Genomic DNA, 57,671 nt, shown 5'->3' on the forward strand with positions numbered 1-57,671 from the left:
CTATTCAATGTAGCTCATTGTTTCGTCGTTATAAATTAGCACTCTGGCTCCATGTTAGCGACGAAAAAAAGAAAAGACCGAGGTCTTTTCTTTTTAGGGGAAGTTGAGGAGAGCTTGTTCAGGTAACTCGAGTTTTCCGATGGTTTACATAAGTAAAAGCACTACCGACACGCAGCAAAAATGTCTTGGTTTTCTCGGTATTCTTTGGTTTGTACATCCATTAGGCCGAGTAAAGAGTCGAACAGGTTATCTTGGGAGAAGCTCAGTTCTTTGCCTGCCTTTCTTAAGCAGGTTTGGTTTATCCCTTTCTGCTCGGCGAAACCATCAGACATCCACATGATCATAGGCACATGGGTTTGCTCTTTCGGTGCCAATGAATAAGGCATGCCGTGTAAGTAGACGCCATTTTCTCCCAATGATTCTCCGTGATCGGAAATGTACATCAGCGCGACATTGTACTTATCGGTGAGTTTCTCTAGCTTCTGAATAGCCTGTGATAGAAAGAAATCTGTGTACAAGATGGTGTTGTCGTAGGTGTTGACCACTTGCTCTTTGGTGCAGTTTTCGATATCAGAACGTGGGCAGTCTGGCACAAACTTCTTATGTTCGTCTGGGTATCGCTCAAAGTAAGTTGGGCCGTGAGATCCTGAGATATGATAGAAAATGATGCTATCTTGTTTAAGATCTTGAGTATCTTGTTCGAAGTTCTCTAGCATGGCTGTGTCATAGCACACATCTTTATTACACAGCGGGTCGCTGTCTTTGGCGACGAGAGTCATCTCTTTGATTCGATGTGCGACCGCCTTGTCTCCACCATCGTGCTCTCGCCAGATAGAGTGAATGCCCGCGCGGTTCATAATGTCGACCACGTTATCTTGGTTGTAGGCTTTATCACGATCGTAGTTGCTGCGATTCATGTTAGAAAACATACACGGCACAGAAACCGCAGTGGCGGTTCCGCATGACTGAACATCAGAGAAAAAGATCGGACTATAGGGTTTGGTATGAGCATTGGTTTCTTTCTCATAGCCATAATATTGGTAGTTATATACACGTGCTGTTTCACCAAGAACAAACACCAATAAGGTTGGTTTTTCAGCTTGTTTAGCTTCTGGTTTTAGCTGCGCATCTAAGCCGATTTCTTGGTAAGGAATCGGTTCTTTGATGTAAGTATTGTTGATGTATTTTGCGGTTGAAGCGACGTATTCGGTTGGAATGATCATCTTTTTAAGATGAGAGTTATTACGACCAATCGACACATAATCTTTGTAAAACAACCCGGCAATGATGGCAATGACGATCAACGAAGAGAGTAATCCAATCGCCTTCCAAATAGCAAAATCTTTCCAAGATTCTCTTTCAAGATCCGTAAATAAAAGCAGCAGTGACGGAACTCCTCCCATTAGAACAAACCATAAAATAGAATAGCTGCTTAGGTAGCTAGCAGCCTCTCCGCTGTTGGTTTCGAAGACGTTTTCTATCATTCCATAATCTACAAAAATGCCGTAGTTGAACATGCTGTAGCTGACTAAAGAGGAAGTAAGTAGTAACAAGATAAAAAAAGCTTTGGCGAATATCGGCCAGTTGAATACTTGAAAGATAAAGTTGAATGCGGCGAGAAAGAAAAATGGGATCGAGATGATAAACCCAATGCTTTCGGCTTGTGAGGCACTAAGAATATTGAACAGTTCGCGTGAGATAGGCAAGTTAATGACAAGCAGGTAATACACTGCCAAAACGAAAGGGAGTTTGTTTATCGACATGTTTAAGCGTGGTAGATTCATAGGTATTGTCTTCCTGTGTCACTTATCCCTTTATTTTAGTCTCGCTACCAAGAAAGCTCTAATATCAATGCATAAAGCTCAAATAGAAGGCGCTGAGCGATAAACTGGCTAAAGTGAAATGACGCTAAGGTGTGTAGATACAAAAAATTCACTTTACTGAGTGACCTTCATGACAAGGTGGAACAGCAAAGTGAATTAGTATGTTCAGCTTATTCTATGTGGTTCAATCACATTAGAAGTTGTATGAACCACCGAAGCTAATGCTGTTGAAGGCAAGTGTTTTGTCTTCAGTTTTCAATGAACGGTTGTTTCCAATGTAGTAGTTTTCAACACTAACAGCGTCTGCTTGTGAGATTAGACGCAGTGTTAGATGTTCGATTGGTGTGTATTCAACACCAACACCAAAGTGGAAACCCGTACCGCTATCATCATCATAACCAGCGATCTTGTTTGCGTTCAGGTCAACAGAGCTTAAACCAGCCAATACGAATGGGCGGATTGTGTTGTCGAATGTGTAACCAAGATTTGCTGACAAGGAAACAGACGTTGGAGACAGTTTTGCAGCACCCTTTTTGTAGTCTGCATAATCGTTGTAGCCAAGTTCAACACCTACGATGCGGTTGAATTGGTAGCCGCCGTATAGGTTGTAGCCCATGCCATCTGAATCTAAACTACCTTGACCATCTGTATCAGAATCTTGGTAGACACTAAGTCCGCCACCAATGTACGCACCGCCGTCAGTACCTGCTGCTAAAGCTGGAAGAGAAACTGCGCTGATTAAACCCAGTGCTAATGCTGATTTTGTTATCTTGTTCATCTTTGTTACTCACTCTGTCATGTCTTCAAATGTGATTGTCGGTCACTGTCGATTTTTAATCGTTATTGGTTTTTGGTCTCTCGACCGTTGTTGACAATTATCCCTGAGTCTTTTGCTCATTACTGTATGGCTTTGTAAGCTGAATCGTTACATAGTAGAAAAAATACACATCAGGTTGCTTAGTGAGTCAGGCTGTTTAAAACAAGGAATAAACATGCTAACGAAACAAAACACAGGTTTGGTGGTTGTGGACGTACAAGGCAAGCTCGCACGCCTTGTTGATGAGAGCGATACGCTGATTGCTAATTGCGGAAAGTTAGCTCAAGGAGCGCAGGTTTTGGGTCTGCCAATTATTTGTTTGGAACAGAATCCAGAGAAGCTAGGTGCTATAGTCGACGAACTTAATGACCTGCTGAGCAGTGCTAAACCGATACCTAAATTCACTTTCAACGCGTGTGATGAGCCCAAGTTTGTTGAGGCGGTGCAAGCAATGGATGTGGATACGTGGTTGGTGTGTGGTATTGAGGCTCATATTTGTGTATATCAAACCGCAATGGGGTTGTTAGATCTTGGGTACAAGGTTCAGGTAGTTGGTGACTGTGTTAGTTCGCGAACAGCACTTAACAAGGATCTGGCAATCCGTCGACTAACAGATGCTGGTGTCCAAATTACGGGATTAGAAATGAGCTTATACGAATTGGTGAAAGATTGCCGCGCACCAGAGTTTAAGCCGATCCTAGGCTTAATTCGTTAACTTGGGTTTCGTTAAGGCCCGATTCGTTATTTCCCCCCTTTGAAGAGGTTCATTTGAACAATCTAATCGTATTTACCGGTGGTCCGGGTTCAGGAAAAACCTCGGTTATCGATGCGTTGAAAAGTCACGGCTATCGCTGCGCACCAGAGGTTGGGCGTAAAGTGATTCAACACCAAGTCGAGCGAAAAGGGAGTGCTTTGCCATGGTTAGATAAAGCGGCTTTTCGTGACGAAATGGTACGAGAAGAGCTCGCTAATTATCAAGCGTTTGAATCGAGTGAACAGCGCGTTTTCTTTGATAGAAGCATCGTAGATTCATACGGTTACAGCTTGTTGGAAGCTTTGCCGATTTCTGAATCTCTGTTGAATCAATGCAATGAACTTGAGTACAACACTAAGGTATTTATTTTCCCTCCATGGGATTCGATTTTCATCAATGATGAAGAACGTAAGCAAGATTTCGAGGAAGCGATCGCCACTTATGAAAAGATGGTGACAGCCTATAACCAATTCGGTTATCAGTTGGTGGAAGTGCCCAAGTTATCTGTTGAGGAAAGAGTCGAGTTTATCTTAACTTCAATTAACTCAGGTGAGTGATTTCCAGAAAAACCACAACTAAAAAAGCCCCGCAGTATCGACTCGATTGAGTGAATACTGCGGGGCTTTTTATTCAAATCGACTAGTTGATGACTTAGTCGTCTTAAAGATTAATCACCGAGAGGCTGTCTATCGCCACCGCCTCGGTAGGAATCAAGCGCAACCTTCAAGCGACGCAGTTTGTCGCGCGAACGGTTCTTGTGATTGACCGCCATGCCCATCGAAAGCACATCTACTAGTGCCAACATTGCGTAGCGAGACGCCGACGGCTTGTAGATGAAGTCGGTTTCCATATGCTTGATGGGTAACAAGATATCGGCAATCTTTGCCAGCGGTGTGTCTTGTGGGGTAATCGCTATGATCTTAAGTCCATACTGCTTGGCCAGCTCTGCCGTTTCAGTGATCACTGGCGTAAAGCCGGTCGCGGAGATCATCACCATTACATCATTGGCATCCGCTGTCGCGGCAACCATACGTGACATCAAACCATCATTGTAAGAGACCACTGGGTAACCTAAGCGGAACAGTCGGTGTTGCAGCTCTTGAGAGGCGATTGTCGAGCCACCACCCATGCCGATAGCAATGATCTGTCTGGCGTTATGCAGCCAGCTGACTGCGGTTTCAACGTCTTGCTCTTTGAACAGAGTGCGGTTGATGTCTAGGCTCTGCTTGATCGATTCGTAGATACCTTGATAACCCGTTTGGTCAACAGGCTCGAGGATAAAGCGCTGGCCAACGGTTAGTGTCTGAGCCAACTTAATCTTCATATCACGCACGTTGTTACAGCCGATCGCCTTAGCAAAACGTGTGATGGTGGCTTCACTCACTTGCGCACCTTCGGCTAGCTCTGTGATGCTGGCATTAGCAGCAAAATCAATGTCGTCCATGATCAACTTGGCGACTTTCTTTTCTGCATCACGAAGAACAGGGAAACGCTCTGTTATCTGTGAAATGATATCTACTTCTAAACTCAAGAATCCTGATCCTTTGTTGATGGGGCTAATCGTATCACTTAGTTTTTAAGAACCTAGCTCTTAAAGCTGAGCCTTAGCCCCGTTAGTATATCTTATTGCTTCGCTGATTCTAGCTTATTGAAAAATCGAACTAGAAGCAGGTTTCTACCCATTTGGTCACCTGATGTTCGTCATCGCTGATGGCAATGTAGCGCCATTTGTCGAAGGTTAAACACGGGTGTGAGGTCGAGAACGCAATCATGTCGCCCACTTCAATCTCAGAAGAGCCGTCCGTTTCAACAAAGGTATGTTGATCCATCACGGCAGTAGAGGTTAAGCCTTTCACTGAGATCGCTTCACCATTGCGATAGCCGCGCTCGGCAATCGGTAAACCCGCATCAAAGGCCACATCACGCTTGCCTAGCCCAACTACTAACTTGGTCGGTTCAGGACGAGAGATAACATAAGCCCACACCTCAAGTGCCGATTCTAAATCGCCACCCAATTCACACGCGTAACCTTGGTTTACTTGGGCGCGTTGCAACACCTTGCTTTGAGCGTTTAGGTAGATACCTGTGTCGTGAATCGCATAACAGCCCGGGCGGATGATCGCCAAGTAATCGGTTAGGTTCGCCAAACATTCTGCAACCACGTCATACCAAGCAGAACCAGCGCCCGTGATGATAGGTTGCCCTGCAATTAGGCCATCTGACGCGAGGCTTTCGACCGAGGTGAACGCTTGATTTAAGAAGGTACGAATGTCTTGTTCTGCATTGTCACCGTGAATCACACCTTCATACACCTCAATACCCGCCAGCGAAAGGGCAGGTGTGTCTTGTATGGTTTGAGCCAGTTCTAGAACTTCTTGTGGTGAACGACAACCACAGCGACCGCCCGGTACACCAAATTCGATCAGTACTTTTAGTGTCTGTTTTGTATTAGAGAAATATTGGTTAAGTTGCTGCACGTTTACCGAAGAATCCACACAACAGTAAAAGTCGATATCAAACTCACTGATCAGCTGTTCAACGATCGCCATGTTGGTTCTACCCACCAATTGGTTGGCCATGATGATTCGTTTTGCACCCGCCATAGCGGCAACTTCTGCCTGTGCAGGCGTTGCTACTGTAATACCCCAAGCGCCATTTTCTAGCTGTTGGCGGAAAAAAGCAGGAGTCATGGAGGTTTTGCCATGTGGCGATAATTTAACCTGATGATGATCAGCGAATGATTGCATCCAATTCAGGTTATTGGTCAATGCCGATTGTTTGATAACTGCAACCGGAAGTGAAACATCTTCATCAACCAGTCGATAAATACCGTTCTCAGATTGTGATATTGCTCTCCCTTTTTGGCCTTTTTCAGTCAAGATAAAACTATCGTTTTGATACTTTATAACATCTTTATGTGCAGGGTTATGTTTCATTACTGATTCCTAACATGATTTAAGTTGTTGTTATTTAATGTTTAAATATATCCACAATCCGCATTGTGGTAGAAACTATCACGCAAATTAAAATATTATGTGTGTTTTGTCACTGAAAATAATCGGCTGAATTTCTAATATAGCTCCATCAACACAGTGGATTGAGAGAGTGAAAAATGTTGTTCGATACGATAATTAAAAATGTAGAGGTGTTTGATGGCACCGGCGAACAATCGTTTTGTGCCGATGTAGCAATCCGAGATGGAAAAATAGCCGAAATTGGTCAAATCGATCACGAAGATTGTGGCCAGTTGGTTGAGGGAGCTGGCTTAGCATTGGCTCCTGGATTTATCGATGTACATACACATGACGATACCAACGTAATTCGTTACCCAGACTGCCTGCCTAAGATCAGCCAAGGTGTTACAACCGTGATTGTTGGTAACTGTGGTATCAGCGCATCACCAACCGTTTTGGCTGGTGACCCTCCTGACCCAATGAATCTTTTAGGTGCGCAGGCTGATTTTAAATACCCAACTTTCGCAGCGTATGCACAAGCGGTAGAGCAAGCTAAACCCGCAGTAAACGTCGCAGCGTTAGTCGGCCATACGACATTACGTAACCAAGTGATGGACGACCTACAGCGCACTGCAAGCGAAGACGAAATCGCAGCGATGCAAACCAACCTTGATTTGGCGATGGCGCAAGGCGCATTAGGTTTGAGCTCGGGTTTGGCTTACGCAAGCGCGAAACAAGCGAATGCCAACGAAGTGATGCAGTTAGCGAAAGTGCTTTCTAGTCACGGCGGCATCTATACCACGCATATGCGTACCGAATTTGAAGAGATCTTAAGCGCGATGGAAGAGGCGTTTGAGACAGGACAATACGCGAAAGTGCCTGTTGTTATCTCTCACCTTAAATGTGCAGGTGCGGGCAATTGGGGCAGAACCGTTGAAGTGCTTGATTTGATAGACAAGGTTTCTGAGCACCAAGATGTGTCTTGCGACTGCTACCCATACTCTGCGAGTTCTTCGACACTAGATTTGAAACAAGTGACTGATGATTTCGATATCTTCATCACTTGGTCTGAAGCAAAACCAGAACACGCAGGCAAAACGCTGAAGCAGATTGCTGATGAAATGAATCTACCCCTGATGGACGTGGCAAAAGCGCTTCAACCAGCGGGCGCGGTTTATCACTGCATGGATGAGAACGACGTAAAGCGTGTATTGAAATACAAACTGACCATGGTCGGCTCAGACGGTTTACCCAATGACCCGCATCCACACCCAAGATTGTGGGGCACCTTCCCGAAAGTGCTAGGCCACTACTGCCGAGACGAAAAATTGTTCTCGTTGCCAGAAGCGATTCACAAGATGACCGGAATGTCGGCTCAGCGTTACAACTTAGCGGGCCGAGGCGAAGTTCGCTGTGGTGCCTTTGCTGATTTAGTTTTATTTGATCCAAAGAATATTAAAGACACAGCAACATTTGAAAATCCTATTTCAGTTGCTGAAGGAATAGAAAGTGTATTTGTAAATGGTGAGTTAACTTACCAGCAAGGAAAAGTAAGAAATAATCGTTCAGGCGTTTTTATTTACCGAAACTAGAATTTAAATTATTTATTAAATTCAGGTTATTATAAAAACGGCGAATTAATTTAAATATATTGGAATAGAAACTGTTTTATCTATAAACCCAATAGTATCTATAAATAAGTGGAGTTAAAAAATGACTATTAAACGTTACGGTGTTGAAGGCGGTACAGGTACAGGCGGACAACATTTACCATTTGCACGTGCAACTGAAGCAGGTGGTTTCCTATACGTTTCTGGCCAGACACCGATGACAGATGGTGAAGTGGTTGAGGGTGGCATTGTTGACCAGTCTCGCCTAGCGATCCAAAACTGTGTCGATATCATGACTGAAGCGGGCTACGGCCTAGAAGACGTAATGCACGTAAAGGTTGTGCTAACGGATTCTCGTTACTTCCAATCTTTTAATAAGGTATTCAAAGAGTTTTTCGGTGCTAACCCACCGGCCCGTATCTGCATGGTTTGCGACTTAGTTGTAGACGTGAAGGTTGAAGTAGATGTGACTTGCTACCGCGCCGATCGCGGATAGTAATAACCTAATCACAATTACCTACTTAGAGAGTATTAGGGGTTAGTCATCCCTGTTATTATCCTTTAATACTCTCACCCTACATTTATAAAAATTACTTTAATCAAAAAAGATAAAATCAATAAAGTAATTATATGAAATATAAAATGAATGAATCATAAATAAAGTTCAGGAATGAACTCAATATTTCACTGAGAGGTGTCAAATGAACAGCACACTTTTTCTTACAGGCTTCGGCGTGTACGTATTATTTTTAATTTGGTTAGGCTGGTTTGTCTCGCGTAATCAAAAATCTGGCGAAGATTTCTTATTAGGTGGCCGTGGCCTACCTATGTTCTTAGTACTTGGTACAACAGTAGCGACGATGGTCGGTACGGGTTCAAGTATGGGTGCGGTTGGCTTCGGCTACGCAAATGGCTGGGCAGGTGCTCTGTACGGCATTGGTGGTGCGATAGGCATCCTATTACTTGCACTTTGGTTTGCTCCGGTTCGTAAATTGAACTTCATGACCATGAGTGAAGAGCTGGCTTATTATGTTGGCGCTAACCGCATCGTGAAAAACGTTGTAGGTGTACTGATCTTTGTTGCTTCAATTGGTTGGTTAGGCGCCCACATTCTAGGTGGCGGCATGTACTTAGCGTGGATTGCGGACATCGATCTCAACCTAGCGAAAATCATTATTGCTGCAGCATTCACTATTTATGTGGTGATCGGTGGTTACACGGCGGTGGTGTGGACCGATACCATTCAAGCGATCATCCTTTTTGCTGGCTTCATCTTGATGGCGGTAATGTCAGTCGATTACATCGGCGGCATGGATAACCTTTACGCTGCGATGGACCCTGCTGCTACAAGCTTTTTAGCAATCGATAAACTGGGCCTTCTGCCTGCTGTGTCTCTGGCTGTGGTTATTGGTGTGGGTGTACTGGCGACGCCTTCATTCCGTCAGCGTATCTACTCGGGTAAAGACGTATCAACCGTTCGTCGCTCGTTTGTTGCATCGGGTGTGTTGTACCTTTTCTTCTCAATCATCCCTGCAATCATTGGTATGGCAGCACATGCGATTGACCCATCATTGGATAACGCGAACTACTCGTTCCCTTACGTTGCTGCAACGGTTCTTCCGGTTGGCGTTGGCATGATTGTTCTTATCGCGGGTCTTTCTGCAACCATGTCGAGCGCAAGTTCAGATGCGATAGCTGGTGTTTCTATCCTACTTCGTGATGTTTACGTGATGTTCACTGGTCGCGTACCAAACAAAGAGTCAATGGTGAACTATTCTCGCTTGGCATTGATTGTGGTGATTGGTTTTGCCCTGTTGTTCGCACTAACGTCAAACGACATCATTGGCTACATCACGAAAATGATTTCAACCGTAATGTCGGGCATGTTTGTGTGCGGTATGTTGGGTCGATTCTGGAAACGTTACAACTGGCAGGGTGCGCTTGCTACTCTAGCGGGTGCATCTGTGGCTTCATTTGTTGTAATGCTAAACGCAGACTACACGGCTTTCTGGGGTAACCCTGTGATTCCTTCTTGTCTAGTAGCTCTAACGGCTGGTGTGCTGGTAAGCCTATGTACTCCAGCTAACCAAGTGACACCAGAAATGGCGAAAGCAATTCTTGATGACGAGCGCGCTCTGATGGAGATGGAATTGTCAGACTCAGGTGTGCTTGAAGAAGACGCGTCTTCTCAACGTCCTGCTAATCAAACAAGCTAATCTAAAACGCTCCACAGCTAGTTAGTACAACAAATTCAGTACAACAAGTTGTGGAGTGGCTTAGCTAGCTCAGGCTCTGCTTCTCGGTAGGGCCTTCTTCCCCATTTATCTCTCTATTTTAGGATCTGCTATGCCTGCATCTTCTAACTTCAATATTGCTTTCTTTGGCGAGTGCATGGTCGAAATCAGCGGCTCTCCATTAACCAAAAAATTCGGCGGTGACACGCTCAATACCGCGCTTTACCTTTCTCGCTTAACCCAACATCAAAACCTCTCTGTGCACTACGCGACAGGTCTTGGTTGCGATGAACTGTCTCAAAATATGATTGATAGCTGGCAGTTAGAAGGTATCCAAACCAATTTCGTTGAACGCATCCCAAACAAGCTGCCCGGCTTGTACATGGTCGAAACCGACGAGACAGGCGAGCGACACTTTCACTACTGGCGCAACAATGCGGCAGTAAAATCTTACTTTCAAATCGATAACTTAAACAAGCAAGCCGACAACCTGAATAAGCTTGAAATCGCTCTGACAGAGAAGCAAGTCGATGCGATTTACATCAGCGGTATCAGCATCGCGATCTTGGATGATGCCTCTCGTGAGCGTTTATTCAAAGCGATTGGTGTGTTCTCAAATCAAGGCGGTAAGGTGATTTTCGATAATAACTATCGCCCGCAGCTTTGGAGTACAGAGCAAGCTCAACACTGGTACAGCAAGTTACTGCCACTGGTTGACATCGCATTGATTACCGAAGACGACGACCTGCTTGTGTGGGGCAACTCAGAAAGCGTTCAACAACGTTGCCTTCGTTTGGGTTGCCAAGAGATCGTCATCAAACGTGGCTGCGAGCCATGCAAGGTTGTTCAAGTTGAACAGGGCAACATTATTGAGAATTATGTCTCAGCGACTCGTGTTTCTAACGTGGTCGACACCTGTGCTGCGGGCGATTCATTCGCTGCGGGCTATTTAGCTGCGCGTCTTACTGGTGAGAGCGCCACTGACGCAGCCGAACTTGGCCACCAACTGGCCTCCATCGTTATTCAATACTCTGGCGCAATCATCCCCGTGAGCGCTATGAGCCAACTGATTAAAAAATAAAATAAAAAGCGGAATTATTATGTCTCAAGAAATGATCAACACACTTAAGCAATTCAAAGTTATCCCTGTTATCCAAATCAACAAGGTTGAACACGCGATTCCACTGGCAAAAGTGTTAGTAGAAAACGGCCTGCCAGTTGCTGAAGTGACATTCCGCACTGAAGCGGCAGCAGACGCGATTCGTGCGATGCGCGATGCGTACCCAGAGATGTGTATCGGTGCTGGCACAGTATTAACGCCAGCGCAGATTGACCTAGCGAAAGAGTCGGACAGCGAATTCATCGTGGCTCCGGGCCTGAACCCAAACACCGTAAAACGTTGCCAAGAAATCGGCATGCCAATCGTTCCGGGCGTAAACAACCCAAGCCAAGTAGAGCAAGCGCTAGAGCTTGGTCTTAACTTCTTGAAGTTCTTCCCTGCAGAAGCGTCTGGTGGCATCAACATGGTGAAGTCTCTGCTAGCGCCATACGTTGATGTGTCTTTAATGCCAACGGGCGGTATCGGTAAACACAACGTGAATGACTACCTAGCAGTGGATCGCGTTGTATGTTGCGGTGGTACTTGGATGGTGTCGCCAAAGATGATCGAGAACGAGCAATGGGATGAGATTGCAGTATTGGTTCGTGAAGCGGTCGATCTTGTTAACGAGCAATAAGTTTTTGACCTAGCGATAACAACCTTTCGAATGAGAGATAACGAGCAACAGCAATAGCAGTGGCTGATGGTTCTGTTTTGTGAATCGCCTCCGATAAACAAAACAGAACCATATTTATATAGGAAAACTAATAATGAAAAAAACTATATTATCCCTATTGATTTCAGGTTCAGTAGTGTCCCCAATGGCGTTAGCAATGGCTCCAAATACCGATCTAAATTTAATGCCGTACCCACAAACGGTCGAGCTGCAAGCTGGGCAAGTTAAGGTCGACGGTAACTTCAAGGTTTACATCAAAGGCTTTAATTCTGATCGCGTTGAATACACGGCGAAACGCTTTATTGATCGCCTTGAGCGCCAAACTGGCGTGCCGATTCTAAATTGGCAGGTGGATAGTGCAGACCAAGCGAACCTGATCATTGATATCGACGCGGCGCCAAAGTCTGAAGTACAGAACATCGACTCTATAGAGTCCTACAAAATTACCACTCAGGGTGAACAAATCACGCTGAGCTCTCCAAGCCCATACGGCACGATTCACGGCATCGAAACCCTTTTGCAGCTCGTTGAAACGACAGCGACTGGCTACCACATTCCTGCTGTCACGATTGTCGATGAGCCTCGTTTCCGCTGGCGTGGTGTCTCTTACGATACTTCACGTCACTTCATTGAATTCGATGTGCTGATTCGTCAGTTAGACGCGATGGCATCGGCGAAGATGAACGTATTCCATTGGCACTTCTGGGACGACCAAGGTATTCGTATTCAAACTGAATCATGGCCGCGTTTGTGGTCTGAAACCGCTGATGGTAATTACTACACCAAAGACCAAGTTCGTTACTTAGTGGAATATGCCCGTAACCTCGGTATTCGTGTGATTCCTGAGGTGTCTCTTCCGGGTCACTCTTCTGCGGTTGCTCACGCTTACCCACGTTTGATGTCTGGCGGTGAAGGGCAAAACTACGAGCAAGAAAGAGGCTGGGGCGTGTTTGAACCTCTCATGGATCCACTGAACCCAGAAGTCTATGAGATGCTAGGTGACGTGTTTGACGAAGTGACCGAGCTGTTCCCTGATGAGTACTTTCATATCGGCGGCGATGAGCCAAATTACGCGCAGTGGAAAAACAGCGAAAAGCACCAACAGTTCATTGAAGAGAACAATATCGATGGCGAGCGTGGTCTGCAGTCTTACCTCAATGTAAAAGTTGAGAAGATGCTCGAAGAGCGCGGTAAGAAGATGACCGGTTGGGATGAGATTTGGCATAAAGATCTGCCGACTTCAATCGTGATTCAAAGCTGGCAAGGGCACGACAGTATTGGTCGTGCGGCGAAAGAGGGCTACCCAGGTATTCTTTCTACGGGTTATTACCTAGATCAACCTCAGCCGACTAGCTACCATTATCGCAATGACCCAATGCCAAGTGGCATCACGGTTGACGATAAGCTGCACAGTGGCGAAAAGTTCGTGACGTATCAATGGCAGAAGCCTCGTTCAAAAGGCGGCCCACGTAAGGGAACACTGACCATCATTGAAGCGAAAGACGGCTCTTTCCGCGCATTCAGTGATTACAACGGCAAGTCTCGCGAAGAGATCTTCATCCTTGATTATGTGCCGGGTAAAACCTTTGTTGGTCACTTCGATAACTTCATGTCGTACACCGAGTTCAACCTAAACTTGAATCAAAAGGGTTTTGCCGAAGGCAGTTACCAATTGGTCGGTAATGTGCGTTGGCCAACTACAGGTGAAGTGATTGCGAGCAGTGATGTTGAAGGCAGCGTGATTCCTGAACCAAATGGTGGTTACCCTGCAGAATTAACGGATAAAGAAAAAGAGCTTATCTTGGGCGGCGAGATCACCATGTGGCTAGAGAATAAAGACAGCCTCACGGTTGAAAACTACCTATGGCCACGCAGCTATGCGATTGCAGAGCGCTTCTGGTCTGATGCAGAATTGACGGACGAACGCAGCATGTACAAACGTATGAAAGCGATGGATACTTGGTCTGAAGTGTCGGTTGGGCTGCGTCATCATGCGGATGCTGACATGTTGTTGAAGCGTATTGCAAAAGGCCAAGATATCCACGACCTACGCGTGCTTGCAAAATACACCGAGCCAGCACAGTACTACGCTCGCAACTGGGAAAAGTGGAACTCCACTGAACCTAAGGGCACTTTATACAGCCAATACGAGCGTCTAAACCGCTTCGTTGATGCGTTGCCAGTGGAAAGCTACGCTGTGTATGAGATGCAAGATTTGGTCAACGAAGTCGCGACGGGTAATCAACAAGCGCTTGAGCAACTTGCAGAGCATTATCAACAAGCAAAAGCGGCTGCACTTGCGGCTGAGACCGTTTTTTCAGGTAATGTGTCTTCGGTAGAGACTGTGATTGTCGCAGAGAAAACCGCGGAAGTAGCAGACTTGGCGTTAACCTTGATTGCTAAAGCACAAGCGGGTGAAAAAGTTAGAGCATCAGATGCAAATGCCTACCAAGCGATACTGTCAGATTCAGCGAAAATCTATGATGAATCGATCATCGCGATTGTTCGTCCGACAGAGCTACTGTTGAAGCAGTTAGCTGAGTAAGCCGTTACGGATTAGCGAATAAGTCACACGCCAATAAGTGAATCAAAACCGCCCTCTGTGGGCGGTTTTTTAGTTTTAGTTTTTCAATCGGATGGGAATTCTAAACTCTATGTAAGCGGCTATTTACAATCACTATCACTATCACTATCAATATTCTGTAGCGTTAACGTGAATGTCATGCCTTGATCTGGGTTGTTCTTGGCTATCAAGGTACCTTGCATATCCCGCACATTGTTTGCTGTGATAGCCAGCCCGAGTCCTAAGCCTTCGCCCATCTTTTTGTTGGTATGGAAGGGTTCGAAAATGGTTTCGAGTTGGTCTTCTGACACGCCACAGCCATTATCTTGCACCTTGATGATCACACGTTGTTGATCGGTGTGTGCGCTGATAATGATGGTCGCGGGTGTTTGATTCTGCGTAGCGTCTACAGCGTTTCTGATTAGGTTGCCAAGCACTTGGCGAAGTCGTGCTTCTTCTCCCATCACCATCGAAATATTAGAGGCGACACGCACGCGAATATCGACGTTGTCTAATTCGGCTTGGTGAATTCGCAGGGTTTCTTGCAATGCTTCGGTGAGTGAAACTGGATAGGGTTTCTCAAGTCTTTTAAAGGCGAACGACTTCAATTGACTGGTCATGTTGGCCATTCTATCGATGAGGCTCATGACTAAGTCCATGTTCGCTTTCAACATCTTGGTCTCGCCTCTTTCCATCAGCAATTGATTACTTGAAAGCAGGGTTTTTAGACCAGTAAGCGGTTGATTAAGCTCATGAGTGATCGCACTCGACATACGTCCTAATGCGGCAAGTTTGCTTGATTCCACCAGTTCTTGCTGCGCGTCTTTGAGATCTTGTGTTCGCTCTTCTACTCGCAGTTGAAGCGTCTTATTGGCGTTTTGAACCGCAATTTCTGCTTTCTTACGCTTGCTGATGTCGATCACGGTACATAAGTAATAAGGCGTTGCATGCCAAGGGAACGAGCTAATAGAGAACAAAACAGGGAAGTAACTGCCATCACTGCGCCTTGCCATGGTTTCGACGCTGGTGATCTCAGCCAGTTCCAGGTGTTGTTCTAAGTTCTTAAGAAGCTGCAAGGTAGTCGAATTAGGGTTACCTGCCTCAAATAATTGCCACGCCTTGATATTGCTGATCATTGAATCAGATAGAGAAAAGTAGTTCTTCGCCATCAGGTTGATGTCGTGGATGCGACCGTGTTCATCGATCAGTATTAACCCAACATGGGTTTTATTGATCATTCCAGACAGTCGTTTTTCCGACTCTTCGATGAGCTTTTGGATTCGCAGATTACTGAGTTTTTTCTGACGCCTTTGATAAAGAATAACCAGCAACAGCAGAATGAAAAGACAGCCAACCGCTACGCTCCAGCTGATCCAGTTCGTGGTCTGGTTGAGGCTGGTTAATGGCGTTAGGTAGGTTAAACGCCAATTGAGGTCATCTAACTTGATGGATTGGATAAGGTAGTCTTTATCTTGCAGTCGCCACACGCGAATATGGGTTTGGTCATACAGCTCACGTTTTGTGGCTGTGGGCTGAGAATTGAAGGTGTCATTGAACCAGTCGGCACTCAGCCTGTTGTCACTGGAGAGAAAGAACTGATCGCGAGGGTTCTGGAACAGGATCGCTTCACCATCGGCGAACCATTGATCGGTTAACAATGACAAATCGATTTGCACCGCGACAATACCCACCACATCGGAGGCTCGATAAACCGGCGCGGCAATAAAGTAATCGGGTGTCACGCCTTTGTTTTTTGTCACCACTGAAATTGCACCACCTTGCTGGTGGATCTTAGACACAATCGTGCTGGCGTTCTTTTTACTCAGTTTGCTTCTTTCAACACTCGATACCAGCAACTCACCTTTTCCTGAAAGCAGATACCAACCCTTGGTGTTGGCGGCTTTATCCAGTTGAATCAGCTGCTTCTTAATGCGCTTTTCGAGGCGGGCTTCACCATCAATGAAACGCACACTGGTTTCATCGTTCGTCACTAGGTAGGGCAGATAATAGAAGCGTTTCAGGGTGCGTCTGGCTTCGGCAATGTATCCGAGGAAGCGCTGTTCTGCATAGCGCTGGGCTTGTTCGAGCTTCCATTGGCTTATGCCACTTTTGGTGGTTACCTGAACCAAACCAATTAATAAACAGGCACATAGGAATAACCAATATCGATTGTTATTCATCATTGCTGATCAAATCCCTTTAAAATTAGTGGCTTGCCTCTTTGAGCTAGTGGTTTGACAAGGTTTTCTGTTTGCTTTTTAAGCGAATGGAGAGTGAGACAAGTTGAAGCTAACAAACATTATAAAACTGTTAAAGGAGTGTTATTCAAAGTGGGAGCTAGCTCCTTTTCGTCTGCGGATTTTTTACATACCGTGGGCGACATTATTCAGAGGTAAGTGGCGGAACCAAACCATGCAGCGTATAGCTTTGATTGAAGATGATGCAATTGTGCGTCAAGCAACCAGCCAATGGTTACAATTAGCTGGCTTCGATGTCACCGCATTTGAGGTTGGGCAAGATGCGTTAAACGCGGTAGAGCAGGGTGATTTCCAAACCATCATCACCGACGTTCGTTTACCTGATATAGACGGCGTTGAGTTGCTTGCGCGATGTAAGCAGTTAGTACCTGAGGTGCCTGTCATCTTGATTACGGGGCATGGCGATGTCGATATGGCCGTGAAAGCGTTACAGCAAGGCGCGTATGATTTCATTGAAAAGCCATTCGACCCTGAGCGTCTGTCTCAAACGGTTTCGGAAGCGGTCGACAAACATCAAAGTGGCCAAGACAGAAATAGTCGTCAGAACTATCTGGATAACCTGAAGGGCATTGAACAGGTGCTGATTGGTCGCAGTAAAGTGATGTGTGAATTGCGAGAGCAAATACAAAAAGTCGCTTCGATTGATACCAATGTGATCATTTATGGCGAAACTGGCTGCGGTAAAGAGCTAGTCGCTTCTTGTTTGCATGAGTTTAGCCTGCGTAAAACCCATCCGTTTGTACCGCTGAACTGTGGCGCGATTCCAGAAAATCTCTTTGAAAGCGAGCTGTTTGGACACGAAGCCGGAGCGTTTACTGGTGCGGCCAAACGACGCATTGGTAAGCTGGAATTTGCCGACAAAGGCACAGTGTTCCTTGATGAAATAGAGAGTATGCCGCTGTCGATGCAGGTAAAAGTGCTGCGCACCTTGCAAGATAATGTCGTCGAACGCGTGGGGGGGAATCAGCAACAACATGTTGATCTACGAGTGGTCTCTGCCTCGAAAAGCGATCTACTGAATCACCCCGATTTTCGCCAAGACCTTTTCTATCGTTTGAACGTTGCCCAACTGCATTTACCTCCCCTTAGTGAACGAGAAGACGATGCTTTGATCCTTTTCGAACACTTCACTCAAGAAGCGAACAGTGAAACCCGAGTTGCCAGTGAGGCCGATCGTTATGCCTTGTTGTCGTATGCATGGCCGGGCAATGTGCGTGAACTGCGCAATGTTGCGATTCGTTTTGCGTTGGATGAAAGCCTGACAGTGGGCGATATCTTGGCGTGTCGCCCCAATTCTGTCACAGAGTCCACAACCGCAGGCATCCCGTTGGCGGTTCAAGTGCAGAGCTTTGAACGGAAAGTGATTCATGATGCGCTAGTGCGTTATCAAGGGCGCATCAATGATGTGATGCAAGATTTGGATTTACCCCGTCGAACATTGAACCAAAAGATGGTGCGTTATGCGTTGAACCGAAGCGATTATGTCGATTCGTAAGTGATGATGAGATTAGAGAGGCTGCCTGAATCAATGAGCAAAAAATGGCTCATCAGATATTTATCATTTTATAAACATTGATCACGCAAATGTAACACAGTGTGACTTGGCTACCTTTAATCCGATGTTATTCGCTGCTTGGGATGAGCAAAAAATAGCTCATTGATTCGTAGTCAAATAAGCAAAAAATGGCTTACTTTAGGTGAGTTTTTAAATGAAAATCAATAAAAACAGATGGTTAAAAATTGGCATTGTGCTTGCTATCTAGCAATTGTTGTTAACAAAAATATAACGTGAATAACTCTACATGGAGAGTAATAATGAAATACAACAAGCTAGTTAAAACTTTAGCAATCGCAATGGCCTCTATCGGCCTTATCAGTAATGCCTCAGCTCAAGAAGATCGCAGCTACATTTTAGCGACGGCCTCAACGGGTGGTACTTACTATCCAGTGGGTGTGGCTTTAGCGACATTGAGTAAAGTTAAGCTTGCGCCAAAGCAGCACTTTTCTTTGGCGGCTATCAGCTCAGCAGGATCGGGCGAGAACGTGAAACTTCTCAATGAGAACGAAGCGCAGTTTGCCATTTTGCAAGGTTTGTATGGCGCGTGGGCGTGGCAAGGGCTTGGTCCATATGAGAAGTCAGGCAGTCAAAAACAACTGCGTTCAGTCTCTATGCTATGGCAAAACGTTGAACACTTTATTGTGCGTTCTGATCTGACAGAAACGGGCACCATGAGTGATTTAGAAAATCTAAATGGCAAGAAATTCTCTATCGGTAAGAAGAACTCAGGTACAGAGAATTCAGGACGCCAAATCATGCAAGGCCTGTCGGTTAACCCAGAACAATTTAAACTCGCCTTTATGGGTTACGGCGGCAGTGCCAGCGCACTACAAAATGGCACCATCGATGGTATGAATACGCCTGCTGGCGTGCCTGTTGGCGCGGTAACTCAAGCGTTTGCAGCCTTGGGTGAAGACATTCAAATCCTGTCATTTACCGATGCGCAAATCAAACAAGCGAACGGCGATTACAATATCTGGACTAAATATGAGATCCCTGCAAACACTTATCCAGGTGTTGATAAGCCGATCACCACTATCGCACAACCCAACTTCCTAGCGGTTCGTGAAGACATTTCTGAAGAAGATGTATACCAGCTGACCAAAGCTATCTATGAAAACCTACCTTTCCTACAAGGTATCCATAAAGCAACCAAAGCAATGGCACTCGAGAAAGGGATTGCAGGTCTGCCTGTTCCACTTCACCCGGGCGCTGCACGTTACTACCAAGAAGTGGGCATCGATGTCCCTTCTGAGTTGATCGTTAACTAGCTTATCTGTTGTCAGGTAACTATTGGTTTATGAGCTATTGGTCTGTGAACTAACAGTTGTCATCAACGACCCCCTTCGTGACTTAATTGCTTGGTGCACGTTCGCTCAAGAATGTGTTCGTGCACCTCCTCACTTTATGGATTTTCTCTTCGTGTTTGCTGCGGAGAGCAGGAGTTTTCTATGAGCGATTCGCTGCAGCAGGAACTGAAAAAATTTGAACTGCCGACCCGAACGGATTTTCCGTGGGTAGGCAAAGCGATAACGACAATGGGAGTGATACTCTCGCTGTTACACATTTGGTTTAACACCTTATCTACCTTGCCAGAGCTTTGGATCTCGGCGACCCACTTTGCTGGCTTTGCGATCATTTGTGCGCTTTGGTATCCCGCCCATATCTCGCTGAAAAAGAGCAAGATAGCACTGGCGGTGGACATCGGAATTGCCTTGGCGGCTCTGGCTTGTCTTATCTACATTCCCTTTGCAGAAGATGCCCTTTATGAGCGAGGCGTCAAGTTCATCGCTAGTGATTGGTTCTTCTCTATCTTGGCGATTGCCATCGTTATTGAGCTGATTCGCCGCACTATGGGCTGGTTTATTCCGGTGCTTATCTTAGTGTGTTTGAGCTATGTGGTGCTGTGGGGACAATGGACTAGTGGCATCTTCCACTTCCCGGGTCTGAGCCTCGAAACACTGCTTTATCGAAGCTTTTACTCATCAGAAGGGATGTTCGGTTCTATCTCAAGAATCAGCTGGACCTTCGTGTTTATGTTCATCCTATTTGGCGCATTCTTAGTGCGTTCGGGTGTCGGTGATTACATCATTGATGTGTCTCGCGCAGCGGCTGGCAAAGTGATTGGTGGCCCCGGCTTCATCGCGGTAATTGGCTCAGGCTTAATGGGGTCAGTGTCCGGTTCGAGCGTAGCAAACACCGTATCGACGGGCGTGATCAGTATTCCTTTGATGCAAAAGGCAGGCTTCCCTTCACGTTTCGCGGCCGGTGTTGAAGCGGCGGCATCGACGGGCGGGCAGTTGATGCCACCAGTGATGGGTGCAGGTGCGTTTATCATGGCGTCTTACACGCAGATCCCTTATGTCGACATCATTGCAGTATCCTTCTTACCTGCGCTTATCTACTTTTTGTCGGTGGCCTTTTTTGTGCGTATTGAAGCAAAACGCAGTGGCGTGCAAAAAGTTACTTCTGGCTGTGAACCTCTATTGAAGGTCTTGCTGTCGGGCTGGCATAACTTGATCCCATTAGCGGTGTTGGTGACTTTGTTGGTGAAGGGCTTCACACCGACTTACGCAGCGGGTATCTCGATTCTGTCTGTCGTCGTGGCTTCATGGTTCTCTAAAAATCACAAAATGGGTCCAAAGGCGATCATCGAAGCGCTTTCTCAAGGCGCGAAAAACATGGCGACCACGGCGGTGTTGTTGGTGGGCATTGGCCTCGTTATCAACGTGATCAGCACGACGGGTATTGGTAACACCTTCTCATTGATGATCAACAGCTGGGCGAACGGTGATTTGTTGGTGATGATAGCCTTAATCGCACTGGCATCTTTGATTCTGGGTATGGGCTTACCGGTAACCGCGGCTTATATCGTGTTGGGCACTCTGTCGGCTCCAGCCTTGTACAAACTGATTGCTGAAAGCCAGTTGCTCGACTTGTTGGTTTCGGGTCAGTTACCTGAACAGGCAAAAGCTATCTTCATGTTGGCAGCGCCAGAAAAATTAGATTTACTGAATGCGCCAATGGCACTCGAAACAGCCAAAGAGATGATTGCGTTAGTCCCTGCTGATTTTGTCGAAACTCTGCTTGAGCAAAGCTTGGGCTTAGAAGCGATCAGTATTGCACTGCTTTCTGCACACTTGATCATTTTCTGGCTGTCGCAAGACAGTAACGTAACCCCGCCAGTTTGCTTAACCGCATTTGCCGCCGCGACCATTGCTAAAACGCCACCAATGAGAACCGGTTTAATGGCATGGAAGATAGCAAAAGGCTTGTACTTAGTGCCATTGTTGATTGCCTACACTAACTTGGTAAGTTGGGATGTGACCTCCGTTTTGGTCACGGGTGGTTTTGCTATTATTGGTACTTACGCGTTTGTTGCTGCGATTGAAGGCTATCTAGAAAATAAAATTAATCTGCTGACTCGTGCAGTGTTAATCGTGCTGGGTGTGGCATTGGTTTGGCCTGACATTTCCGTCGTGATTCGCCTAGTGTGCGTTGCACTTTTCGTTGGTCTCTTTATTCACACGGCTCGTCAATACGATGCTAATCAAGTGAAAAAGGAATCGGAAGATGAGCAAGAATCGTTACCTCAAACCGAACCTGACACTGTCGCGTCTTCCCTATAATTAAAAGGATTGAATGTAGGAATATTATGAACTCAACATACGACTATATTATCGTTGGTGGTGGCATTGTTGGCGTGTCGACGGCATGGCAATTACAGCAAGCTCATCCTGATAAAAGTATCCTTTTAGTCGAAAAGGAGCGTGGCTTCGCGCAGCACCAAACTGGCCATAACAGTGGTGTGATTCACGCGGGTGTTTACTACGCTCCGGGCAGTCTAAAGGCGGATTTTTGTAAGCGTGGCGTCGAGCGCACCATCGCCTTTTGCAGCCAACACGATATACCTGTCGAAAACTGTGGCAAGCTGTTGGTCGCGACCAATGAGCAGGAAGTGGAGCGTATGAACGCGCTCTATCAACGTTGTCATGATAACAACATTGATGTCGACCTCTTAGATCAAGCGCAGCTGAAACTTGCAGAGCCGAACATCACCGGTTTGGGCGCGATTTATGTCAAAACCACTAGCATCGTCGATTACAAAAAAGTCACCGAAGTGATGGCTCAAGAGTTTGTTGAAGCGGGTGGCAAGCTCAGCCTTGGTACTGAAGTGATTATGGCGGACGAGCAAGAAGATGAGGTGCAGTTAACGTGCAAAGTAGATGGTCAGACTCTGCAACTGAACAGTCGATTCTTGATCACTTGTTCTGGTTTGATGGCCGACAGAATGACCAGCATGCTTGGCATTGAAACCGACTTCCAAATCGTCCCATATCGCGGTGAATATTATCAGTTGGACGCCAAACACAACCAAGTGGTGAATCACCTTATCTATCCGATCCCTGACCCAGAACTGCCTTTCTTGGGCGTGCATTTAACACGCATGATTGATGGCTCCGTAACAGTAGGGCCAAATGCAGTTCAAGGCTGGAAGCGAGAAGGTTATGGCAAGCTTAACTTTAGTTTCAAGGACACTTGGCAGATGCTGAGCTTTGTGGGCTTTTGGAAGGTGACTGCGAATAATCTGAAAACCGGTTTGGTCGAGTTTAAGAACTCGTGGTGGAAACCGGGCTATCTAAAGCTAGTGAATAAATATTGCCCGAGCATTACGGTGTCAGATTTCAAACCTTACCCAGCAGGCATTCGCGCCCAAGCGGTCCTCAAGGATGGCACCTTGGTTCATGATTTTCTGTTTGCTGAAAGCCCAAGAAGCTTGCACGTGTGCAATGCACCATCGCCTGCAGCGACTTCGGCAATGCCGATTGGTGAGTACATTTGTGGCAAGGTGATGAAAAAAACGTCTTAACTGTTAATTGAACTAATGGCTTGTTTGTTCGAACAGGGCTTTTCATAGCAAGTGAAGAACGTAGACAATAAAAAATCCGCAAGCTCCAATCTATTTATGATCGTGGGCTTGCGGATTTTTAGTTTTAGCCGTGTTTACTCGGTTTAACTGTTAGTCAATTAACTAATATTACAGCCAATCAGGGACGAAGTTAGCGACGATGGTGACATCGTTAAAGTTGCGATACCCGCGAACCATGATGTTGAACTCCCCCGCAGGCATGTCTAATACACACTGTTCGTTGCTGCTGTTCTGGTATGGACGGCAATCGTAGCTTGCTTTCGATACGGTACCATTATGTTTCACGTAAAGGTCGGCATCGCCACTACGAGGGCCTGTTAATGTGACCGTTAACTGACCTGCACTTTCCGTCGTAAATGTGAAGAATTGCTCTTCACCATATCCTGCAGTAAGTCCTTCAACAGGCACGTCATTTTGCAGCTCTTTAGGGCCTGCAACGGGTGAATCAAGGCTGGTTTCGACAAGGTAAGCAATGGCTAGTTTGGCGAACTTGGTCGCGTGTGTCGCCGTAGGGTCGGAGTTCTCAAGCGTGTCGTGCTGGGTATGAATACTTGGGTTGTAATCATTGAACATGCTCTCGAATGGCATGGCAGCTGGGTAGCCAACATTGTGCCAAGAGGCGTGGTCAGAACAGGCATAGCCACAATCATCGAAACCGTAACTGATCTCACTAGCGTAAGTGTCGATCAGCTCGCTTAAGTAGGTGGTTAAGTTACTGTCGGTATAGTCTGTGATGAAGGTAATATCGTGCGCCGAACCGTTGTAGTTGGTCATGTCTAATTGCAGTACCGATACAACGTTGGCTTGCTCATCTCTTAAAGCGTTAGCGACATCTTGAGAACCACGTAGGCCCACTTCTTCTGCCGCATAACCATAAAACTTGATGGTCTTATCTGGTTGAATACCGCTGGCGATCATCAGGCGAAGCGACTCTGTTACCGTTGCAATGCCAGACGCATCATCATCGGCTCCCGGTGAGATGGTACCTTCGCTTGTCCAAGATCCTACCGTTGAATCAAGGTGTCCACCCACAACGACGATCTCTTCAGGATATTTAGCGCCAAGCAGTGTCACTTCAACGGATTTTTGAGGATACTCGGCATGCGTGATCTGGCGTGCAGACGCATACGGCACATCCTTAATTTCTGTTTCCCAACGTTCTAAAAGCCAATCTGAAGCAGCGACACCAGTAGAAGTAGTATAAAAACGGTTGGTGAAGTTGGTTAGATTTTCAATGGTCGTGACCATGTTGTTTGGCTCGACCTGAGCGAGTAGGTCATTCACCGTATCTTGATGGCTGATCACCGGCTTTTCGAAGCTGCTCATTGTCAGTGGCATTGCTGCGGCTTTGAGTGCGCTTGCTTTGTCTTCGTGCACCATGTAGCCACCACAACGGTGGGTTTCTTCGTGCATGTGGCTAGAGAGTTTAGCCAGCTGTTTCTGGTTGATTTTCGCGACGATGGAATGCTTGTTTCCAGTCACGCTTGGATAAACCGTTGCGCCATGCTGAGTCATTATATGCTGTGCGTCAGCATCGGTGGTGATCCAAACTTCTTCGTTCGCTGGTGGTGTGATACCTAGGGATGCGTAAGCCGAAGTGCTGGTGGTTAAGGCTAAAGAGCCTCCGAGTACAGCCAAAGCTAGCATGCTTTTTTGAATAGCCATTTGTCGTCCTTTTTATGGTGAATATTGTTGTGTTGATTGGTGTGAATTTTGTGTAGTGCGTGGATGTTTTTGTGTAGATGTTTCATTTTCTAAACAGATAACCGCGAAAAGGGCCCCTTTCGGAGCCCTGAATTTACTATCGATTATTGTGTTTTAATGAAACGGTAGTGCTTGGTTTCTGAACAGATATCGCTTGAGGTACATACTTGGTACTCAACATCTACTGTGCCGTTGTGACGGAACTTGTCGACGTATGAGTTAAAGTCTGTAGCACCAACATTCTTGCCATTACGCTTAATCACGAAGTAGTCATTGGTGTCGTAATCCCATGCCAGCTTAACGCGCGCCTTACCGTTCGGGTTTTTGTTACCAAACTTCAGTTTTAATGGGAAGCCTTCCGCTGAGTCACCTTCAATCGTAATCGACTTGCTTGTTGATGTTGCAACGCCTGCATCGTCTGTCACGGTTAGAGTCACCACGTAGTCGCCAGCTTCAGCGTAGGTATAGCGAGTCACTTCACCTGTTTGTGTGTTGCCATTGCCTAGGTTCCATTGGTAAGAGACGATCTGACCATCGCTGTCCGAACTTGTGCTGCGCAGTTCTACTTCTTTGCCGACAATGGTGTGTTCGAAAGAAGAGACTGGCGGTACGTTAGCGTTGCCTGATTCGTATGATGCTTTCAGATTTGCACCTGCGTAATCTGAGTAACCCAGAATGTTCACCGTGTAGCGACCGGCTGTTGGGTTTTCAATCACACATACTTCATCGGTTACGCTTTCACTCTTACAGATATTCTCTTGAGAGCTTGGCGCATAATCTAGACCGACATACATATCTGGGTCACCAGTAGACACAGCAAGATCAATCGTTAGCTTGTCTTGGCCTTCTGGTACTTCGATATCGAAGTAAGTTTTTGAGCCGGTTTCACCAGCAACTGCAGCTTCAACACCGTTTTCAAGGCGTTGATATTCCGGTTCTGGCGGCAGTGGTGGCTCGGCACATGGGGTAACACCCACAAGAGCGAACGCAGAAACAACATCATCGGCATTGTAGCCAAGGTCGTTTGCTGAGTTCTTCACGCCACAAGCACCCTGCCAGAAGTCACTGTTTTCTGACCAGTAGATTTGGTTGGATAACACGAAAAGCTCGAACGCTTTTTTAGTATCCCAACCTTGTGTGGTTGCAAGATGGTAGAAGGCCTTGTTGAACACGCCCGAACTGTAGTGGACATTCAAGCCATCGTAGTACTCGGATGCGTTGTTGATTGAAGAACCATCTCGTGATGGATCGTCCATGTAACGCAGAGCGCCGTCGCCTTTAAAGATATTACGGCCGACCATCCAGTCGTTGGTGCCTTTCATGTAGTATTCTGCCGCTTCACCTGCCATATCAGAGAAAGCTTCGTTCATACCACCGGATTGGTTTGCGTAAACCAAACCTGAGTTTTGCTCAGTGAAACCGTGGCTCACTTCGTGTGCTGACACATCTAGGCTAACAAGTGGATAGAAGAAGCTTTCACCATCGCCAAAGGTCATTGCCTTGCCATCCCAGAATGCGTTCTCGTAGTTATTTCCGTAGTGAACACGCATCATGAGTTTGAAAGAGAGTGGCGCAGTGTCGAACCAGTTCTTATACATGTCGAATACGATGTTACCGAAGTAGTGCGCATCGTTGAGTGGTGAGAATGCGCCGTTGACTTCTTTGTACTCGTTACGAGGACATTCGTAGCTGTAAGTGGTGTCGCCGTCTGTCGCACCATTTAGGTCAACGGTAACGACATTTTCAGACTCCATCACACACTCTGTGCCATTTTCTACCACATCAAGGTAGTGGTAGTCGGTGCCGTATTCGTACATGCCTGTTTTTTCGTTACCACCGGGGCCTGTACCAATTTGTGCGTGAGCAATACCTTCCCAACGGTCGATAACTTCGCCGGTGTGCGCGTCTAGCATGGTGAATGGTCGAGTCGGCTGTTCGCTGCCTTCAACGAGATAAGAGATAACGTAGACTAGGCGTGTTTTGTCATGTCCTTGTTTTCCTGAACCTTGATAAATAAACAGTTCATGTTGGACGTTGTCTAAAGATTTGCTGGTTAAGCCCTGAACTTTGAGATCTTTACTCGCAAGCTCAACTGCTTGAGCGCTGTTGAGCGATGGTTTAACAAAAGATCGCTCTAGGGTCGTCGTTTTAAGGTAGTTGCCTTGAACAGACTTAAGTGCGCCACCTTGTACACTTTGGGTGGCATTTAGGTAATGTCCCCATACTGGCGTTCCCCAGATGTTTTGTTGGATCTTAACTTTGTAGATGCCACGCTTTTTGAGGTTAACTTCCTTTACCATCTTAAAGCTAGAGGCGTTACTGACACCTAACTGAGAGTTCAACCCAGAAAAGCTAGTAAAGTTGATCGGTTGATCGATGTTAACGGATTCACTTGCATGTACTGATAAAGACATAGCACTCGCTATAGCAACGGCAACTAAACGCTTTTTCATTTTCATTGTTATTTTCTCTTTCCATGTAAAATCCATGAAAACGTAACAAAATTATCACAACGAATTTACATCATTCGATCTGATTAATTAGTAGCATGGCAATGATCTCTTTTATTCATGAAACTTATATTTCTCGTATTTACAGATAGTTATCGTTTCTGTTTATTTTTGAACGCACCCATAGGTTTTATTTATAAAATCGTGACACTTTTATTAAGTGTTAATTTCTCTTGGAAATTAAGATTTTCGAGTAAATTGATCTGTGCCTCAATTAACGGATTGTGGGTTGATAGAAGGATCAACGATTTGGAAGCGTCATTTTGAGCGAAAGACTATTAAGCGAGTTTAAAGGCAATTTTGATAAGAAATTGACGATTTTAGGGCTTATTTTCTGAATTGTTAGTTACAAGAGAGTTAGCCAAATGGGGCTTTATTTGGCACAGAGCACAAAAACGGCTGGATGAAAAAAGCCAGCGACGGGTCACTGGCTTAGATTAACTTAGTTTGTGCAGGTTACTGATTAAAGGTACGTAACTAATACACTTAGCTATGGTTTGCGACTAAAGCGAATTACTGCTTTTTACCGCCAACTTGAACATATTCAATACCAATAATACGGTTGATAACACCCAAAACAGAGGTCGTATCAGAATTTGTTGATGTAACGGTATCGACGGTTGCGCCTTCAGGAACCAATTCCATTGCACGATCTTGAGTGTTGCCCGGAACTTGGAAGCCTACAATGTTGAAGCTCTCAGCGTGCGCTGTGTAAACTTCTTCATTGTGGTTAATACCTGAACAACCTGCTAGAGAAACAATGCCTAAAACAACTAATAACTTTTTCATAAAAATACCTTAAGAATGATTGGAACCGAGATGGCAAGCCACAAAAGCAGTGTCGTGATTATCTAGATTCAATAAGTTCATGGGAGACAGCATCTCCCGACCGATGTTGAACATTATTCCAGAGGTGTTTTGTAGTTACTGTATGGGTTTGTCAGTTGAATCATTACACAGCTGAATGGTAATGGTGAATACCGCACCCTTTAAGGCTTGGCTCTGACCTACCTCCACGGTTGCGTTGTGTTGAGCACAGATCTTCTCGACGATAGAAAGCCCTAAACCATGGCCGCTTTTGGCTTTGTTACGCGCTTTGTCGCCAACGTAAAAGGGTTCGAACAGGCGAGCTTGATGTTCTTTAGCCACACCATCACCATCATCGTGTACCGCGATTTGTAGCTGATCTTGATGCACGGTCGCTGCAATCGACACTTGTGAGCGTGCGAATTTCATTGCGTTACGCACTAGGTTATCTAGTGCTCGGTTAAGTAGCGTTTCATCCGCTATTATTGAGCTAGGTTGCTCTGGTAGCGATAGGTCGATGTTGAGCTGAGTGTCTTTGTTCCAACGCGCCATTGCGTGGTCGAGAAAATCTCGAATCTCTAATGGTTTTTGTAAGTTTTCTAGGTCAGTGCTATCGAGTTTGGCGTAATACAATAGCTCATCAACCATTTTTTCCATTTCTTCTGTGTCTTCGACAATACTCTCAATCGTTCTCTCTTGATCTTCGTTTAGCTGGGTGTCTTTGAGCATTTCAGCTTGCCATTGAATACGGAATATTGGCGTGCGCAGTTCATGGGCGACGGCATTAGTGAGTGAGCGATTACTCTCAATCAAGCGGTGAATTCGGTCGGCCATTAGGTTGAAGGATTTGTTCAGTGACCCAATCGCAATGCCGCTTGAAGTCTCGGCTCGCGAGGAGAGATCCCCTTCAGCAAAACGCAGAGTGGCAGATTCAAGCTTTTTAACTCGGCGGAAGATTATTAACAGGTGGCATAAGCCGTACAAGATAAAGCTTGCTAAAAAGAACAACCAAATGAGGTCATCCTCTAGCTCTATCTTTTGCCTAACGAACGCTTCACTGTTGGGTAGGTAGTGATAGGTATCGCCACTGCTGGCTAATCGAAACCATAGGTCACGTTCATCATCGTGAAAGATAAAGGTATTTGGGTTGGTACTGAAAAATTCTGAAACTGGGCCTGGTATTTCATCGTCTGGGCTGAACGTGACCAGTTTATTTCGTGTGGTTTCTACAAACTGGTTTATCGCTTGATGAGCGGCTTCAAGACCTTGATTCTTAGCGATGTTTTCTATCAGTTGCTGGTGGGCCGTCGCTTCGTAATCTTGCAGTACATATTCGTAGTCGGTGTTGAGCTGATAGACACAGATCTCGTAGGCGACAAGGCCGGTCATAAAGCAAACTAATAGCCCTAACAAGGACTCCAAATAGATACGTCGCATAATTGATCTCTTTCATTACGCTCGTATTGAGCGAGGTTAGTGCCAGGCGGTTGAAACAAACAAATAGCCTTTACCGCGAATGGTCTGAATTTTCTCTGCTGGTGCGTGATCGTCGCCAAGAATCTTTCTTAGGCGCACCACTTTGTTATCAATGGTTCGATCAATCCCGTCGTACTCAATCCCGCGCAGTGTTTGCGTCAAATAGTCACGTGATAATGGCGTATCAGGGTTACTCGCTAATAACCAAAGTAGGTCAAATTCACTGTCAGTGAGTGATAAAACGGCACCTGAAAGTTCACACTTCTTATAGGTGTTTTTCAGAACCAGTTGATCGAACTGAAGGTTGTCTGAGTCATCGACTGAAGTGGTATTAGCGTCTTGACGGCGTAATAACGAGCGAACTCTGGCCAGCAGAACTCTTGGTTTGATTGGCTTGGTGACATAGTCATCAGCCCCTGTCTCTAAACCAGCGACGTGATCAAAGTCGTCATCGCTAGCGGTGAGCATCAAGATTTTACCTTTATAGTGTGTACGCGTCTGTCGGCAGATTGTCAGTCCATCGGTTACAGGGAGCATTAAATCCAACAACACGATGTCAGGTTGTTCGGCAAGGATCGTTTTCGCAGCATCACTACCGTCATCTAGCGTGGTGACATCAAAATCCTGCGTGACAAAGTAGTCCTGCAGCATTTTCTGAAGTTTTAAATCGTCTTCCACGATGATCATTTTAGGTTTTGTCATTCCATTATCAGCCTTGTCGTGCGTTTCAATCATTGAGATTACGTGAGGGAGCCTTATCTAGTGGTTAGCTATTGTGGCATCTCCAATTTGCATGCTTTACGTAAAATACCTGACATGAATGATTAAACACTTTCCACGCCAGTTCAATGATGATTTTACATTAATGGGAGAATAAAAAACAATGTTCAAAAAGCCAATACATACTCTTACATTCGCACGACAGATAGATTAACTATTTATCAATAGAATTACCCCATCAAACATTTGGGGAATAATTGTATGAACGACTATCGAAATGCATTACTGGCATTACCTTTGGTTCTATTAGCGGGCTGTAATTCAAGCTCTAACTCAAGCAAAGCGGCGACTAAAGCGCAAGTCAAACCTAAGGCCGATTACGTGTTTTCATCAGCTAAGCTTGGCGAGTTGTATCAAGAGCGACAAGAGGTCCAAGAGTCAATGGAGCTGACTTACGATGGTGTGCAGTATGAAACTATTCTGTTTGCGGAAGACATTAGTGATAAGCAAAAAGTGGTTAGACTTGCGGATAGTTTAGGTCAAAGCGTTGACCTGTATTTTCCTGATGCAGGGTTTGATAGCTGTGGTATCTACACAGAGAGCAAGGGTTTGGACGTGTTTGATTGCAGCTCCGCGTTACGCTCTATTTCTAATGAGACCACGTTAATCCAAACAACAGCGAACAGTGCAAAAGCCGTTAAGCTTGAATACCACAATGAGTTGTCGCAATACATGACTAGTCTTGGTTCGACGATTTTGAGCAACACTAAAAGTGGGAACAAGGTAACGATAACCACCTCGTTTGCCTTCAACGCTTTTTACCGAGATGTGCTTAAAGAGACTGGCGCTGTTGAGCGCATTAATTCGACTCTGGGTGCATCAACCTATTCTCAGCTTTTTGATATCGTAAAGTTATACCGAGGCAGTGAGATGACATTGAAGTTCACTAACCACATCGGTGGCAGTGCCGACGACGATATCAATATGTACACCGGGCGCATGATTAAGAACAACAAGATGACGACAATCGTGACCCCAACGGGTTCGGTGTTCTCGGGTGGTACGGATCTATTTGCTGCTGGTAATCCACGTATCTTACAGCGCTCTAACACCAAGCAGGCCATTGAATTAAACAAACAAATCGGCGTGCACAGTTGGGGGACGGGCGATAAGACAGCAAAAGATTTCCCGTATACTGAGGAGAGCCACCGTAAGCAAGCGACGTATTTTAAGAAGGTGATGGGAGATACAGGGATTGATTTTTACATCTTCACTTTAGACTCTGCGCCATCTGATGGTGAACACTGGGTGACTAAGACCGATTCAGATAAATACGGCTTCATCACTCGCATTGAGTAGCTTAAGCTCGGATTAAAATTAGAAACGACTTGAAAGGGTTGGTGATGACGTTGTTGTCACCAACCCTTTGAGCATCTGTTGTTTAGTGTACTGGCATATTGAGTCGTCGAGTACCGATGTTCGTTGGTGAATAAATTCTTCATTTAACACTCATGTAACAATTAATTCCCGCAGATCGTGTGATAAGAATGTGTAATCACGGCACTTTTTTGTCGATAGAATTTATTATCCGCAGCCTTACTGGTCGATAGGTTTCTATAATCTAACGATGTAAGGAGCATGTGAATGACTAATAAGGACGATCATTTATGCAGTTACTGGCAGGCACTCTGACACACTATGCTAACCCTCAAGCACGCCCTGAATTGGAATACTCGAGTGAGCAGCGTGACATTTTAAGTGTCGCGAACTCTCAACAGGCGATTAAAGATATCTCTCAATGGCCAGGCTACTCTGTTACTCCTCTACACGAGCTGAATGCAATCTCTGCTGAGATCGGTGTAAACAAGTTTTGGTACAAAGATGAATCGCAGCGTTTTGGCCTGAAGAGTTTTAAAGCTCTGGGCGGCGCTTATGCCGTTGCTCGTCAGCTTCAGATTGAAATCGCCAATCGCTATGGGAAGAATCCGACCATCAGTGAGCTGCTCAACGGGGAATGGAAATCAGAAGTTGCTGAAATCGTTGTCAGCTGTGCAACTGACGGAAACCATGGTCGCTCCGTCGCATGGGGCGCACAAATGTTTGGTTGTGGTTGTGTTATCTACATTCACCGTGACGTCTCGGAAGGCCGTAAGCAAGCGATGGAAGCGTTCGGTGCAGAAGTGGTACGCATTACTGGTAACTACGATGAATCCGTTCGTTTGGCCGACTCAGAAGCTAAAGCGCAAAATCGCGTGATTGTTTCGGACACCTCTTACGAAGGCTACATGGAAATCCCTAAAGACGTTGCTTTAGGTTACACCGTGATGTTGGCAGAAATTGTTGAGCAATTGGATGGCGAGATTCCAACCCATGTCTTTGTGCAAGGGGGGGTGGGTGGTTTGGCATCCGCTGTCTGTGGTTACTTCTGGGATTTGTGGGGCGTCGATCGTCCACGTTTTGTAATCGTAGAACCTGAGCAGGCTAACTGCTTACAGAAGAGTGCTCAAGCGGGTAAACCTATCGTGGTTACGGGCGACTTAGAGACGCTGATGGCTGGTTTGGCATGTGGTGAGGTTTCAAGCTTGGCGTGGACGATTCTACAAAATGGTGCTGATGACTTTATGACGTTGAGCGAAGAAGCTATTCCGCAAGCGATGCGCATGTTGGCAAGTGGCGAAAAAGCGGAAGTAGCGATAGAGGGCGGGGAATCTGCAGTCCCAGGTTTTGCCGCAGCGATCATCGCCAAGCAAGATCCGAACTTCGCTGAAAAATTGAATTTGACTCAAGGCAGTCGAGTGTTGGTTATTGGTACTGAAGGGGCAACCGACCCCGATCTCTACCAACAGATCATCGACAATAAAATCTAATAGCGAAAAGTACATAGCTAGCAGTTAGCAGTTAATCGCTAATCGCGAACAACGAATAATAAAGTAAGCCCCAAGGTTGGCGGTATGTAAGGTTTCTTCATACCGTCTTTTTTTCCTCTCTTTTTTGACTTCATTTCACGACACGCCTTGCTTTCTAATTGCACTGGTCATCAATCGCGCTGCTCATCAATTGGAATCGTCAGCCCCACCTTGACGTTATCCATCACCACATTGGTTTGAAAGCTCTTGATATTGGCATTGTCGAAGAAGGCTTCACGAGTAAAGTTGTCGTAACCCTCCATATCCGCTGCCGTAACAATCATGATGAAATCTGAACTACCGGTCACGTAATAGCATTGCTGTACTGAGCGGTTCGAACTCATCTCTTTTTTGAAATTGTGCATTAAATCCACACGCTCACGCTCTAGCGTTACCTGAACGATAAACGTCATTCCATGGCCGACTGCTTTTGGGTTGATAACAGAGACATCAGCTTGAATGACACCTTGCGCTCTCATGCGTTTTAAACGGCGCTGAACAGCAGCAGGAGAGAGCCCGACCTTTTCTGCAATCTTGTCAGAGGTAGCTCTGTTTGAGTCTTGTACGATGTTGAGGATCTTCTTGTCGAAACTGTCGACCACCAATGCAGGTTGCTGTGTCATACCCATACTTCCCAATATCTGTTTGTAAATTAATTGTTTCTTTTGAACCAGTGTGTGATCGAGTTAAAGGTATTTAGCCTTAACATTTAGACCTCAATGAACGAGAACAAAAAACCACTATAACGCAGAAAAAATGCGGAATTTCTGCACAACAAGGTAATCATTTAATGATAATCCTTAAAGTTATCGGTGCATTATTAATCTTGTGAACGAAATGTAAAGATCAAATCGACAGAGTTTGAGAATTATATGAAACATGTTGTTAACATCCTTTGGGCGATGTTAACTCTCGCTCAAGGAGTTGGAAAGTATGAAATCTGCAACCGCTACTTTACAGTTTGAATTAGAAAAATTGGCACCAGCAGGACGCGTCGGTGTGATTGCGTTGGCGACAGATTTCAATATTGAGCGTGATTTAAACGCGTTGTATCCAAACGATGTGCAATCGTTCACCAGCCGCCTGAGAAACTACAACCCGTTGACGATAGAGAACCTGCGTAAGATGGAACCGGGAATCGCCGATTGTGCCGATACCATCCTACCGGGCACCGAATTGGATGTGGTGATTTACGCTTGCACCTCCGGCACCATTGCGATTGGCAGCGAGCGCATTACGCAGCTCATTCATCAGTCTCGCCCAAACGCTGCGGTAACGAATCCGGTAACCGCTGCCTTAGCGGCTTTCGACAGCTTTAAAGCGAAGCGCATCTCGGTATTAACGCCTTATACCGAAGCCGTAAATAAAGATGTCGCGGCATTTTTTGAGTCGCAAGGCATTGAAGTGTTGAGCATCGCAGGCTTTGGTTTTGAAGATGACACCGCAATGACGTTCATTTCTCCAATGGACATCAAACAAGCCGCACTACAAGTCTGTGACCCTGACGCTGACCTTCTGTTTATCTCTTGCACTGCGTTGCGAGCAGCATCCGTTGTTGAATCCATTGAAGCGGAATTAGATAAGCCCGTTGTCAGTAGCAATCAGGTGTTGGCTTGGCACTCGCTTCAGTTGATGAACTACCCCATACCCATTAAAGGGTTTGGTGCGCTGCTAGAGCACCATCTCCAACCATCCTCAGATAATTGCCGAAGGTCGCAGTCGTTGTAACGACCTTTGATTAAAGCTGCTCGCTTTGCGTTTAACTTCAGCAGCCAAGCTAACTCTACATTTAACGTTAATACAAAGAATTACACTTTGGGATCACTACTATGCCGTCTACTTTCTCGATCAAACCAGACCAACTGTCTTCGCAGCTTATTCAAAGCATGACGGAGTGGCGTCAACACTTACACCGTTTCCCTGAGTGTGGCTTTGACGTCAATCTCACCTCTGATTTCATCGCCAGTAAGCTTGAGAGCTTTGGCATCGAAGTGGTGCGTAACATCGGTAAGACAGGATTGGTAGGGATACTTCGTTCTGGATCAAGTGAGGCGAGCATCGGTCTTAGAGCTGATATGGATGCGCTACACATTCACGAACAAAACAACTTCGCATACTGCTCACAACACGATGGAAAGATGCACGCTTGTGGTCACGATGGACACTCCGCAATGTTGCTCGGCGCTGCAAGCTATTTGGCCGAGAACCTAACCTTCGATGGTACGGTATATTTCATTTTTCAACCCGATGAAGAGCACGGATGTGGCGCGCAAGCGATGATTGATGATGGCTTGTTTGAACGATTTTCGATTGATGAAGTGTATGGCGTGCATAACTTTCCCGGCTTAGCGGAAGGTGAGTTGATGGTTCGCCCCGGCTCATTAATGGCCAGTGAGAGTAGCTTTGAGATCACCATCAATGGTGTGGGTGGACATGCTGCTCTGCCGCATCAAGGGGTCGATCCTCTCGTTGTTGGCTCGCAAGTCATTCTTGGTCTGCAAACCATCGTGTCTCGTAATTTGAGTGCGATTCACGACACGGCTGTAGTCTCTGCCACCGAATTTATTACCGATGGCACGGTTAACGTCATCCCAACTCAAGTGGTCATTAAAGGCGATTGTCGCTGCTTCACTGAATCTTCTCTCGATCGAATCAAGCAAAGCATGGAGCGAATTGTGGCGGGCATTTGTCAGGCAGCTGGCGCGACTTACGAATTCGAGTTTATCAATACCTTCTACCCAACCATCAACAGCGAGCAACAAACCCAATACTCGGTAGCTGCCGCGCAGAAGGTGCTTGGTGTAGAGAACGTTAATGAGGCCTGCGACCCACTAACAATTTCTGAAGATTTTTCAAGCATGTTGCGTGTTAAACCGGGCTGTTATGTGCTGTTGGGTAATGGCACGGAATCGGTCGGTGGTTGCGCATTGCATAACCCGAAATACGACTTTAATGACGGCATCTTAAATCTCGGTGCGAGTTACTGGATTCAGTTGGTGAACGATCGTTTAGCAAGGCCAATTTAGAAATTCTTATTTAGAAACAATGAATTAGAAGTAAATCAATGAGAAGTAACAACTCAATTAGAAGCAATAACTCAATTTGAAGTAACAAGTATAGAAACAGATTCAGCAGTGACGTATTTGGCACTGCAAGATGGCTGACTTTAAACGGAGTTTATTGTCGACACAGCCAAAACTGAAGCGCGTGAAGTGACCAAGGTCATCAGCGTGTAATTAGGATAATAAAAGGAAAGACAGGATGAAACGATTAGGCGTAGCACTGCTAAGTTTGAGCATGGTTTTTGGCGTTCATGCCGAAACATGGAAGTTTGCTTCAGAAGAGGACAAAACAGACGTTCAAGACATCTATGCGCAAAAATTTGCGGAAGTGATTAAGAAGGAATCTGATGGCGATATCCGTGTTCGCATCTATTACTACGGTCAACTGGGTACAGAAAACGACATCGTAGAACTGGCTGCTAAAGGTACGATTCAATTTGTGTCGGTAGGCGCGGGTCACTTAGGGTCTTATGTTCCTGAAGTACAAGCGGTGAGCTTACCGTATGTTCTGGGTACTAACGAAGCGATCACGCATAAGGTATTAACGGAAAGCCCAACTATCTACAACAAGCTGGCACCTAAGTTTGAGAGCGTAAATCTCAAGCTGTTGTCGATGATGTCTGAAGGTGAAATGGTGTGGGGTGGCAACAAACCTATCCGTACACCTGAAGATTTTGCGAACCAGAAAATCCGTACTTTCACTTCAACCATTCCTGTTGAAACCTACAAAGCGTTTGGTGCAACACCTACTCCTCTTTCTTGGGGTGAAGTGTACGGTTCACTGCAACTTAAGACCATCGATAGCATGGTTAACCCGATTTACTTCATCTACAACGCGAAGTGGCATGAGGTTCAAGACTACCTAATGTTCCCTGGTCAGCAACCTTATGTCAGCACGGTATCGACCAATAGCAAGTGGTACAACGGCCTGTCGAAAGAGAAGCAAGCGATGGTCGACAAAGCAATTACAGCGGCAGACCAAGCGGCTTACGACTATCAGGTACGCATCAACAAAGAGAACATGGACAAGATCTTAAAAGAGCGTCCAGACATGCAAGTGGTTGTGTTAACTGAAGAAGAGCGTGAACGCTTCAAGGTCCTCAGTCAAAAGCTGCACACGACTTACTATGACGTGGTAGCAAATGCCTACCCTGCCGGTGAGCAAAGTGAAGCGCGTGAGGGTGCGAAAACCATTCTCGAAGAAATCCTAGATGAAGTGAAGGCTGCTTCAGCGACGCAATAGAAAGCGTTGTCAGGATGAATGCTATCCGCTGTTTATTGGGGCAGCGGTTAGCTTATCCCCACCTTCTCCAAATTGTGGCAATGGACCCCTGTCACTGAACGAAGTATGGAGCACTGCCTGTTATGAAAGAACTGCTACATAAAATAAGCGTCGCGACAGAAAAGCTAGAACGCTTTTTGATCACAACCGCTATTCTCGCGATGATGATCAACTCCACCGCCAATGCGATTGGGCGATATGCCTTCAATAAAAGCCTGTTCTTCTCAGAAGAGCTTAATCAATTCCTTATTGTCTCAGTGACTTTTATTGGTTTCGCCTATGCCGTCCGCCAAGGTCGAAATATCCGCATGACTGCGGTCTACGATTCACTGAGTTTCAAAGCCCAGAAGGTGCTAACCACCGTGATTGCATTGTTGACTGGGATGTTGATGTTTTACCTCGCTTATCACGCCTTCCTGTATGTCCAAGAGTTGAAGTCAATCAACCGACTTAGCCCAGCGCTGCAGTTTCCGGTGTATTGGGTCTACTCCATTATTCCAATCGGCTTTGCTATCGCAGGGCTGCAATACAGCATGAGTTTTTTGATGAACTTGCTGCATAAAGAAATCTACGTGTCATTTGACGTGATCGAAAACAGAAACACAAAAATAGGTGAGTTCGAATGAGCGATGTTGCACAGTTTTTCTCGGACATTATTGCCGGCGAACTCGATATTTATGTCATCACTTTTACTTTGGTCTCTGTGATGGTGATTCTGCTCTTTTTGAGCTTCCCAATGATTGTACCGTTAGCGGTTGGGGCCTTAATTGGCTTGATTCATTTCTCTCAGGTTGAGCCGGGAGTGCTGATTCAGCAGATGGTGACAGGCATTTCGCCGAACGCCTTGATTGCGGTGCCGATGTTCATTTTGGCTGCCGATATTATGACACGCGGCCACACGGCCTATAACTTACTTGGTTTAATCCAAGCTTTTGTCGGACACTTGCGTGGCGGGTTGCCGATTACGACCTGTATTAGCTGTACCTTATTTGGATCGGTTTCTGGATCGACTCAGGCGACCGTGGTGTCGGTTGGCCAAATCATGCGTCCGAAGTTGCTGCAAGCAGGGTACAAAGACAGCTTTGTGATGGCGCTGATCATCAATGCCAGTGACATCGCGTTTCTTATTCCGCCAAGTATTGGTTTGATTCTTTACGGCACCTTAGCCAACGCCAGTGTGGGCGAATTGTTCATTGCTGGTATTGGCCCAGGTTTAGTGCTCGCGAGCTTGTTCTCGTTATACAGCTACGCCTACAGCGTGAAGCACAGCGACACCATCACTTTGGTTGAAAAAGCTAACACCGCAGAACGCATTGAAGCGATCAAGAAAGCGATTCTTCCTCTCGGTTTCCCTGCTTTGATTATCGGCGGTATCTACTCTGGGGTCGTGACGCCAACAGAAGCCGCTTCGTTTGCGGTGCTGTATGCGATCATTGTCGAGTGTATTTTCTATCGTAAGCTTGGCGTGAAAGACATCTGTGATGCGGCGTTGAATACCGGCTTGATCACCGCGGTTGTATTTGTGCTGGTGGGTGTTGGTCAGGCTTTTTCTTGGTACATCTCTTTCGAACAAATCCCTCAAGAACTGTTAGCACCTTTGGACTTAGAGAGTGCCTCTCCAGAGTACATATTGTTTGTCATCGCACTGACTTTCTTTGTCGGCTGTATGTTTGTGGATTCTTTGGTGGTTCTGCTTATCTTGACGCCGATTTTCATGCCGATTGTTGATGCCGCAGGTATCGATCCGATATTGGTGGGTGTGATGGTGACATTGCAAATGGCCATTGGCTCAGCGACGCCACCTTTTGGGTGCGACATCTTTACTGCTATCGCCATCTTTGAAAAGCCTTATATGGAAGTGATTCGCGGGACGCTGCCGTTCTTCCTGATCTTGGTGTTGATGTCTGCGTTGCTGATTTTCTTCCCAAGCATCGCTCTGTTGCCAAGAGACATCTTATTCAATTAACCCGTCGAGTTACCCTTATTCAATCAAGGATAGAGATATGAGTATATTGCCATTAACACCTCCGCAGAGAGGGTTTGAAGCAGCAGAACTAGAGCAACGTACTGTCGAGTTGCAACAACGTCTTCGCGCGCAAAACATCGATGCTGCGTTTTTTACGACCGAACCAGAATTTCGCTATTTCAGTGGCTTCAAATCGCAGTTTTGGGAAAGCCCAACTCGACCTTGGTTTTTGGTGGTGCCAGCGGTTGGTAAGCCCATAGCGGTAGTACCAGAGATCGGTGTGGCTGGTTTCGACGATACATGGATTGAAGATGTGCGCAGTTGGCCGTCGCCAAGGCCAGAAGATGACGGTATCTCTTTGTTAGCTTCTACGCTATCTGAAGTCTCCAAAGATTCTCGCAGAATCGGTTCGATGATTGGCCCGGAAACACATCTGCGTATGCCTGCCACTAACTATGCGTTGTTACAGCAGAAGCTGAGCCAACACCGTGTGGTTGATGTGTCGCTGATGGTTCGAGATCTGCGCAGTGTTAAGTCTCAAGCGGAGATCGATAAAGTACGCTTCGCTTGCCAAGTCACGGCTGCGGGCTTTGAGTATCTTCGTCATCATCTCGCGATAGGGATGACAGAACGACAGGCGTGTAAAGCCATGCATTTGGAGATGTTGCGTTTGGGTGCCGATGCGTGTCCTTACTTGATTTCGGCATCTGGCCAAGGTGGCTATGACAACATCATCATGGGGCCAACCGATCGTGTGCTCTCTGAAGGAGATGTACTGATCATCGATACGGGGGCTAACTTTGATGGCTACTTCAGTGACTTTGATCGGAACTATGCGTTTGGGCATGCGCAGCCAGACACGATAGCGGCTTATGACGCCGTTTATCAATCGACAGAAGCGGGGCTCGCGATGGCAGAGCCGGGACGAACAACCGGAGACGTGTGGCAAGCCATGTGGTCGGTGCTCGAAAAGAACGGCGCGCTTGGCAACGATGTGGGTCGTATGGGGCATGGATTAGGCATGCAGCTAACAGAGTGGCCATCACATGTACCAAATGGTGACGTGATATTAAAACCCGGCATGGTGTTAACGTTAGAGCCCGGTATGGCGTTTGCGAAAAACCGCATGATGGTACACGAGGAAAACATCGTCATCACCGAATCTGGCTGCGAAATGCTGCATCAAAGATCTTGGCAGTCGATGCCGATTATTGGCTAATTGCGCTTAGAATCTAGTCATAATTTTGAATCCTGGTAGAGGAGGGCGTTCAAGCACTTTGTTGGACGCTCGGTTTTCTTTTTCACTTCGCTATACCTCGTCATCTTTTACACTTAAATACCTCTAATTTCCGAATTCCTCTTTGTTTCAAGAAGCTCTCTTTCTGTTCAAATATTGTCCTTGTTGAGCAAAAACATTTGACCAATAACTATCACACCTCAAATCTTTAATTGTTTTCGTTAGTGCTCTAAATGATATTCAACTCTTTGTTTTATAATGATTTTTGTTGATTTTAATACTGTGTTGTTACGAGTTTGTTTTAAATAATCATTTGAACCCTAACTAAATTTCTGTCATTTTATATTTAACTGAACGTTCAATATAAAATAAAAGGACTAAGAAATGCCGAAGGTTGGGATGCCTGATATACGTAAACCACAGCTTGTTCAAGCCACCATGACGGTGATTGATCGAGTGGGTTTGCATGCCGCGAGTATTGCGTTGATCAGCAAAGAAGCGGGAGTCTCCACTGGCATTATTAATCACTATTTTGGTGGAAAGCATGGGCTGCTCGAAGAGACCATGCGTGAAATCCTTCGCCAACTTTCCAATACCATCACCACGTCACTAAAAGAACTTCCTGTTGATGCTCACCAACAGAGAATTAACGCGATCATCGATGGTAACTTCGAAGGTTACCAAGCAGAAAATAAGGTCGCGAAGGCGTGGTTGGCATTTTGGTCATATTCAATGCATGACGAGCAGCTGAAAAGACTGCAACGTGTGAATGAAAAACGTTTGATTTCACACTTACGTCTTGAGTTGAAGGGTATTTTGAATCATGAACAAGCGGATCTCGTTGCTCACGGGATTGCGTCTCTGATTGATGGTTTGTGGCTGAGAGGCACACTAAACCCAGATGGTATCGATGCTCAAAAGGCGCGAGCCATCATCAATGATTATCTAGATAAACAACTTACGTTCTACTCGTGTCACAGCAAATAGATCGCAGTGGTAGCGTTAGACCTTGAGCTAGACCTGGAGCAAGAGCTAGAACGACCACTATTCGCACCCAATACTCACATATAGACCAGTAGAGTCTAATAACAATAATTAAGTCAGAATCTCAAATGGAAATGAACTCGTTATACATCGATGGCGCAGCGGTTAAAGCAACCTCTGGTGAAACCTTTGATAGCATTAACCCTGCAAACGGCGAACCTATCGCGACGTTAGGCCAAGCATCTTCAGCGGATGTCGACAGTGCTATTGAATCAGCTAAACGCGGATTTGCGGTATGGTCTGCAATGACCGCTGTGGAACGCAGCCGCATTCTGTTGAAGGCTGTGGAAATACTTAGAGCTCGAAATAATGACCTTGCAAACCTTGAGGTTGTTGATACGGGCAAGCCGCTGCAAGAAGCGATTGAAGTGGATGTGGCGTCTGGCGCTGATGTTATTGAATACTTTGCTGGTTTGGCTCCAACGCTACAAGGCGACCAACAGCCGCTGAGCGAATCTCAATTTTTCTACACTCGTCGTGAACCGCTAGGCATTTGTGCGGGCATTGGCGCGTGGAACTACCCAATTCAAATCGCGATGTGGAAATCGGCTCCGGCATTGGCCGCGGGTAACGCGATGATTTTCAAACCTTCAGAAGAAACGCCGCTCACAGCTCTAAAGCTTGCAGAGATCTTTACTGAAGCTGGTCTTCCTGATGGCGTGTTTAACGTGGTTCAGGGTGATTACCGTGTTGGTCAGATGCTAACGGCGCACCCAGACATCGCGAAAGTGTCGTTCACGGGCGAAACTGGTACCGGTAAAGCGGTAATGGCAGACAGCGCTAAGACGCTGAAATCAGTCACTATGGAACTTGGCGGAAAGTCACCAATGATCGTGTTTGATGATGCGAAATTGGATGATGCAGTTTCAGCTTCGATGGTGGCTAACTTCTACACCCAAGGCGAAGTGTGTACTAACGGTACCCGTGTTTATGTACACGAAAACATCTACAACGCATTCATCGATCAACTTAAAACACGCACTGAGAAGCTGATCATTGGTGATCCAATGGACATGGAGACTCAGATCGGCGCGTTGATTTCTAAAGAACACCTTTCAAAAGTCCTTGAAGCCATTGAGCTAGCTAAGCAGTCGGGTGCAACCTTGCTGACGGGCGGCTATCAAGTGACAGACAACGGCTTAGTAAACGGCAACTTTGTTATTCCTACGGTATTCACAGATTGCCATGACGACATGCCTCACGTTCAGCAAGAAATTTTCGGCCCTGTTATGTCGGTGTTGAAGTTTACGGACGAAGACGATGTGATTCGTCGTGCTAACGATACTAAGTACGGCCTTGCTGCTGGTGTTTTCACGCAAAACCTTTCTCGCGCTCACCGTGTCATTCATCAAATGCAGGCGGGTATTTGTTGGGTTAATACATGGGGTGACTCACCTGCAGAAATGCCTGTTGGTGGCTACAAACTTTCAGGGGTTGGCCGCGAAAACGGGCCAGAGACTCTACTCCACTATACGCAGACTAAGAGCATTCTTATTGAACTTGGCGACTACGCCAGCCCTTATGCCTAACGCGTAACACTCAATTTTATGGGTTAGCTTAACAGAGCTAGCCCTACTGACTCATCTCAGGGAAATCAAAACATGGAACAACGCTACGATTATATTATCGTCGGCGCGGGTTCGGCCGGCTGTGTGTTAGCGGATAGGCTAACGGAAAGCGGTGAACATAGCGTTTTATTATTGGAAGCGGGCGGTACGGATAAGAGTATTTTTATCCAAATGCCGACTGCGCTTTCTTACCCAATGAATACTGAAAAGTACGCTTGGCAATTTGAAACAGAGAAAGAGCCGGGCCTTGATGGACGCGAACTGCACTGCCCACGTGGCAAAGTGTTAGGCGGCAGCTCATCAATTAACGGCATGGTCTATGTTCGTGGCCACGCGTGTGATTTTGACCAATGGGAAGAAGAGGGCGCAGCGGGTTGGAACTATCAAGCATGCTTACCTTATTTCCGCCGTGCTGAATCATGGAACAAAGGCGGTGATGAATACCGTGGAGACAATGGCCCAGTCGGCACTTGTAATGGTAACGATATGGAGCTCAATCCGCTTTACCAAGCGTTTATAGATGCAGGTAAAGATGCCGGTTATCCAGAAACCAACGACTACAACGGCTACCAGCAAGAAGGCTTCGGCACTATGCATATGACGGTAGACAAGGGTGTTAGAGCCTCAACCTCTAACGCTTATCTACGTCGAGCATTGAAGCGTTCAAACCTAACCTTGAAGAAAGGTATCGTGGCGCGTCGTTTCTTACTTGAAGCACAAGACGCACAAGACCAGTCATCAAAAGGCCAATCGGGCTTGAAAGCCGTCGGTGTCGAGTTTGAAAAGTCAGGCAATACCCAGGTGGCTGTGGCGAACAAAGAAGTGATCTCTTCTGCGGGTTCTATCGGTTCTGTTCAACTGCTGCAGCTTTCTGGTATCGGCCCGAAAGCGGTGCTTGAAAAGGCCGGCGTTGAGCTGAAACACGAGCTGAATGGCGTAGGTGAAAACCTTCAAGATCACTTAGAAGTGTACTTCCAATATCACTGCAACGAACCCATCACGCTCAACAGCAAGCTTGGCTTGGTCAGCAAGGGCATGATTGGCGCGGAATGGATTCTGACTCGTAAAGGCCTTGGTGCCACTAACCACTTTGAATCGTGCGCGTTCATTCGTTCTCGCAAAGGATTGAAGTGGCCAAACATTCAATATCACTTCCTGCCAGCAGCGATGCGTTACGACGGGCAAGCGGCCTTTGATGGTCACGGTTTCCAAGTACACGTTGGGCCTAACAAGCCAGAGAGTCGCGGTACGGTTGCGATCACTTCTGCTGATCCGCATGCCAAGCCAGAGATCATTTTTAACTACATCTCGACTAAACAAGATCGCCAAGATTGGCGCGATTGTATTCGTCTGACGCGTGAGATTTTGTCTCAACCTGCGATGGATGTGTACAGAGGCAAAGAGATTCAGCCGGGTCTAAATATTACTTCCGATGAAGCGATTGATGAATGGGTTAAGCAGAACGTTGAAAGTGCATATCACCCTTCTTGTGGCTGCAAAATGGGTTCAGATAACGACCCAATGGCGGTGCTTGATGAAGAGTGTCGCGTTCGCGGTATCGACAGCTTACGTGTTGTCGACTCATCGGTTTTCCCAACCATTCCAAACGGTAATTTGAACGCCCCGACCATTATGGTTGCTGAGCGTGCTTCCGATTTGATTTTAGGTAAGCCGATGCTCAAAGAACAGGGCGTTTCAGTGTGGATTGCACCTGATTGGCAAGAGAAGCAAAGAATAAATAAACCAGTAAGAGAAGCGTAAGCCTCTGTTATTAGTTCAAAAATAGAAAGTAGTTAAAAAATAGAAAAAGCAAAAAGTAACAACAAAAATTAGTCAAAAGTCAGAAGAACTGCTCTCTATCGGTGTTGATATCGAGCAGAAAAAGGAAAGATAAAAAGGAACCATTATGACGACTCTAAATATTCAGAACATGACCACGAAAACGTTAACAGCACTAGCCATTAGTTCATTTGCATTTGGTGCTAACGCTTCTATTGAACCACAGCAATGTGAAAACGTTCGCTTCGCTGATGTAGGCTGGACTGACATTACCGCAACAACCGCCGTTACTTCTGAACTATTAAAAGGCCTTGGTTACAAAACCAAAACCGACCTACTTTCAGTACCGGTGACTTACTCTTCAATGGCGAACGGCGATATTGATGTATTCCTAGGTAACTGGATGCCAACCATGGAAGGCGATATTGCTAAGTACCGTGAAGCGGGCACGGTTGAAACCGTTCGTGCCAACCTTGAAGGCGCAAAATACACGCTAGCTGTACCAAAATATGTGTACGACTCTGGCGTAAAAAGCTTCGCAGACCTAGCAAAACATGCCGACAAGTTTAAAGACCGCATCTACGGTATTGAGCCGGGTAACGATGGCAACCGCTTAATCCAATCAATGATTGATTCTGACGCGTTTGGCTTGAAAGATTTCAGCCTAGTGGAATCAAGTGAAGCGGGCATGGTATCGCAAGTATCGCGCGCTGCTCGTCGTAGCCAGTGGATCGTTTACCTTGGTTGGGCACCGCACCCAATGAACAGCAATGTTGAGATGGAATACCTATCAGGTGGTGACGACTTCTTTGGCCCTAACTACGGTGGCGCGAATGTTTACACTAACGTTCGTTCAAACTACCTGTCTGAGTGTGCAAACGTCGGTCAACTTCTACAAAACCTAGAATTCACTCTAGAGATGGAAAACCAGTTGATGGAAGAGATTCTTAACCAAAAAGTGAAGCCAGAAAAAGCAGCTCAACAATGGTTGAACAAGAATCCTCAACAAGTTGAAGCTTGGTTAGACAACGTAAAAACGCATAAAGGTGAATCAGCGACTCAAGCCGTCACTGAATACTTAAAGCAAGTTAAAGCTTAGTTCTACCTATCTCAACAGCTACATAAATAATAAAGGTGGGCTTGCCAATTTATCGATTGGTTTGAAGTAGCCCACCCATAATAAAAGGCAATATTGTGAATTTTATTACGGAAAACAAAATCCCTGTCGGACAATGGATGGAAGCGGGTGTTGATTGGCTAACAATCAATGCAGCAGGATTCTTTGACGCTATTTCGATTTTTCTAGAAACCGTCATTATGTTTTTAGTCGATGTATTTAAGTGGATGCCGCCTGCTCTGCCAATCGTGATGACTGCTGCTATTGCATGGTACTTACACCGTAAACCTTCGCTGGTGATCTTTGTGGTCGCAGCACTGCTGACTATTCTTAACCTCGGCTATTGGCAAGAAATGCTGGAAACCTTTGTTCTCGTCTTTGCGGCGACAACGATTTCCGTATTAATTGGCGTACCGGTTGGCATCATGGCTGCTCACCGTCCTTGGCTCTATACAGTTTTGCGTCCAATCCTTGATTTGATGCAGACAGTCCCAACTTTCGTTTATCTGATTCCAACCCTGGTTCTATTCGGCTTGGGTATTGTTCCTGGCTTAATCTCGACCATTATTTTCGCGATAGCTGCACCGATTCGTTTAACCTACTTAGGGGTAACTAAAGTGCCCGAAGAGTTGATTGAAGCGGGTAAAGCGTTTGGTGCCAGCCGCATGAAGTTGCTGATGAAGGTCGAATTACCGGCGGCTTTACCAAGCATCATGGCGGGTGTAACCCAATGTATTATGTTGTCGCTTTCGATGGTGGTTATCGCCGCTCTTGTCGGTGCTGACGGACTTGGTAAACCTGTTGTTCGTGCATTGAACACAGTGAACATCTCACAAGGTTTTGAAGCCGGGTTGGCGATTGTATTAGTCGCTATCATTCTTGATCGCTTGTGCAAAACACCAAACCAGAAGGAAGCTTAATCATGTCTAACTCTCAGGAAAAAAAGACAATGGACGCGATTACCATTAAGAATCTCGATGTTGTGTTTGGTAATAAATCGAAACAAGCGCTTGAGCTACTCGACCAAGGTAAAACTCGCCAAGAGATCATTGATGAGACTGGCCAAGTGGTTGGCGTAGATAATGTGTCGCTGACGGTTGAAGAAGGCGAGATTTGTGTGCTGATGGGGTTGTCTGGTTCTGGTAAATCATCTTTGCTTCGCGCAGTTAACGGCCTGAATGAGATCAGCCGTGGCTCATTGGCGATCAAAGATGGAGACAAGCAGGTTGATTTAGGTGAACAGTGCGACGAAGCGACCTTGCGTCATCTTCGTACTCACCGCGTTTCTATGGTGTTCCAAAAATTTGCCCTAATGCCTTGGTTAAACGTGTTAGATAACGTGGCGTTTGGTCTAGAAATGCAAGGCGTAGCCAAAGATGTTCGTCGTGCTAAAGCGCGTGAACAACTTGAAATGGTGGGGTTGGCAGAGTGGGAAACCAAGTATCCGCATGAGCTTTCTGGCGGTATGCAGCAACGTGTTGGTCTAGCGCGTGCCTTTGCGATGGATACCGACATTCTTCTTATGGATGAACCGTTTTCAGCGCTTGATCCGCTGATTCGTGCGCAGTTGCAAGATGAGCTAATTTTATTGCAAAACAAGCTTAACAAAACGATTTTGTTCGTGAGTCATGATTTAGACGAAGCGCTGAAGATTGGTAATAACATTGCGATCATGGAGTCAGGCAAACTGATTCAACACGGTAAGCCTGAAGAGATCGTACTGACGCCAAAAACCGAATACGTAAAAGACTTCGTTGCTCACACCAATCCATTGAATGTGCTTAAAGGTCGTTCTTTAATGCAGCCTCTTGATTCACTGACGCAAGAGAATGAAAGCTGGAAGATCTGCGATTCTAAAGATCTCTGGATTGAACAGAATGAAGGTGCTTTATCGGTGAAAGGTGAATCTACCTTGGCGCTTGTTGAGTGGAGCGAGTCTGACGACCTAACCGCGATTAACGCGTCTAGTGTGGTAGTGACAAGCCCGGAGATTGGTATGCGTGATGCGATTAAGCTTAAGCAGATCAGTAACCACCCAATTCTGTTGGTTGAAAATAATCAATTGGTAGGGATTTTGGATAACAGCGAGTTTTACAACGCGCTAACGGGTAACTTTCAGATGAATACCGCTGCGTAAAATTTCGTTTTTCAGCTTAGCTATTGAGGCTGGTTTTTTATTGGGTGGAGAGGATTAAATCTCTCTACCTCTATGATTATTAAAATATATTATTCTTTGAGTTTGTATTCTCTGGTTCATTATTTTTGTCTTCATTGAAGCTTTCATTCCCCCTTCATTAAGCAAAAGTGCCGTACCACGCAAGTTTAGTGGTATAGAAAAGATTGAGAATAGTATGAACATCAGTACAATGCGGAAAAATCAATGAAGTAATTTATCAATTTACAGTGTAATTCGAGCGCGCGTGACGTAATCACTCGAGACATTTCATCGCTTCGACGCTGTAAAACCATTCACAGTATATTAGTACAAAGGTCTGCATCTTGGACAAACATGACGAAATCCTGGTCGCTATTCGCCAAATTATTCGCGCTATCGATTTACACTCGAAGAAGCTGAGTAAAGAGTATGGTTTGACTGGCCCTCAATTAATCTTAATGAGAGCAATCCAAGAAATGGGTAATGTGACGATCAAAGAATTGTCTAATCAGACCAATGTAAGCCAAGCAACGACGACGACGATCATCGACCGTCTAGAGTTAAATGGCTATGTACAACGAGTACGCAGTTCATCGGACCGTCGCAAAGTACACGCGAACCTGACTGAAAAAGGTCAAGAGTTGCTAAACAATGCGCCACCGCCGCTGCAAGATAACTTCGTGAAAAAATTCCAAAACCTAGAGACGTGGGAGCAAAGCTTACTGCTTTCTTCGATGCAGCGTGTATCAGCAATGATGAACGCAGAAGACATCGACGCTGCTCCAGTGCTTCAGCTTGAAGGCATTGCAAACGTAGCCAAAAGCTAACGTTAGTTTTAAATTATCTATTTAAAACAAAAACTTAAAGAGTTATTAAATGGTCGCATTAAGCGGCCATTTTTGATCTCACCATGTGAGGTTTCTCGTTATACTGCCTGCTCGTTACGCCCTTCTATTTTAAATCTCCCTGGGTTTTAACCCTACGTTGTAATCACCCTATTTATTTGTATTCAAAAATGCACTGACGATTCTCTGACAATAAAGGTGTAGACCGACCGGTCTGATTTGTATTATTGTGTGCTCATCTTAACCACGAGGTGATGTATGAAATACGAATTGACGCCAACACAAATGACCATGACGTTGAACAACATGCAGGGAGCTTTTGCACAGAACCCGATGCCAGCGGTATCGGTGAGAATTGAGCAGTTGCTTGCACTTAAATCTGCGCTTATCGATTACACAGATCGTTTGTGTTCAGCCGTGAGTGAGGACTATGGTCACCGCAGTCGACAAGACACTTTGATGGCCGACATATTGCCTTGCATCGGCAATATTGATCACAGCATTGAGTGTTTACCTCATTGGTCGACATCTTCGATTCGTCATTCCGGCCCTTTGCTTTCAACCTCTCGTGTTGAAGTGGTTTATCAACCCAAAGGCGTTGTCGGGATCATTGCTCCGTGGAACTTTCCGATCATGTTATCCGTCGGCCCGCTTATTTCAGCGTTGGCTGCGGGCAACCGCGCCATGATCAAGATGAGTGAATTTACCCCAGCGACGAACCAAGTATTAAGAGCGCTATTGGCGGAAGTCTTCCAATTCGATGAGGTGTGCTTGGTTGAAGGTGAGGTAGAAATCGCAGCCGCATTTTCGGCGTTGCCGTTTGATCATCTTCTGTTTACGGGGTCAACCCAAGTGGGTCGCCAAGTGATGAGGTCAGCGGCTGACACGCTAACTCCAGTCACGCTAGAGCTAGGCGGTAAGTCACCGGTTATCGTTGCAGAAGACATGCCAATTGATATCGCGGTTGAGCGAATCATTTATGGTAAGAGCCTCAATAACGGGCAGGTGTGTGTGGCTCCTGACTATGTATTGCTACCTGAAGGGAAAGTTGAATCTTTCATTCAAGAGTATAAAAAACAGTACCAATTGCTGTTCGATGAAGGGGTGTATTCCGAGAGTTTGACGTCCCTAATCAATCCTCGTCAATGCGACCGCATCGTTGGTTTGTTGAATGAAGAACGACAAGCTGGAACGCGAACAGTGGCCTGCCATGACGAAGCGATGGACTTAGATTGCCAACGACTGGTGACACATCTGATTGTTGAACCAAGCCTGTCATCCAAGGTGATGAACGAAGAGATTTTCGGCCCACTATTACCCTTGATTACGTATCGTAATATCGAAGAGGCGTTCCAAGTCATCAATAGCAAACCAAGGCCGTTAGCGCTTTATCTAATGAGCTTTGATTTGAGCTTACAAGCTCAGGTTAAACACCAAGTTCATTCCGGAGGAATGTGTATCAATGACTGTGTTTTCCATTTAGCGGTTGATGACACACCGTTTGGTGGCATTGGTGAATCAGGGCAGGGCAATTATCACGGTAAAGAAGGTTTCCTTACTTTCTCCCATGCCAAAACCGTCTTGGAAACGGGCTTAGATCATCGAGTTAAGCATCTGTTTTCAAAAGAAGACAACGAATTAAAGACCGCAGTGATGAGCATGCTTGGCAAGTAAATCATTTCTGTCATTACCCAATTTATCTACAAGAAGTTATTTATAAAAAATTATTTTTACGACGTTATTTTAAGAGGTTATTTTTATGTTAGAACGATTTTTTGAACGAACGATGAAAGCGTATTTGATGGTTACAGGATTATTAACCGCAACCGCTTTCTCTACTTTCCTTGCGCCTGATTGGAGTATGCAAACGCTGTTCTCGTACAACGATACGATGATGGCGAACAAAGAGTATCTTATGGGTACCTATCAACACTGGGGAGTCATGGTTGGCTGTATTGGTGTGTTGTTGATGTTCTCGGCGAAGTACAAATCGCTGCGTACTTCGACCATGATTTACAGTGCATTTGAGAAGTCGATGTTTGTGGGCATATTCTTATACAACGTGTGTATCAACGATTATGAGTGGTTTTATGGTTGGAGCGGTGTATTTGCGCTCGATGGATTTGTGACTGTCTACTCTTTAGTTTACCTGTATTACTACCTCACTAGAGACAAAAGCAAGGTGCCAGCTCATCTTCGTTAATAGTTAATGAGTTGCTCATGGTGAATCAATGACACTTATTCAATGAGCACTCTCTAACTAGCTTACTTATTACTACAGCCCGCATTTGCGGGCTTTTTTCGTTTTGGGGCAATGATCCATAAAGATCTTAATTGACATATCTTTGACATTAACACTCTAGACCGACCGGTTTGTATTGGTTGTTGTTTAGTCATCAACTAGAAATGAGGTAAATACCATGACAACCAATAATTTTAACTTTCAACTTAAAACCATTGTTCATGCTCAAGAGAATGGCATTGAAAATATCCCTTCTCTTTTTGGTCGCTTAGGTGCGCAAAGAGTCGTGCTCTTTTCTGATAAAGGCTTGGAGTCTCTTGGTTTTGTTGAGCAGTTCTCGGCGTTGTTTGTAAACGAAAAGGTGATCCAGCCAGGTAATGAACAAGCAGTTCAACTTGTTGGCGTGTACACCGATATCGCGCCAGACGCGATTTGCGACAACATCAACGCAGCCATTGAGTTTGCAAACAGCGTCAATGCTGATGCGATCTTGTCTGTTGGCGGCGGCAGCGTAATTGATGCTTCTAAAGGTGTGAAATACGCATTTCATAAGAAGCTAGATGACATTCGCACCGTGATTGCGGGTGGCGGTCATATGGATGTGTGGCCAAACAATGAAGACATTCGAGTGCCCCACATTGCGGTTCCGACAACGGCTGGCACAGGCGCAGAAGCTTCTCCTATTGCTGTTTTTTACAACGAACATGAAAACATTAAGGCAAGCCTAGTCGCATCTGGATTGGAAGCCGATATCGCAATCCTTGATGCAACGGTGACCACTAAGCTGCCAGCTCACCTTACTCGTTCTACCGCGATGGATGCACTAACACACGCCGTTGAAGCGATTGTCTCGCCAATGAGTAATGCATTCACCGACGCTTACGGCATTCAGGCTGCAAAACTGATTGTTGAAAACTTACCCTTGGCACTTAAAGAGCCAGAAAACCTAACGGCACGTGGCAACCTTCTTCAAGCAAGTACCATGGCGATCTCTGCTTTCTATTCGTCTTTGGGCGGCATTCCGATTCATAACTGTGCTCACGCTTTTGGTGCGATTAGCCACATTCCACATGGTGATGCCAACACGGTACTGATGCCGGTTGTGATTGAAGCGCTGCCTGAATTCTATATGCCGAATGCGGCGAAGTTAGCTCAAGCTTTCTCTGTCGACACTACGGGAACCGATGAGATGGTTTACCAGAGAGTGTTGGATTTCTTAAACAACTTCCAAACCAGTGTGGGTGCGATGAAGCGTTTCAGCAGCTGGGACTTTGATGCGCAAGAGAAGAGCAACATTGCAGAAGCGATTGAAAAAGACATCTGTTTTCAGTTCTACCCAATCTCGAAACAGACGATTGAAACCATCATAGAGAAAGCGATTTAAGTCTCTGTCTTAATCGACTGAATGTTATGACCATTTAATTCAGTCGATGATTCAGTCCCTGATTCATTCAACAATCATTACTCGAGAGCCAATTATGAAAATCGAAAACGTATTGCTATCAAGCTTGTGCATCATCGCGCCATTCCTACTTTTCACCTAATTCATTCAACAGGGACGTCGTGACCTTTATTCCCGAGGAGGAAATAAATGCTCAATAAACGTTTAACTACCGTGATTTTGGCGGGTGTTTTGGTTGTTCTTTTTTTTGCCAAGGCAAGCTTTGGAAGCGAGAGCTTTGAGAATGAAGCCACCATGGATCAATCGCAGCAGCATCAAGACGTCGTGAAACTGTTGGATGAAGCTTACCAAGGGCAACTGGAAGCCCAGCTCTCTGTCGCTTACTTATATCTGAGCGGAGATGGCGTAGAACAGAATGATGAAAAAGCCGCGGAGTGGTTCGTCACCGCAGCCAATAACGGTAGCCCTGAAGCTCAAACACAGCTTGGATTGATGTATATCTCTGGAAGTGGCGTTCAAGCCAGCCAAGCGGAGGCTGTCACCTGGATTGGCATGGCAGCAGCTCAAGAGTATGACCCCGCGCTCGACTTATTACATTGGATGTCGCAAGCCGCGCACTAATTCAAATCCTAACTCAGGTTAATCACAGAAAGGTTAACCTCAGAAAAAGTTACTCACAGAAATTGGAGAACGTCTTATGCAGACATTCAAGAAATCTTTAGTCTTCACTGCAATGGCCGCGGCAAGTAGTGCTGCTCTGGCCGCAGAATCAGAAAAACCGAATATTGTTGTCATTGTTGGCGATGATGTGGGCTTTGCCGATACTCAGCCTTATGGCTCAGAAGCCAATACACCAAACCTAATGGCGCTGGCTGAAGAGGGGGTTAAGTTTACTAACTTTCACGCGTCACCAACCTCATCGGTAACGCGCTCTATGATGTTAACCGGAGCAAATAGCCACGAGGTTGGGCTAGGCACCTTCGACTATGCCGTCTATCCGGGTGCGATTGGCAAGCCGGGTTATGAAGGTTACCTCACCAAGAAAGGGGTTACGGTCGCAACGCTGCTTAAAGAGAGTGGCTATAACACTTACCTCTCTGGTAAATGGCACTTGGGGCACGATGATGGCTTCTTACCTGACGATCGAGGTTTTGAAGAGAGTTACGGTATATTAGCGGGCGGCTCTAATCACTTTAATCGAGATATGATGTTCCCGGCCAAAAACGCTGCGACAGCGGATGCGCTGCAAAAAGGCGATATTCCCGGTGTTGAAGTTGAGCCAACTTACCGCAACGGTGAAGTGGTTGAGGATAAATACAAAGGCGAGTACTCAGACCAAGTTTACACCAACGAGATCATCAAGATGATCGACAGCAAAAAAGACGACGGTAAGCCTTTCTTCGCCTACGTCCCATTCACCGGTATTCACCTGCCACTGCAAGCGCCTGAGTCTGCCTATCAAGATAAAGTCGATTACTACGTTGAGCATGGTTGGGACTCGGTTCGAGAAGACCGTTTCGAACGCATGAAAGAGATGGGTGTGATTCCAAAAGACGCCGATATTTCAGATCGTAACGCATTAAGCCGACCTTGGGACTCGCTCTCTGAGAAAGAACAAAAGTGGTACGGAAAGAAAATGGCTGTCGCGATGGGCATGATGGAAATGCAGGACCAACAAGTCGGTCAGATAGTCGATTACCTGAAAGAAATCGGGGAATACGATAATACTTACATCATGTACCTAGCGGATAACGGCCCAGAAGCGGCGGATATTACCGGTGAAAATATCAGTGATTTGATCCGAACGTGGACTGCTCATCATTTTGATAATTCGACTGAAAACTTGGGCAAGGCGAACTCCAGTGTGTCACTTGGCCCTGAGTGGGCAAGCGCTTCAACCGGTGGCCTATCTTGGTACAAAGCTTACACAGCAGAGGGCGGTATCCGTGTGCCGTTTATCGTTAAGCCAGCCAAAGCGCTTCTAGAGGGTGAAGATGCGTTACAGCCGGGAACTCAGACAGACGACTTATCTCAAGTGAAGGACATTGCAGCCACGATTCTTGAGATTGCAGAGGTCGATCATCCAGGAACGGAATATCAAGGTCGAGAAGTGGCGCCGATGAGTGGTGTGAGCTTGTTGCCTTACTTCAAAGGGGAAACGGCAGACGTGCACAGTGCCAACAATGCGATTCCATTTGAATTGTTTGGTAGCGGAATTCTGCTTAAAGGTGATCATAAGATCATCCGAATTTCTACGGGAATGGGCGGTGACAGTGAGTGGCACTTATACAACACCAAGAAAGATCCAGCTGAGCAACATGACTTGAGAAACCAAATGCCAGATCTGTTCCTTGAAATGGTCGCTGAATATCAAGAATACGAAAAAGCGCAAAATATCGTCCCGGTTGACGAAGCGTGGAACCCGTTTGAAAACGTGAAATAGAGGAAAAAACCACTCGGCCAACCTAATGCCATCAAGCTTGGTTGGCCGATGAACACCGTGTAAAGGAATTACGAATTGTTTTAGCTAATACAATAACTTTTACATCGAGGCACTCTTCATGACGACATTATCGCTATCAAACTTGAGTTCAGTTCCGCAGTTCAATGGCAAAGCACACAGCAAACTTCAGGCGTTAGCAAAACCGATTGGGGCGGTGTGTAATATCAGTTGCACCTACTGTTATTATTTAGAAAAACAACAGCTGCTTGAATACCCAAAAGGCTCTCAATATACGATGGATGAAGTTCTGTTAGAGCGTTATATCAAGCAATATATAGAAGGGCAGAATACGCCTGAAATCATCTTTTCTTGGCACGGTGGAGAGCCTACCTTGTTGGGGGTTGAGTACTTTCAAAAGGTCGTCGAGCTGCAGAAAAAATATTGTCCTAGCTACAGCAAGATCAGCAATGACCTTCAAACCAACGGCACGTTACTGAATGATGCGTGGTGTGAGTTCTTTAAGAACAATAACTTTATCATTGGCGTGAGTATTGATGGCCCAGAGCACTTACACAATCACTACCGAACCAACCGTGCAGGCAAAGGCACTTTTTCTCAAACAATGCGTGGTATTCACTACTTGAAGCAGCATAACGTCGAGTTCGCGACCCTAAGCTGCGTGAATGATGTGACAGGAAAGTATCCGTTAGAGGTCTATCGCTTTCTGCGAGATGAAGTGGGTTCGAAGCAGTTGCAGTTTATTCCTGTGGTCGATAAGCGCGAAGCTCACACCAACAATAAATGGTTGAGTAACCAACAAGCGATCATTCCCGTATCAGGCGAGGTTGAAGCTTGGAGTGTCGATTCTGTGCAATGGGGAGAATTCCTCACTACCATTTTTGACGAATGGTTCGAACATGATTTTGGTCGGGTATTAGTGCCGTACTTTGAAAATTTTGTCGGAGTGTGGATGGGCAGAGAAAGCACCATGTGTACCTTGAGTGAGATCTGCGGAAAAGGGTTAGCGGTTGAGCCCAATGGCGATGTGTATTCATGTGACCATTATGTCTTTACTGAATTTCAGCTGGGTAATATTCAGGAACAAGCACTTTCAACTTTAGCCTTCTCGCCAAAGCAGCAGAGTTTTGGGTTCGCCAAACAGAAGTCTCTGCCGAAACAATGCCAAGCCTGTGAGTTTAAATTTGCATGCCATGGCGAGTGCCCTAAAAACCGCATCATCAAAAGCCGAGATGGTGAGGCTGGGTTAAATTATCTCTGTGAAGGATGGTTGAGCTTCTTCAAGCATATCGACCCTGTTATTAAGGGCTTACTCAAAGCCAATAATATCCCGTCTCGTCTGGGGTAACGGAGTAAGCGTGAATCGATTTAATCAAAATTTACAGTAAGATAGAAGGCTCGCTAAATTGTGCGAGCCTTTTGGTATTTGGTATTTGGTAACGGGTATATCTAGTCAGCCGATTCTTGGGCTAGGCTCATGGCGAGAAGAGTCTCTTCCATGGCATTGTTTAGAATCGAACGGTTACGCTGCATAGCGGCCATGAGCGTTGAGCCAAGCCATAGGCCATAAAGCATTCGAGACAGCGATTCGGGCTCTGCGATCGTGAAGTCACCGGTCTCATTGCCTTCTTCAAATAGCTTCGCCATACGCAGGATGATCTTTTCTGCACCTATTGCCATTGTGGACTGTAACGGGTTAGCAGACCCAGATACTTCTCCCGCCAGTTTTACGACAAGACATTGGATATTGAAGTCTTCAGTCAGTTTCGATGCACACCAAAACTCGAAATAGGCTTTAACGCGATCACGACGAGAAAGCGACTCATCACTTAAAAAGTCATCCAGCTTAGCGAGATGCTCATCAAAGTAGTTAGTAAGAAGGATCTCACCAAAGTGTTCTTTGGATTTGAAGTAATGGTAAAAAGAACCCTTCGTGCCTTCCGCTTGGTTGATGATTTTCATCAGGCCAACACCAGCAAACCCGTGTTCATTAATAAGGCTAAACCCTGCATCGAGCATAGCTTGTCGCATGTCTTTCATTGTTCTTACTCTTTATGCTGAGAATGAGGAATAGTGTAACGAGCAACATACCAACCGTCCAGTCTAGCGCGT

The 57,671-nt window shown here is 45.8% G+C and carries 45 protein-coding genes; 33 read left to right on the top strand and 12 right to left on the bottom strand.

From position 1 onward, the window contains the following. Window positions 1-161: 161 nt before the first annotated feature. Both AACR09_RS12495 and AACR09_RS12500 read right to left on the bottom strand, forming a co-directional pair. On the bottom strand, window positions 162-1,784 hold the full coding sequence (locus tag AACR09_RS12495; protein ID WP_193835075.1) for a phosphoethanolamine transferase: 1,623 nt from the start codon (window positions 1,782-1,784) through the stop codon (window positions 162-164). A 232-nt stretch (window positions 1,785-2,016) separates the two neighbouring features. After that, complete coding sequence (locus AACR09_RS12500; RefSeq protein ID WP_193835076.1) at window positions 2,017-2,601, bottom strand: porin family protein; 585 nt, start codon at window positions 2,599-2,601, stop codon at window positions 2,017-2,019. 214 nt (window positions 2,602-2,815) lie between these two features. Between AACR09_RS12500 and AACR09_RS12505 the strand changes: the two genes are divergently transcribed. Both AACR09_RS12505 and AACR09_RS12510 read left to right on the top strand, forming a co-directional pair. Next, the gene (locus tag AACR09_RS12505) at window positions 2,816-3,355 is read left to right on the top strand and encodes a hydrolase (RefSeq protein WP_193835077.1); all 540 of its coding nucleotides are present in this window, start codon (window positions 2,816-2,818) and stop codon (window positions 3,353-3,355) included. A gap of 53 nt (window positions 3,356-3,408) precedes the next feature. Beyond that, window positions 3,409-3,951: an AAA family ATPase gene (locus AACR09_RS12510; RefSeq protein ID WP_108117218.1), complete on the top strand. Its 543-nt coding sequence runs from the start codon at window positions 3,409-3,411 to the stop codon at window positions 3,949-3,951. A 110-nt stretch (window positions 3,952-4,061) separates the two neighbouring features. Here AACR09_RS12510 and AACR09_RS12515 read toward each other — a convergent pair whose 3' ends face one another. Together AACR09_RS12515 and AACR09_RS12520 are read right to left on the bottom strand one after the other, a co-directional pair. After that, window positions 4,062-4,925, bottom strand: coding sequence for a MurR/RpiR family transcriptional regulator (locus AACR09_RS12515; protein ID WP_065206557.1), 864 nt, complete (start codon window positions 4,923-4,925; stop codon window positions 4,062-4,064). A 130-nt stretch (window positions 4,926-5,055) separates the two neighbouring features. Beyond that, window positions 5,056-6,330, bottom strand: coding sequence for an amino acid deaminase (locus tag AACR09_RS12520; RefSeq protein WP_193835078.1), 1,275 nt, complete (start codon window positions 6,328-6,330; stop codon window positions 5,056-5,058). A gap of 176 nt (window positions 6,331-6,506) precedes the next feature. On the opposite strand from AACR09_RS12520, the gene AACR09_RS12525 reads away from it, so the two are divergent. The 6 genes from AACR09_RS12525 to AACR09_RS12550 all read left to right on the top strand — a co-directional run bounded on the left by AACR09_RS12525 (window position 6,507) and on the right by AACR09_RS12550 (window position 14,512). Beyond that, window positions 6,507-7,940: an N-acyl-D-amino-acid deacylase family protein gene (locus AACR09_RS12525; RefSeq protein WP_193835079.1), complete on the top strand. Its 1,434-nt coding sequence runs from the start codon at window positions 6,507-6,509 to the stop codon at window positions 7,938-7,940. A 121-nt stretch (window positions 7,941-8,061) separates the two neighbouring features. Further along, window positions 8,062-8,454 (top strand): RidA family protein, encoded by a 393-nt coding sequence (locus tag AACR09_RS12530; RefSeq protein WP_004732497.1) that lies wholly within the window; start codon window positions 8,062-8,064, stop codon window positions 8,452-8,454. 205 nt (window positions 8,455-8,659) lie between these two features. Then, complete coding sequence (locus AACR09_RS12535) at window positions 8,660-10,174, top strand: sodium:solute symporter family protein (protein WP_102447303.1); 1,515 nt, start codon at window positions 8,660-8,662, stop codon at window positions 10,172-10,174. Between the two features lie 130 nt (window positions 10,175-10,304). After that, window positions 10,305-11,273: a sugar kinase gene (locus AACR09_RS12540; RefSeq protein ID WP_193835080.1), complete on the top strand. Its 969-nt coding sequence runs from the start codon at window positions 10,305-10,307 to the stop codon at window positions 11,271-11,273. A gap of 19 nt (window positions 11,274-11,292) precedes the next feature. Continuing rightward, entirely contained in the window at window positions 11,293-11,928 is a 636-nt protein-coding gene (locus AACR09_RS12545) for a bifunctional 4-hydroxy-2-oxoglutarate aldolase/2-dehydro-3-deoxy-phosphogluconate aldolase (protein WP_193835081.1), read from the top strand. A gap of 133 nt (window positions 11,929-12,061) precedes the next feature. After that, a complete protein-coding gene (locus AACR09_RS12550; protein ID WP_193835082.1) occupies window positions 12,062-14,512 on the top strand; it encodes a family 20 glycosylhydrolase in 2,451 nt (816 codons plus the stop codon). A gap of 119 nt (window positions 14,513-14,631) precedes the next feature. On the opposite strand, the gene AACR09_RS12555 is transcribed toward AACR09_RS12550, so the two are convergent. Next, window positions 14,632-16,713, bottom strand: a complete 2,082-nt coding sequence (locus tag AACR09_RS12555) for a sensor histidine kinase (protein WP_193835083.1) — start codon at window positions 16,711-16,713, stop codon at window positions 14,632-14,634. Window positions 16,714-16,942: 229 nt separating this feature from the next. Here AACR09_RS12555 and AACR09_RS12560 point away from each other — a divergent pair, with 229 nt between their 5' ends. The 4 genes from AACR09_RS12560 (at window position 16,943) to lhgO (ending at window position 23,216) form a co-directional block, all read left to right on the top strand. Next, on the top strand, window positions 16,943-18,283 hold the full coding sequence (locus tag AACR09_RS12560; protein WP_193835084.1) for a sigma-54-dependent transcriptional regulator: 1,341 nt from the start codon (window positions 16,943-16,945) through the stop codon (window positions 18,281-18,283). A 320-nt stretch (window positions 18,284-18,603) separates the two neighbouring features. Continuing rightward, a complete protein-coding gene (locus tag AACR09_RS12565) occupies window positions 18,604-19,617 on the top strand; it encodes a TAXI family TRAP transporter solute-binding subunit (protein ID WP_048610053.1) in 1,014 nt (337 codons plus the stop codon). 180 nt (window positions 19,618-19,797) lie between these two features. After that, entirely contained in the window at window positions 19,798-21,975 is a 2,178-nt protein-coding gene (locus AACR09_RS12570) for a TRAP transporter permease (protein WP_193835085.1), read from the top strand. A 26-nt stretch (window positions 21,976-22,001) separates the two neighbouring features. Beyond that, window positions 22,002-23,216 (top strand): L-2-hydroxyglutarate oxidase, encoded by a 1,215-nt coding sequence (gene lhgO / locus AACR09_RS12575; protein ID WP_193835086.1) that lies wholly within the window; start codon window positions 22,002-22,004, stop codon window positions 23,214-23,216. 168 nt (window positions 23,217-23,384) lie between these two features. Here lhgO and AACR09_RS12580 read toward each other — a convergent pair whose 3' ends face one another. The 5 genes from AACR09_RS12580 to AACR09_RS12600 all read right to left on the bottom strand — a co-directional run bounded on the left by AACR09_RS12580 (window position 23,385) and on the right by AACR09_RS12600 (window position 30,475). Further along, window positions 23,385-24,941, bottom strand: coding sequence for a M28 family metallopeptidase (locus AACR09_RS12580; RefSeq protein ID WP_193835087.1), 1,557 nt, complete (start codon window positions 24,939-24,941; stop codon window positions 23,385-23,387). Window positions 24,942-25,084: 143 nt separating this feature from the next. Then, window positions 25,085-27,439, bottom strand: a complete 2,355-nt coding sequence (locus tag AACR09_RS12585; protein ID WP_193835088.1) for a M4 family metallopeptidase — start codon at window positions 27,437-27,439, stop codon at window positions 25,085-25,087. A gap of 564 nt (window positions 27,440-28,003) precedes the next feature. Further along, the gene (locus AACR09_RS12590; protein WP_004732471.1) at window positions 28,004-28,279 is read right to left on the bottom strand and encodes a hypothetical protein; all 276 of its coding nucleotides are present in this window, start codon (window positions 28,277-28,279) and stop codon (window positions 28,004-28,006) included. A 135-nt stretch (window positions 28,280-28,414) separates the two neighbouring features. Further along, a complete protein-coding gene (locus tag AACR09_RS12595) occupies window positions 28,415-29,734 on the bottom strand; it encodes a sensor histidine kinase (protein ID WP_193835089.1) in 1,320 nt (439 codons plus the stop codon). Between the two features lie 36 nt (window positions 29,735-29,770). Beyond that, window positions 29,771-30,475 (bottom strand): response regulator, encoded by a 705-nt coding sequence (locus AACR09_RS12600; protein ID WP_026012327.1) that lies wholly within the window; start codon window positions 30,473-30,475, stop codon window positions 29,771-29,773. 279 nt (window positions 30,476-30,754) lie between these two features. Between AACR09_RS12600 and AACR09_RS12605 the strand changes: the two genes are divergently transcribed. Further along, window positions 30,755-31,852 carry an alpha/beta hydrolase gene (locus AACR09_RS12605; protein WP_193835090.1) on the top strand — a complete coding sequence of 366 codons (1,098 nt, stop codon included), beginning with the start codon at window positions 30,755-30,757 and terminating at the stop codon, window positions 31,850-31,852. A 308-nt stretch (window positions 31,853-32,160) separates the two neighbouring features. Continuing rightward, window positions 32,161-33,360, top strand: coding sequence for a diaminopropionate ammonia-lyase (locus tag AACR09_RS12610; RefSeq protein WP_102447293.1), 1,200 nt, complete (start codon window positions 32,161-32,163; stop codon window positions 33,358-33,360). A gap of 170 nt (window positions 33,361-33,530) precedes the next feature. Here AACR09_RS12610 and AACR09_RS12615 read toward each other — a convergent pair whose 3' ends face one another. After that, window positions 33,531-34,022, bottom strand: coding sequence for an Lrp/AsnC family transcriptional regulator (locus AACR09_RS12615; RefSeq protein ID WP_004732456.1), 492 nt, complete (start codon window positions 34,020-34,022; stop codon window positions 33,531-33,533). 310 nt (window positions 34,023-34,332) lie between these two features. Between AACR09_RS12615 and AACR09_RS12620 the strand changes: the two genes are divergently transcribed. The 19 genes from AACR09_RS12620 (at window position 34,333) to AACR09_RS12710 (ending at window position 56,907) form a co-directional block, all read left to right on the top strand. Beyond that, entirely contained in the window at window positions 34,333-35,127 is a 795-nt protein-coding gene (locus tag AACR09_RS12620; protein ID WP_102561797.1) for a maleate cis-trans isomerase family protein, read from the top strand. 101 nt (window positions 35,128-35,228) lie between these two features. Continuing rightward, window positions 35,229-36,425, top strand: a complete 1,197-nt coding sequence (locus tag AACR09_RS12625; RefSeq protein WP_193835091.1) for a M20 aminoacylase family protein — start codon at window positions 35,229-35,231, stop codon at window positions 36,423-36,425. A 235-nt stretch (window positions 36,426-36,660) separates the two neighbouring features. Beyond that, window positions 36,661-37,704 carry a TRAP transporter substrate-binding protein gene (locus tag AACR09_RS12630; protein ID WP_004732448.1) on the top strand — a complete coding sequence of 348 codons (1,044 nt, stop codon included), beginning with the start codon at window positions 36,661-36,663 and terminating at the stop codon, window positions 37,702-37,704. A 122-nt stretch (window positions 37,705-37,826) separates the two neighbouring features. Continuing rightward, window positions 37,827-38,369, top strand: coding sequence for a TRAP transporter small permease (locus tag AACR09_RS12635; RefSeq protein WP_017078458.1), 543 nt, complete (start codon window positions 37,827-37,829; stop codon window positions 38,367-38,369). Continuing rightward, entirely contained in the window at window positions 38,366-39,709 is a 1,344-nt protein-coding gene (locus AACR09_RS12640; protein ID WP_004732445.1) for a TRAP transporter large permease, read from the top strand. Before AACR09_RS12635 ends, AACR09_RS12640 begins: the two co-directional genes overlap by 4 nt. A gap of 37 nt (window positions 39,710-39,746) precedes the next feature. Continuing rightward, window positions 39,747-40,928: a M24 family metallopeptidase gene (locus AACR09_RS12645; protein WP_193835092.1), complete on the top strand. Its 1,182-nt coding sequence runs from the start codon at window positions 39,747-39,749 to the stop codon at window positions 40,926-40,928. A 402-nt stretch (window positions 40,929-41,330) separates the two neighbouring features. Beyond that, window positions 41,331-41,933 (top strand): transcriptional regulator BetI, encoded by a 603-nt coding sequence (gene betI, locus AACR09_RS12650; RefSeq protein WP_193835093.1) that lies wholly within the window; start codon window positions 41,331-41,333, stop codon window positions 41,931-41,933. A gap of 125 nt (window positions 41,934-42,058) precedes the next feature. Continuing rightward, window positions 42,059-43,519 carry a betaine-aldehyde dehydrogenase gene (gene betB, locus AACR09_RS12655; RefSeq protein WP_151408024.1) on the top strand — a complete coding sequence of 487 codons (1,461 nt, stop codon included), beginning with the start codon at window positions 42,059-42,061 and terminating at the stop codon, window positions 43,517-43,519. Window positions 43,520-43,591: 72 nt separating this feature from the next. Further along, the gene (gene betA, locus AACR09_RS12660) at window positions 43,592-45,319 is read left to right on the top strand and encodes a choline dehydrogenase (protein WP_193835094.1); all 1,728 of its coding nucleotides are present in this window, start codon (window positions 43,592-43,594) and stop codon (window positions 45,317-45,319) included. Window positions 45,320-45,464: 145 nt separating this feature from the next. After that, window positions 45,465-46,436 carry a choline ABC transporter substrate-binding protein gene (locus AACR09_RS12665; protein WP_004732435.1) on the top strand — a complete coding sequence of 324 codons (972 nt, stop codon included), beginning with the start codon at window positions 45,465-45,467 and terminating at the stop codon, window positions 46,434-46,436. A 95-nt stretch (window positions 46,437-46,531) separates the two neighbouring features. After that, window positions 46,532-47,374 (top strand): choline ABC transporter permease subunit, encoded by an 843-nt coding sequence (gene choW / locus AACR09_RS12670; protein WP_009845976.1) that lies wholly within the window; start codon window positions 46,532-46,534, stop codon window positions 47,372-47,374. 2 nt (window positions 47,375-47,376) lie between these two features. Then, on the top strand, window positions 47,377-48,591 hold the full coding sequence (gene choV / locus AACR09_RS12675; RefSeq protein ID WP_017078464.1) for a choline ABC transporter ATP-binding protein: 1,215 nt from the start codon (window positions 47,377-47,379) through the stop codon (window positions 48,589-48,591). Window positions 48,592-48,953: 362 nt separating this feature from the next. Further along, a complete protein-coding gene (locus AACR09_RS12680; RefSeq protein ID WP_004732429.1) occupies window positions 48,954-49,436 on the top strand; it encodes a MarR family winged helix-turn-helix transcriptional regulator in 483 nt (160 codons plus the stop codon). A gap of 276 nt (window positions 49,437-49,712) precedes the next feature. Continuing rightward, the gene (locus AACR09_RS12685) at window positions 49,713-51,128 is read left to right on the top strand and encodes a coniferyl aldehyde dehydrogenase (protein WP_193835095.1); all 1,416 of its coding nucleotides are present in this window, start codon (window positions 49,713-49,715) and stop codon (window positions 51,126-51,128) included. Window positions 51,129-51,213: 85 nt separating this feature from the next. Next, window positions 51,214-51,657, top strand: a complete 444-nt coding sequence (locus tag AACR09_RS12690) for a hypothetical protein (RefSeq protein ID WP_193835096.1) — start codon at window positions 51,214-51,216, stop codon at window positions 51,655-51,657. A gap of 217 nt (window positions 51,658-51,874) precedes the next feature. Continuing rightward, on the top strand, window positions 51,875-53,080 hold the full coding sequence (locus AACR09_RS12695; RefSeq protein WP_193835097.1) for an iron-containing alcohol dehydrogenase: 1,206 nt from the start codon (window positions 51,875-51,877) through the stop codon (window positions 53,078-53,080). A gap of 207 nt (window positions 53,081-53,287) precedes the next feature. Next, window positions 53,288-53,719 carry a tetratricopeptide repeat protein gene (locus AACR09_RS12700; protein ID WP_102482270.1) on the top strand — a complete coding sequence of 144 codons (432 nt, stop codon included), beginning with the start codon at window positions 53,288-53,290 and terminating at the stop codon, window positions 53,717-53,719. A gap of 76 nt (window positions 53,720-53,795) precedes the next feature. Continuing rightward, window positions 53,796-55,541, top strand: a complete 1,746-nt coding sequence (locus AACR09_RS12705; RefSeq protein ID WP_193835098.1) for an arylsulfatase — start codon at window positions 53,796-53,798, stop codon at window positions 55,539-55,541. A gap of 118 nt (window positions 55,542-55,659) precedes the next feature. Beyond that, the gene (locus tag AACR09_RS12710) at window positions 55,660-56,907 is read left to right on the top strand and encodes an anaerobic sulfatase maturase (protein WP_193835099.1); all 1,248 of its coding nucleotides are present in this window, start codon (window positions 55,660-55,662) and stop codon (window positions 56,905-56,907) included. 101 nt (window positions 56,908-57,008) lie between these two features. Here AACR09_RS12710 and AACR09_RS12715 read toward each other — a convergent pair whose 3' ends face one another. Next, entirely contained in the window at window positions 57,009-57,599 is a 591-nt protein-coding gene (locus AACR09_RS12715; protein WP_102503537.1) for a TetR/AcrR family transcriptional regulator, read from the bottom strand. Window positions 57,600-57,671: the final 72 nt, after the last annotated feature.

Origin of the sequence: Vibrio sp. OPT20 (assembly GCF_963889365.1) — a bacterium.
Classification (GTDB): Bacteria; Pseudomonadota; Gammaproteobacteria; order Enterobacterales; family Vibrionaceae; genus Vibrio; species Vibrio splendidus.

Bases quoted from the DNA above. Each gene is read 5' to 3' on its own strand.
- AACR09_RS12535 (WP_102447303.1), top strand. From the start codon at position 8,660: ATGAACAGCACACTTTTTCTTACAGGCTTCGGCGTGTACGTATTATTT.
- AACR09_RS12645 (WP_193835092.1), top strand. From the start codon at position 39,747: ATGAGTATATTGCCATTAACACCTCCGCAGAGAGGGTTTGAAGCAGCA.
- AACR09_RS12695 (WP_193835097.1), top strand. From the start codon at position 51,875: ATGACAACCAATAATTTTAACTTTCAACTTAAAACCATTGTTCATGCT.
- AACR09_RS12665 (WP_004732435.1), top strand. From the start codon at position 45,465: ATGACGACTCTAAATATTCAGAACATGACCACGAAAACGTTAACAGCA.
- AACR09_RS12495 (WP_193835075.1), bottom strand. From the start codon at position 1,784: ATGAATCTACCACGCTTAAACATGTCGATAAACAAACTCCCTTTCGTT.
- AACR09_RS12555 (WP_193835083.1), bottom strand. From the start codon at position 16,713: ATGATGAATAACAATCGATATTGGTTATTCCTATGTGCCTGTTTATTA.
- AACR09_RS12715 (WP_102503537.1), bottom strand. From the start codon at position 57,599: ATGAAAGACATGCGACAAGCTATGCTCGATGCAGGGTTTAGCCTTATT.
- AACR09_RS12565 (WP_048610053.1), top strand. From the start codon at position 18,604: ATGAAATACAACAAGCTAGTTAAAACTTTAGCAATCGCAATGGCCTCT.
- betI (WP_193835093.1), top strand. From the start codon at position 41,331: ATGCCGAAGGTTGGGATGCCTGATATACGTAAACCACAGCTTGTTCAA.
- AACR09_RS12595 (WP_193835089.1), bottom strand. From the start codon at position 29,734: ATGCGACGTATCTATTTGGAGTCCTTGTTAGGGCTATTAGTTTGCTTT.
- AACR09_RS12700 (WP_102482270.1), top strand. From the start codon at position 53,288: ATGCTCAATAAACGTTTAACTACCGTGATTTTGGCGGGTGTTTTGGTT.
- AACR09_RS12705 (WP_193835098.1), top strand. From the start codon at position 53,796: ATGCAGACATTCAAGAAATCTTTAGTCTTCACTGCAATGGCCGCGGCA.
- AACR09_RS12625 (WP_193835091.1), top strand. From the start codon at position 35,229: ATGCCGTCTACTTTCTCGATCAAACCAGACCAACTGTCTTCGCAGCTT.
- AACR09_RS12560 (WP_193835084.1), top strand. From the start codon at position 16,943: ATGCAGCGTATAGCTTTGATTGAAGATGATGCAATTGTGCGTCAAGCA.
- betB (WP_151408024.1), top strand. From the start codon at position 42,059: ATGGAAATGAACTCGTTATACATCGATGGCGCAGCGGTTAAAGCAACC.
- AACR09_RS12525 (WP_193835079.1), top strand. From the start codon at position 6,507: ATGTTGTTCGATACGATAATTAAAAATGTAGAGGTGTTTGATGGCACC.
- AACR09_RS12600 (WP_026012327.1), bottom strand. From the start codon at position 30,475: ATGACAAAACCTAAAATGATCATCGTGGAAGACGATTTAAAACTTCAG.
- AACR09_RS12530 (WP_004732497.1), top strand. From the start codon at position 8,062: ATGACTATTAAACGTTACGGTGTTGAAGGCGGTACAGGTACAGGCGGA.
- AACR09_RS12710 (WP_193835099.1), top strand. From the start codon at position 55,660: ATGACGACATTATCGCTATCAAACTTGAGTTCAGTTCCGCAGTTCAAT.
- AACR09_RS12615 (WP_004732456.1), bottom strand. From the start codon at position 34,022: ATGACACAGCAACCTGCATTGGTGGTCGACAGTTTCGACAAGAAGATC.
- AACR09_RS12580 (WP_193835087.1), bottom strand. From the start codon at position 24,941: ATGGCTATTCAAAAAAGCATGCTAGCTTTGGCTGTACTCGGAGGCTCT.
- AACR09_RS12520 (WP_193835078.1), bottom strand. From the start codon at position 6,330: ATGAAACATAACCCTGCACATAAAGATGTTATAAAGTATCAAAACGAT.
- betA (WP_193835094.1), top strand. From the start codon at position 43,592: ATGGAACAACGCTACGATTATATTATCGTCGGCGCGGGTTCGGCCGGC.
- AACR09_RS12590 (WP_004732471.1), bottom strand. From the start codon at position 28,279: ATGAAAAAGTTATTAGTTGTTTTAGGCATTGTTTCTCTAGCAGGTTGT.
- AACR09_RS12550 (WP_193835082.1), top strand. From the start codon at position 12,062: ATGAAAAAAACTATATTATCCCTATTGATTTCAGGTTCAGTAGTGTCC.
- AACR09_RS12505 (WP_193835077.1), top strand. From the start codon at position 2,816: ATGCTAACGAAACAAAACACAGGTTTGGTGGTTGTGGACGTACAAGGC.
- AACR09_RS12635 (WP_017078458.1), top strand. From the start codon at position 37,827: ATGAAAGAACTGCTACATAAAATAAGCGTCGCGACAGAAAAGCTAGAA.
- AACR09_RS12540 (WP_193835080.1), top strand. From the start codon at position 10,305: ATGCCTGCATCTTCTAACTTCAATATTGCTTTCTTTGGCGAGTGCATG.
- AACR09_RS12630 (WP_004732448.1), top strand. From the start codon at position 36,661: ATGAAACGATTAGGCGTAGCACTGCTAAGTTTGAGCATGGTTTTTGGC.
- AACR09_RS12640 (WP_004732445.1), top strand. From the start codon at position 38,366: ATGAGCGATGTTGCACAGTTTTTCTCGGACATTATTGCCGGCGAACTC.
- AACR09_RS12685 (WP_193835095.1), top strand. From the start codon at position 49,713: ATGAAATACGAATTGACGCCAACACAAATGACCATGACGTTGAACAAC.
- AACR09_RS12620 (WP_102561797.1), top strand. From the start codon at position 34,333: ATGAAATCTGCAACCGCTACTTTACAGTTTGAATTAGAAAAATTGGCA.
- AACR09_RS12585 (WP_193835088.1), bottom strand. From the start codon at position 27,439: ATGAAAATGAAAAAGCGTTTAGTTGCCGTTGCTATAGCGAGTGCTATG.
- AACR09_RS12500 (WP_193835076.1), bottom strand. From the start codon at position 2,601: ATGAACAAGATAACAAAATCAGCATTAGCACTGGGTTTAATCAGCGCA.
- AACR09_RS12570 (WP_193835085.1), top strand. From the start codon at position 19,798: ATGAGCGATTCGCTGCAGCAGGAACTGAAAAAATTTGAACTGCCGACC.
- AACR09_RS12610 (WP_102447293.1), top strand. From the start codon at position 32,161: ATGCAGTTACTGGCAGGCACTCTGACACACTATGCTAACCCTCAAGCA.
- AACR09_RS12605 (WP_193835090.1), top strand. From the start codon at position 30,755: ATGAACGACTATCGAAATGCATTACTGGCATTACCTTTGGTTCTATTA.
- lhgO (WP_193835086.1), top strand. From the start codon at position 22,002: ATGAACTCAACATACGACTATATTATCGTTGGTGGTGGCATTGTTGGC.
- AACR09_RS12545 (WP_193835081.1), top strand. From the start codon at position 11,293: ATGTCTCAAGAAATGATCAACACACTTAAGCAATTCAAAGTTATCCCT.
- choV (WP_017078464.1), top strand. From the start codon at position 47,377: ATGTCTAACTCTCAGGAAAAAAAGACAATGGACGCGATTACCATTAAG.
- AACR09_RS12690 (WP_193835096.1), top strand. From the start codon at position 51,214: ATGTTAGAACGATTTTTTGAACGAACGATGAAAGCGTATTTGATGGTT.